General features: G+C 65.6%; 50 protein-coding genes (1 of these 50 running past the window's edge). 31 read left to right on the forward strand and 19 right to left on the reverse strand.

Annotation, left to right across the window (positions count from 1 at the left end; translation table 11 throughout):
* From AC07P1_RS15900 to AC07P1_RS15945, 10 genes are all read left to right on the forward strand, one after another.
* On the forward strand, window positions 1-478 hold the final stretch of the coding sequence (locus tag AC07P1_RS15900) for a TIGR03087 family PEP-CTERM/XrtA system glycosyltransferase (protein WP_494696726.1). It extends 743 nt beyond the left edge of the window; 478 of the gene's 1221 nt are visible here — the last part of the coding sequence; its start codon lies beyond the left edge, outside the window; it ends in the stop codon at window positions 476-478.
* 1 nt (window position 479) lies between these two features.
* Window positions 480-2099: an exosortase A gene (xrtA, locus tag AC07P1_RS15905; RefSeq protein WP_494696727.1), complete on the forward strand. Its 1620-nt coding sequence runs from the start codon at window positions 480-482 to the stop codon at window positions 2097-2099.
* Window positions 2096-3271, forward strand: coding sequence for a TIGR03088 family PEP-CTERM/XrtA system glycosyltransferase (locus AC07P1_RS15910; RefSeq protein WP_494696728.1), 1176 nt, complete (start codon window positions 2096-2098; stop codon window positions 3269-3271). Before xrtA ends, AC07P1_RS15910 begins: the two co-directional genes overlap by 4 nt.
* Window positions 3259-5154 carry an XrtA/PEP-CTERM system amidotransferase gene (locus AC07P1_RS15915; protein ID WP_494696729.1) on the forward strand — a complete coding sequence of 632 codons (1896 nt, stop codon included), beginning with the start codon at window positions 3259-3261 and terminating at the stop codon, window positions 5152-5154. Before AC07P1_RS15910 ends, AC07P1_RS15915 begins: the two co-directional genes overlap by 13 nt.
* A gap of 50 nt (window positions 5155-5204) precedes the next feature.
* Entirely contained in the window at window positions 5205-6419 is a 1215-nt protein-coding gene (locus AC07P1_RS15920) for a TIGR04063 family PEP-CTERM/XrtA system glycosyltransferase (protein ID WP_494696861.1), read from the forward strand.
* Window positions 6416-7552: a glycosyltransferase family 4 protein gene (locus AC07P1_RS15925; RefSeq protein WP_494696730.1), complete on the forward strand. Its 1137-nt coding sequence runs from the start codon at window positions 6416-6418 to the stop codon at window positions 7550-7552. The genes AC07P1_RS15920 and AC07P1_RS15925 overlap by 4 nt, the downstream gene beginning before the upstream one ends.
* Window positions 7549-8997 (forward strand): phenylacetate--CoA ligase family protein, encoded by a 1449-nt coding sequence (locus AC07P1_RS15930; protein ID WP_494696731.1) that lies wholly within the window; start codon window positions 7549-7551, stop codon window positions 8995-8997. Before AC07P1_RS15925 ends, AC07P1_RS15930 begins: the two co-directional genes overlap by 4 nt.
* Window positions 8994-10307 carry a putative O-glycosylation ligase, exosortase A system-associated gene (locus AC07P1_RS15935; protein ID WP_494696732.1) on the forward strand — a complete coding sequence of 438 codons (1314 nt, stop codon included), beginning with the start codon at window positions 8994-8996 and terminating at the stop codon, window positions 10305-10307. Before AC07P1_RS15930 ends, AC07P1_RS15935 begins: the two co-directional genes overlap by 4 nt.
* Window positions 10304-11314 carry a polysaccharide deacetylase family protein gene (locus AC07P1_RS15940; protein ID WP_494696733.1) on the forward strand — a complete coding sequence of 337 codons (1011 nt, stop codon included), beginning with the start codon at window positions 10304-10306 and terminating at the stop codon, window positions 11312-11314. Before AC07P1_RS15935 ends, AC07P1_RS15940 begins: the two co-directional genes overlap by 4 nt.
* Before the next feature lie 143 nt (window positions 11315-11457).
* Window positions 11458-12159 (forward strand): chemotaxis protein CheB, encoded by a 702-nt coding sequence (locus AC07P1_RS15945; RefSeq protein ID WP_494696734.1) that lies wholly within the window; start codon window positions 11458-11460, stop codon window positions 12157-12159.
* On the opposite strand, the gene AC07P1_RS15950 is transcribed toward AC07P1_RS15945, so the two are convergent.
* The 4 genes from AC07P1_RS15950 to AC07P1_RS15965 form a co-directional block, all read right to left on the reverse strand.
* Complete coding sequence (locus tag AC07P1_RS15950) at window positions 12099-12863, reverse strand: N-acyl amino acid synthase FeeM domain-containing protein (protein ID WP_494696735.1); 765 nt, start codon at window positions 12861-12863, stop codon at window positions 12099-12101. The two genes, AC07P1_RS15945 and AC07P1_RS15950, sit on opposite strands and share 61 nt — an antisense overlap.
* 112 nt (window positions 12864-12975) lie before the next feature.
* Complete coding sequence (locus tag AC07P1_RS15955) at window positions 12976-14079, reverse strand: hypothetical protein (protein ID WP_494696736.1); 1104 nt, start codon at window positions 14077-14079, stop codon at window positions 12976-12978.
* A gap of 86 nt (window positions 14080-14165) precedes the next feature.
* Complete coding sequence (gene pepA, locus AC07P1_RS15960) at window positions 14166-14963, reverse strand: flocculation-associated PEP-CTERM protein PepA (protein WP_494696737.1); 798 nt, start codon at window positions 14961-14963, stop codon at window positions 14166-14168.
* 186 nt (window positions 14964-15149) lie between these two features.
* A complete protein-coding gene (locus AC07P1_RS15965; RefSeq protein WP_494696738.1) occupies window positions 15150-15920 on the reverse strand; it encodes a GNAT family N-acetyltransferase in 771 nt (256 codons plus the stop codon).
* Between the two features lie 254 nt (window positions 15921-16174).
* Here AC07P1_RS15965 and prsT point away from each other — a divergent pair, with 254 nt between their 5' ends.
* Complete coding sequence (gene prsT / locus AC07P1_RS15970) at window positions 16175-18952, forward strand: XrtA/PEP-CTERM system TPR-repeat protein PrsT (protein WP_494696739.1); 2778 nt, start codon at window positions 16175-16177, stop codon at window positions 18950-18952.
* On the opposite strand, the gene AC07P1_RS15975 is transcribed toward prsT, so the two are convergent.
* From AC07P1_RS15975 to AC07P1_RS15995, 5 genes are all read right to left on the reverse strand, one after another.
* On the reverse strand, window positions 18939-19760 hold the full coding sequence (locus AC07P1_RS15975) for an N-acyl amino acid synthase FeeM domain-containing protein (RefSeq protein WP_494696740.1): 822 nt from the start codon (window positions 19758-19760) through the stop codon (window positions 18939-18941). The two genes, prsT and AC07P1_RS15975, sit on opposite strands and share 14 nt — an antisense overlap.
* A 506-nt stretch (window positions 19761-20266) precedes the next feature.
* Window positions 20267-21223 (reverse strand): glycosyltransferase family 2 protein, encoded by a 957-nt coding sequence (locus AC07P1_RS15980; protein ID WP_494696741.1) that lies wholly within the window; start codon window positions 21221-21223, stop codon window positions 20267-20269.
* A gap of 7 nt (window positions 21224-21230) precedes the next feature.
* Window positions 21231-21986, reverse strand: coding sequence for a class I SAM-dependent methyltransferase (locus tag AC07P1_RS15985; protein WP_494696742.1), 756 nt, complete (start codon window positions 21984-21986; stop codon window positions 21231-21233).
* Window positions 21983-22939, reverse strand: a complete 957-nt coding sequence (locus AC07P1_RS15990) for a glycosyltransferase family A protein (RefSeq protein ID WP_494696743.1) — start codon at window positions 22937-22939, stop codon at window positions 21983-21985. Before AC07P1_RS15990 ends, AC07P1_RS15985 begins: the two co-directional genes overlap by 4 nt.
* Window positions 22936-24390: a lipopolysaccharide biosynthesis protein gene (locus tag AC07P1_RS15995; protein WP_494696744.1), complete on the reverse strand. Its 1455-nt coding sequence runs from the start codon at window positions 24388-24390 to the stop codon at window positions 22936-22938. Before AC07P1_RS15995 ends, AC07P1_RS15990 begins: the two co-directional genes overlap by 4 nt.
* A 167-nt stretch (window positions 24391-24557) precedes the next feature.
* Between AC07P1_RS15995 and AC07P1_RS16000 the strand changes: the two genes are divergently transcribed.
* From AC07P1_RS16000 to AC07P1_RS16035, 8 genes are all read left to right on the forward strand, one after another.
* Complete coding sequence (locus AC07P1_RS16000; protein ID WP_494696745.1) at window positions 24558-25502, forward strand: glycosyltransferase family 2 protein; 945 nt, start codon at window positions 24558-24560, stop codon at window positions 25500-25502.
* A 333-nt stretch (window positions 25503-25835) separates the two neighbouring features.
* The gene (locus AC07P1_RS16005; RefSeq protein ID WP_494696746.1) at window positions 25836-27125 is read left to right on the forward strand and encodes a nucleotide sugar dehydrogenase; all 1290 of its coding nucleotides are present in this window, start codon (window positions 25836-25838) and stop codon (window positions 27123-27125) included.
* Window positions 27126-27127: 2 nt separating this feature from the next.
* Window positions 27128-28195 carry an NAD-dependent epimerase/dehydratase family protein gene (locus AC07P1_RS16010; protein WP_494696747.1) on the forward strand — a complete coding sequence of 356 codons (1068 nt, stop codon included), beginning with the start codon at window positions 27128-27130 and terminating at the stop codon, window positions 28193-28195.
* 83 nt (window positions 28196-28278) lie between these two features.
* Window positions 28279-29679 (forward strand): TIGR03013 family XrtA/PEP-CTERM system glycosyltransferase, encoded by a 1401-nt coding sequence (locus tag AC07P1_RS16015; protein ID WP_494696748.1) that lies wholly within the window; start codon window positions 28279-28281, stop codon window positions 29677-29679.
* An 18-nt stretch (window positions 29680-29697) separates the two neighbouring features.
* Entirely contained in the window at window positions 29698-31782 is a 2085-nt protein-coding gene (gene prsK / locus AC07P1_RS16020) for an XrtA/PEP-CTERM system histidine kinase PrsK (protein WP_494696749.1), read from the forward strand.
* Between the two features lie 53 nt (window positions 31783-31835).
* The gene (gene prsR, locus AC07P1_RS16025; protein ID WP_494696750.1) at window positions 31836-33188 is read left to right on the forward strand and encodes a PEP-CTERM-box response regulator transcription factor; all 1353 of its coding nucleotides are present in this window, start codon (window positions 31836-31838) and stop codon (window positions 33186-33188) included.
* A 54-nt stretch (window positions 33189-33242) separates the two neighbouring features.
* A complete protein-coding gene (locus AC07P1_RS16030; protein WP_494696751.1) occupies window positions 33243-34982 on the forward strand; it encodes a S8 family serine peptidase in 1740 nt (579 codons plus the stop codon).
* A gap of 3 nt (window positions 34983-34985) precedes the next feature.
* On the forward strand, window positions 34986-35249 hold the full coding sequence (locus AC07P1_RS16035) for a hypothetical protein (protein WP_494696752.1): 264 nt from the start codon (window positions 34986-34988) through the stop codon (window positions 35247-35249).
* Between the two features lie 5 nt (window positions 35250-35254).
* Here the strand turns inward: AC07P1_RS16035 and AC07P1_RS16040 are convergent, their stop codons facing one another.
* The 4 genes from AC07P1_RS16040 to ygfZ all read right to left on the reverse strand — a co-directional run bounded on the left by AC07P1_RS16040 (window position 35255) and on the right by ygfZ (window position 37890).
* Window positions 35255-35641, reverse strand: a complete 387-nt coding sequence (locus AC07P1_RS16040; protein ID WP_494696753.1) for a VOC family protein — start codon at window positions 35639-35641, stop codon at window positions 35255-35257.
* A gap of 209 nt (window positions 35642-35850) precedes the next feature.
* Complete coding sequence (locus AC07P1_RS16045; RefSeq protein WP_494696754.1) at window positions 35851-36594, reverse strand: NRDE family protein; 744 nt, start codon at window positions 36592-36594, stop codon at window positions 35851-35853.
* Entirely contained in the window at window positions 36585-36872 is a 288-nt protein-coding gene (locus tag AC07P1_RS16050) for a DUF4936 family protein (protein WP_494696755.1), read from the reverse strand. Before AC07P1_RS16050 ends, AC07P1_RS16045 begins: the two co-directional genes overlap by 10 nt.
* A 1-nt stretch (window position 36873) precedes the next feature.
* Window positions 36874-37890 (reverse strand): CAF17-like 4Fe-4S cluster assembly/insertion protein YgfZ, encoded by a 1017-nt coding sequence (ygfZ, locus tag AC07P1_RS16055; RefSeq protein ID WP_494696756.1) that lies wholly within the window; start codon window positions 37888-37890, stop codon window positions 36874-36876.
* A 163-nt stretch (window positions 37891-38053) separates the two neighbouring features.
* Between ygfZ and mltG the strand changes: the two genes are divergently transcribed.
* From mltG to AC07P1_RS16100, 9 genes are all read left to right on the forward strand, one after another.
* The gene (gene mltG, locus AC07P1_RS16060; RefSeq protein WP_494696757.1) at window positions 38054-39043 is read left to right on the forward strand and encodes an endolytic transglycosylase MltG; all 990 of its coding nucleotides are present in this window, start codon (window positions 38054-38056) and stop codon (window positions 39041-39043) included.
* A 7-nt stretch (window positions 39044-39050) separates the two neighbouring features.
* Complete coding sequence (gene tmk / locus AC07P1_RS16065) at window positions 39051-39683, forward strand: dTMP kinase (protein ID WP_494696758.1); 633 nt, start codon at window positions 39051-39053, stop codon at window positions 39681-39683.
* A gap of 27 nt (window positions 39684-39710) precedes the next feature.
* Window positions 39711-40748 (forward strand): DNA polymerase III subunit delta', encoded by a 1038-nt coding sequence (locus tag AC07P1_RS16070; protein ID WP_494696759.1) that lies wholly within the window; start codon window positions 39711-39713, stop codon window positions 40746-40748.
* Window positions 40749-40758: 10 nt separating this feature from the next.
* Window positions 40759-41139 (forward strand): PilZ domain-containing protein, encoded by a 381-nt coding sequence (locus tag AC07P1_RS16075; protein WP_363509570.1) that lies wholly within the window; start codon window positions 40759-40761, stop codon window positions 41137-41139.
* A gap of 57 nt (window positions 41140-41196) precedes the next feature.
* Complete coding sequence (locus AC07P1_RS16080; RefSeq protein ID WP_494696760.1) at window positions 41197-41976, forward strand: TatD family hydrolase; 780 nt, start codon at window positions 41197-41199, stop codon at window positions 41974-41976.
* A gap of 7 nt (window positions 41977-41983) precedes the next feature.
* Window positions 41984-42658 (forward strand): ankyrin repeat domain-containing protein, encoded by a 675-nt coding sequence (locus AC07P1_RS16085; RefSeq protein ID WP_494696761.1) that lies wholly within the window; start codon window positions 41984-41986, stop codon window positions 42656-42658.
* Between the two features lie 125 nt (window positions 42659-42783).
* Window positions 42784-43707 carry a class I SAM-dependent methyltransferase gene (locus AC07P1_RS16090; protein WP_494696762.1) on the forward strand — a complete coding sequence of 308 codons (924 nt, stop codon included), beginning with the start codon at window positions 42784-42786 and terminating at the stop codon, window positions 43705-43707.
* 58 nt (window positions 43708-43765) lie between these two features.
* Entirely contained in the window at window positions 43766-44014 is a 249-nt protein-coding gene (locus AC07P1_RS16095) for a hypothetical protein (protein WP_090318763.1), read from the forward strand.
* 157 nt (window positions 44015-44171) lie between these two features.
* Window positions 44172-44372 carry a hypothetical protein gene (locus tag AC07P1_RS16100; protein ID WP_090318760.1) on the forward strand — a complete coding sequence of 67 codons (201 nt, stop codon included), beginning with the start codon at window positions 44172-44174 and terminating at the stop codon, window positions 44370-44372.
* A gap of 6 nt (window positions 44373-44378) precedes the next feature.
* Here the strand turns inward: AC07P1_RS16100 and AC07P1_RS16105 are convergent, their stop codons facing one another.
* Complete coding sequence (locus AC07P1_RS16105; RefSeq protein WP_494696763.1) at window positions 44379-45983, reverse strand: methyl-accepting chemotaxis protein; 1605 nt, start codon at window positions 45981-45983, stop codon at window positions 44379-44381.
* A gap of 244 nt (window positions 45984-46227) precedes the next feature.
* Window positions 46228-47331, reverse strand: a complete 1104-nt coding sequence (locus tag AC07P1_RS16110) for a phospholipase A (RefSeq protein ID WP_494696862.1) — start codon at window positions 47329-47331, stop codon at window positions 46228-46230.
* Window positions 47332-47543: 212 nt separating this feature from the next.
* On the opposite strand from AC07P1_RS16110, the gene fusA reads away from it, so the two are divergent.
* Window positions 47544-49655 carry an elongation factor G gene (gene fusA / locus AC07P1_RS16115; protein WP_494696764.1) on the forward strand — a complete coding sequence of 704 codons (2112 nt, stop codon included), beginning with the start codon at window positions 47544-47546 and terminating at the stop codon, window positions 49653-49655.
* Window positions 49656-49778: 123 nt separating this feature from the next.
* Here fusA and AC07P1_RS16120 read toward each other — a convergent pair whose 3' ends face one another.
* Genes AC07P1_RS16120 through AC07P1_RS16130 form a run of 3 tightly spaced genes read right to left on the reverse strand, consistent with a single transcriptional unit; the run spans window position 49779 to window position 52583 of the window.
* Window positions 49779-50285 (reverse strand): hypothetical protein, encoded by a 507-nt coding sequence (locus tag AC07P1_RS16120; protein WP_494696765.1) that lies wholly within the window; start codon window positions 50283-50285, stop codon window positions 49779-49781.
* Between the two features lie 51 nt (window positions 50286-50336).
* Window positions 50337-51407: an acyltransferase family protein gene (locus tag AC07P1_RS16125; RefSeq protein ID WP_494696766.1), complete on the reverse strand. Its 1071-nt coding sequence runs from the start codon at window positions 51405-51407 to the stop codon at window positions 50337-50339.
* Window positions 51408-51416: 9 nt separating this feature from the next.
* On the reverse strand, window positions 51417-52583 hold the full coding sequence (locus AC07P1_RS16130) for a DUF5009 domain-containing protein (protein ID WP_494696767.1): 1167 nt from the start codon (window positions 52581-52583) through the stop codon (window positions 51417-51419).
* A gap of 93 nt (window positions 52584-52676) precedes the next feature.
* On the opposite strand from AC07P1_RS16130, the gene AC07P1_RS16135 reads away from it, so the two are divergent.
* Both AC07P1_RS16135 and AC07P1_RS16140 read left to right on the forward strand, forming a co-directional pair.
* Window positions 52677-54074 carry a DUF2799 domain-containing protein gene (locus AC07P1_RS16135; RefSeq protein ID WP_494696768.1) on the forward strand — a complete coding sequence of 466 codons (1398 nt, stop codon included), beginning with the start codon at window positions 52677-52679 and terminating at the stop codon, window positions 54072-54074.
* Between the two features lie 291 nt (window positions 54075-54365).
* Complete coding sequence (locus tag AC07P1_RS16140; RefSeq protein ID WP_494696769.1) at window positions 54366-55445, forward strand: GGDEF domain-containing protein; 1080 nt, start codon at window positions 54366-54368, stop codon at window positions 55443-55445.
* A 148-nt stretch (window positions 55446-55593) separates the two neighbouring features.
* Here AC07P1_RS16140 and AC07P1_RS16145 read toward each other — a convergent pair whose 3' ends face one another.
* Window positions 55594-56094 carry a hypothetical protein gene (locus AC07P1_RS16145; protein ID WP_494696770.1) on the reverse strand — a complete coding sequence of 167 codons (501 nt, stop codon included), beginning with the start codon at window positions 56092-56094 and terminating at the stop codon, window positions 55594-55596.
* Between the last annotated feature and the right edge of the window lie 174 nt (window positions 56095-56268).

The following is a 56268-nucleotide window of genomic DNA, read 5'->3' on the forward strand; positions in this document are numbered from 1 at the left end:
GCGCGAGGTGTTGCCCGTCATCCGCGCCGCCGCGCCGGACGTGCTGTTTTGCATCGTCGGCTCGCGGCCCGCGCCGGCCGTGCAGCGCCTGGCCGAGCTGCCCGGCGTGCTGGTCACCGGCACCGTGCCCGACGTGCGCGCCTACTTGGCGCACGCGGCGCTGTGCGTGGCGCCGATGCGCATCGCGCGCGGCATCCAGAACAAGGTGCTGGAGGCGATGGCGATGGCGCGGCCGGTGCTGGTCTCGCCGCAGGCGCTGGAAGGCATAGACGCGGTGCCCGGCCGCGAACTGCTGCTGGCCGACGACGCCGGCGGCCACGCCCGCGCGGCGCTCGACTATCTGAACGCGCCCGATCCGGCCATCGGCGCCGCCGCGCGGGACAAGGTCGAGCAACTGTACGGCTGGGAAAGCAATCTTGCGCCCGTGTCCGCGTTGCTGGAACAGCTTCCGGCCCAGCCATGGCCACGGAGCGCGTGACATGAGCGCGATGGATACCACGGCCGCGCCCGCAGCCGCCGCCACCGCCACCGCCAGCGACGCCCGGAGCGGCATCGGCGGCGCCGCGCGCGGCGCGGGCAGCGGCACCACGGCCGCCGCCCGCGCCTTGGTGCTGGCCTTGCTGCTGACATTGTTGCCGCTGGCCGCCTACTGGAGCACGGCCGTCTCCATCGGCGAGATCTGGGCGCGCTCGGAAACCTTCGCCCATGGCTACCTGATTGTGCCGATCAGCCTGTGGCTGGCCTGGCAGCGCCGCGAGCGGCTGCGGGCGATGGCGCCGGCGCCGTTCTGGCCGGCGCTGTTGCCGCTGGCCGGCTGCGGCATGCTCTGGCTGCTGGCCGACCTGGGCGAGGTGCAGGTGATACGCCAGTACGCCTTCGTCGCGATGTTCCCGCTGACGGCGCTGGCGGTGCTGGGGCCGCGCATGGCGCGGGTGATCGCGTTCCCGTTGCTGTTCCTGTTCCTGGCCGTGCCGGTGGGCGACAGCCTGATCGAACCGCTGATGACCGTCACCGCCAATTTCACCGTGGCGGCGCTGCGCCTGAGCGGCATACCGGTTCTGCATGAAGGCAATAACTTCATGCTGCCATCGGGCGGGTGGTCGGTGGTGGAGGCGTGCAGCGGCCTGCGCTATCTGATCGCCTCGGTGACGGCCGGGGTGCTGTACGCCTACATGACTTATACCCGCTGGTGGAAGCGCGTGCTGTTCGTGGCGGTCGCCGCCTTGCTGCCGATCCTGGCGAACGGCTTGCGCGCCTATATGATCGTCATGCTCGGCCACCTGAGCGACATGACCCTGGCGGTCGGCGTCGATCACCTGCTGTATGGCTGGCTGTTCTTCGGCATCGTCATTTTCGCGCTGTTCCTGATCGGCGCGCGTTGGCGCGACCGCCCGCCGCCGGCCGCCACCCCGGCGCCTAAGCCCGCGTCGCGGCGGCCGCCAACCACGCGAATCGCCGCGATGGCGCTCGGCGTCGTGGTGGCCCTGGGCGTTTGGCCCGCCTATGCCGGCTATCTGCAAAGCACCGGCGGCACGGCGCCGCCGGTCGGCCTCGACAGTTTTCCGGCCAGGGCGCCGTTCACGGCCGCCTTCACCGATTGGCAGCCCGCCTTCACGCCGCCGGCCGCGACGCTGCGCCGTTACTACGCGCAGAACACCGGCCAGGTTGGCCTGTCGCTGCTGTACTACCGCCATCAAACCGGCGCAAGCAAACTGATCACGTCAATGAACCGGCTGACGCCGATGGTGAATTCGCCCTGGAACCTGACGGGGGGCGCGGTGCGCAACGAGACGGTTGCCGGACGCACGCTGGCCGTGCGCGAGTCGATGTTGCACGGCAAGGAGGGTGCGCTGCTGGTCTGGCACTGGTACTGGATCGACGGCCGCGCCACCACCAGCGATACGAAGGGCAAGCTGCTGCAGATCAAGCAGCGCGTACTCACCGGCAGCGACGACGGCGCCGCCGTCATGCTGTTCGCCCCGCTGGGCGACCAGCCGGACGGCGCCCGCGCCGCCATGCGCGCCTTCCTCGCCGACAATCTCGGTGCCATGGACGCCACGCTGACGCGGGTGCGCGCGCAAGAGGGATCGAAGCGATGAAGCCGCCACTGGTCGTGCACCTGATTTACCGCCTCGATTTCGGCGGCATGGAAAACCTGATGGTCGAGCGCATCAACCGCATGCCGGCCGGCCAATACCGGCACGCGGTGATCGCGCTGACCGGCTATACCGCGTTCGCCGAGCGCATCACCCGCGGCGACGTCGCGCTGTACGCGCTCGACAAGCCGCCGGGCCTGGCGTTTGGCACCCACGCCGCGCTGTGGCGCCTGTTGCGGCAACTGCGCCCCGACATCCTGCACACGTACAACCTGTCGGCCATCGAATACGCGCCGGCCGCGCTGCTGGCGGGGGTGCCGGTGCGCATCAATGGCGCCCACGGCCGCGACGCCGCCGATCCCAAGGGCCTGAACCGCAAACACCGGCTGTTGCGCCGCCTGATGATACCGTTCTACGACCACTGCTACGCCAACTCGGCCGAGATGCTGGCCTGGAACCGCGAAGTCATCGGCGTACCGGCGCGCAAGAGCCGCCTGCTGCCGAACGGCATCGACATCGACCGCTACCGGCCGCCCACACCCGCCGAGACCAATGGCCCGCTGGACCGCCATTTCGGCCCCGGTTGCCTGGTGATCGGCAGCGTCGGCCGCATCGAACCGGTCAAGAACCATGCGCTGCTGCTGACCGCCTTCGCCGCCTTGCGCGCGCGCCGTCCCGACCTGGCGCACCGGCTGCGCCTGGCGATCATCGGCGACGGCCCGTTGCTGCCGGCGCTGCGCGCGCAGGCCGACGCCGCCGGCCTGGGCGACGCCGTCTGGCTGCCCGGCAAGCGCGACGACGTCGCCGCGATCCTGCGCGGACTGACCGTGTTCGCGCTGCCGTCGATCGCCGAGGGCACGCCCGGCGCCGCGCTCGAGGCCATGGCCAGCGGCGTGCCGGTGATCGGCAGCGACGTCGGCGGCGTGCCGGAGGTGGTGGCCGACGGCGCCACCGGCGCGCTGGTGCCGCCGGGCGACAGCGAAGCCTTGTGTGCGGCCTTGGAGCGCTACGCCACCCGTCCCGCGCTGGTGCACGAACACGGGCTGGCCGCGCGCCTGCGCGTAACCCAGCACTACGGCATGCAGGCGATGGTGGCGGCCTACCAGGCGCTGTACGACGAATTGTGCGAACGAAAACTTAAACTGGGAAGGCGGGTGGCATCATGTGCGGAATAGTTGGCATCATGGACATAGGCGGCAAGCGCGACATCGATCGCGCCGTGCTGCAGCGCATGAACGAGACCCAGCATCATCGCGGCCCCGACGAGGCCGACCTGTACCTGGAACCCGGCATCGGCTTCGGCCACCGGCGCCTGTCGGTGATCGACATCGCCGCCGGCCTGCAACCGCTGGGCAACGAGGACGGTTCGGTGATGGTGTGCTTCAACGGCGAGATCTACAACTTCCGCGAACTGACGGTGGAGCTGAAGGCGCTGGGCCACGTGTTCCGCACCCGCTGCGACACCGAGGTCATCGTCCACGCCTGGGAGGAATGGGGCGAAGCGTGCGTGCACCGCTTCCGCGGCATGTTCGCCTTCGGGCTGTGGGACCGCAACCAGCAAACCATGTTCATCGGACGCGACCGGCTGGGCGTCAAGCCGCTGTATTACTGCCTGACGGCCGACGGCTTCCTGGCCTTCAGCTCGGAACTGAAGGCGCTGGCGTCGCTGCCGGACCTGGAACGCCGCATCGATCCGCGCGCGGTCGAGGACTACTTCGCGTACGGCTACATCCCCGAGCCGCGCACCATCTACGAAGGCGCGCTCAAACTGGCGCCCGGCCACACCTTGACGCAAAAGGTCGGCGCGCCGCTGGCCGTGCCGGTCAAGTTCTGGGACGTGCCGTTCGCGCCGCACGCGCCGATGGCCAGCGCCGACGTCGAGCACGAATTGATCGAACGTCTGCGCGAGGCCGTGCGCATCCGGCTGGTGGCCGACGTGCCGCTGGGCGCCTTCCTGTCCGGCGGCGTCGATTCCAGCGCCGTGGTGGCGATGATGGCCGGCATGAGCGACAAGCCGGTCAATACCTGCACCATCGGCTTCCAGGACAAGGCCTTCGACGAATCCGACTACGCGGCCCAGGTGGCGACGCAGCACGGCACCGATCACTACACGGGCAATGTCGGCACCGACGACTACGCGCTGCTCGACACCCTGGCCGGGCTGTACGACGAGCCGTTCGCCGACAGTTCGGCGATTCCGACCTACCGCGTGTGCCAGCTGGCGCGCCAGCGGGTGACGGTGGCGCTGTCGGGAGACGGCGGCGACGAGAACCTGGCCGGCTACCGCCGCTACCGCTACGCGATGAACGAGCACCGCGTGCGCGGCCGCATTCCGGCCGGCCTGCGCAAGCCGGTGTTCGGCCTGCTGGGCCGCTGGTATCCCAAGGCCGACTGGGCGCCGCGCGTGTTCCGCGCCAAGACCACCTTCGAGGCGCTGTCGCGCGACCTGGTCGAGGGCTACTTCCACGGCGTGACCCTGATGAGCGACGCCATGCGCGCGCAGCTGTTCTCGGACCGTTTCAAGACCGGCTTGCAAGGCTACCGCGCCATCGAGGTCATGCGCGGCCACGCCGACGCCGCGCCGACCGACGATCCGCTGTCGCTGCTGCAGTACCTGGATTTGAAGACCTATCTGCCGGGCGACATCCTGACCAAGGTCGACCGCGCCAGCATGGCCCACGCGCTGGAGGTGCGGGTGCCGCTGCTGGACCATCAACTGGTCGAATGGATTTCCGGCCTGCCGCCGTCGCTCAAGCTGCAAGGCGGCGAGGGCAAATACATCTTCAAGAAAAGCCTGGAATCGCACCTGCCGCACGACATCCTGTACCGCAAGAAGATGGGCTTCTCGGTGCCGCTGGCCACCTGGTTCCGTGGACCGCTCAAGCAGCGCGTGCACGATGCGTTATTAGGACCGCTGCTGGGCGACAGCGGCATGTTCAACCCCGACTACCTGCGCCACCTGCACGAGCAGCACCAGGCCGGGCTGCGCGACTACAGCGCGCCGATCTGGTCGCTGCTGATGTTCGAGGCGTTCCTGCGCAAGGAGCTGCGCGCATGAGCGCCGCGACCTTACGTTCCGAGGTCGGCGCCGAGGTCGCGGTGTCGCCGCTGCGCATCCTGCACGTGCTCGACCATTCGATCCCGCTGCACAGCGGCTATACCTTCCGCACCCGCGCCATCCTGCGCCAGCAACGGGTGCTGGGCTGGCAGACCTTCCAGCTCACCGGCCCGAAGCAGGGCGCATGTGACGCCGTCCAGGAGCAGATCGACGGCCTGGATTTTTACCGCACGCCGCCAGCGAGCGGATTCAAGGCCAGTCTGCCCGCGCTGCGCCAGCTGGCGGTGATCGACGCCATCGAGGCGCGCCTGCTGGAAGTGGCGCGCGAGGTGCGGCCGGACATCCTGCACGCGCATTCGCCGGCGCTGAACGCCATCGCCGCGCTGCGGGTCGGGCGCCGCCTCGGCATTCCGGTGGTGTACGAGATCCGCGCCTTCTGGGAGGACGCGGCCGTCGACCACGGCTCCAGCAGCGACGGCGGCCTGCGCTACCGCGCCACGCGGGCGATGGAAACCTACACGCTGCGCCGGGTCGATGCCGCCACCACCATCTGCGAAGGTCTGCGGGCCGACATTGCCGCGCGCGGCATCGCGCCGGGCAAGGTGACCGTGATACCGAACGCCGTCAACATCGCCGACTTCAGCGTCGGCGGTGTCCGCGACGAAGCGCTGGCCGTGCAACTGGGCCTGGACGGCAAGGTGGTGCTGGGCTTCATCGGCTCCTTCTACGCCTATGAAGGCTTGCACATCCTGCTCGAAGCGCTGCCCGGCATCATCGCGAGGCGGCCCGATATCCGTGTGCTGCTGGTCGGCGGCGGCGCCCAGGAGGCCGCGCTGCGCGCTCAAGCCGAGGCGCTGGGCGTGGCCGCGCACGTGGTCTTCACCGGACGCGTGCCGCATGAACAAGTGCAGCGCTACTACGACCTGACCGACGTGCTGGTCTACCCGCGCGTGAAGATGCGCCTGACGGACCTGGTCACGCCGCTCAAGCCGCTGGAGGCGATGGCGCAGGGACGACTGCTGGTCGCCTCCGATGTCGGCGGCCACCGAGAATTGATCGAAGATGGCGAGACCGGCGTGCTGTTCGCCGCCGGCGACCCGCAGGCGCTCGCCGACCAGGTGCTGGCGCTGCTGGCGGCGCCGCAGCGCTGGGACGCGCTGCGCGCCGGCGGCCGCCGCTTTGTCGAACACGAACGCAATTGGGCCGCCAGCGTGGCGCGCTACCGCGCGGTGTACAAAAGCGCCGGCGCGGAGCGGGCGGCATGATGGAGGCGCCGGTGCACATCGGCCTGGTCGGCCCGTTGCCGCCGCCGCCCGGCGGCATGGCGAACCAGACCTTGCAACTGAACGAGCTGCTGCTGCGCGACGGCCACCGTGTCGAACTGGTGCGGATGAACGCGCCCTACAGTCCGGCCTGGGCCGGCCGCATTCCGGTGCTGCGCGCCGGCGTGCGGCTGCTGCCTTACCTGTGGCGGCTGTGGCGGGTGGCCGGCAAGGTCCAGCTGCTGCATGTGATGGCCAATTCCGGCTGGTCGTGGCATCTGTTCGCCGCGCCGGCGATCTGGATCGCGCGCCTGCGCGGCTGCCCGGTCGTGGTCAACTACCGGGGCGGCGAGGCCGACGCCTTCCTGCAACGGGCCGCCGACTGGGTCCGCCCCAGCCTGCGCCGCAGCGCCGCCTTGCTGGTGCCGTCCGGATTCCTGGAGGCGGTGTTCCGGCGCCACGGTTTCGGCAGCACGGTGGTGCCCAACGTGATCAACCTGGAGCGCTTCGGCGCCGCCGGCGCCCGCGCCACGCCGTCGGGGTCCCGGGCGCCGTCGGTGCTGGTGGCGCGCCACCTTGAGCCGATCTACGACAACCAGACGGCGCTGCGGGCGTTCGCGCTGCTGGCCGCCCGTTATCCGGCGGCGCAGCTGGTGATCGCCGGCAGCGGCCCCGAGGCCGAGATGCTGGCCGCGCTGGCGGACCATCTCGGCATCGCGCAGGCGGTGCGTTTCACCGGCCGCATCGACAATTCGGCCATGGCGGCGCTGTACCGCGAGGCCGACATCATGCTCAATCCCAGCCTGGTCGACAACATGCCGAATTCGGTGCTGGAGGCGCTGGCCGGCGGCGTGGCGGTGGTCAGCACCGACGTCGGCGGCGTGCCGTATCTGGTCGAGCACCGGCGCAGCGCCTTGCTGGTGCCGCCGCAAAATCCGCAGGCGATGGCGGACGCGATGTTTTTGCTGCTGGGGGAGCCGGACCTGAGGGAGCGCCTGCGCCAGGCCGGGTTGCAACTGGCCGACCAGTACACGTGGGCGCAGGTGCGTCCGCGCCTGTTGCAGGTGTATCGCGCGGTGATCGAGAAAGCCAACAAGGCCGGCGGCCCATCCGCCGCCGGCGGGAGCAAAGCATGAACACTGTTGTGAATACCGGCGCGCCGTCATCGGCGCAGGCCCCGCTGGCGCCCCGCAGTTTGTACACGGCGGTCGTGGCCGGACTACTGTTTCCGTTGCAGGAACAGTTCAAGCGCCACACCACGGTGAGCGTGCGCCGGCGCATGGACGACACCGAGTATTGGGCGCCGGAGCGGCTGGAGAGGCTGCGCCTGGACCGCCTGCGCCGCCTGCTGCTGCGGGCGCAGACGCAGGTGCCGTATTACCGCGCATTGTTTGCCGAAACCGGCTTCGACGCCCGCCGCGACGTCGACTCGCTGGACGCGCTGGCGCGCCTGCCGCTGCTGGACAAGGCGCTGATACGGCGCCATAGCGCCGACCTGCGCGCCGGCGACGCGCGCGAGCTGGCGCGCTTCAACACCGGCGGTTCCAGCGGCGAGCCGTTGATTTTCTACATCGGCAAGGAGCGCGTCAGCCACGATGTCGCCGCCAAATGGCGCGCCACCCGCTGGTGGGATGTCGACATCGGCGACCCGGAGATCGTGGTGTGGGGCTCGCCCATCGAGCTGGGCGCGCAGGACCGCGCCCGCGCCGTGCGCGACCGCGTGATGCGCACCATGCTGTTGCCGGCGTTCGAGATGTCGGAAGCGAACCTGGACGCCTTCGTCGCCCGCATCCGGGCGCGGCGTCCGCGCATGCTGTTCGGCTATCCGTCGGCGCTGTCGCACATCGCCCGCCACGCCGAGCTGCGCGGCCAGCGCATGGACGACCTGGGCATCCGCGTCGCCTTCGTCACCTCCGAGCGGTTGTACGACGAGCAGCGCGAGCAGATCGCCCGCGTCTTCGGCTGCGCGGTGGCCAACGGCTACGGCGGGCGCGACGCCGGCTTCATCGCCCACCAGTGCCCGCACGGCGGCATGCACATCACCGCCGAGGACATCATCGTCGAAATCGTCGACGCCGACGGCAGGCCGCTGCCGGCCGGCGCCACCGGCGAGATCGTCGTCACCCACCTCGCCAGCGGCGACTTCCCGTTCATCCGCTACCGCACCGGCGACGTCGGCGCGCTGTCGACCCGCCAGTGCGGCTGCGGGCGCAGCCTGCCGATGCTCGAAGAGATACAGGGACGCAGCACCGATTTCCTGGTGGCGGCCGACGGCACCGTCATGCACGGCCTGGCGCTGGTGTACATCCTGCGCGATATCGAAGGCATGAAAGCCTTCAAGATCATCCAGGAATCGCTGCATTCGACGCGCGTGCAGGTCGCGCTCGACACGCCGCTCGATGATGCGCTGCGCGGCCATATCACGCGCGGCGTGCGGGCGCGGCTCGGCGCGCAGGTCGAGGTGACGGTCGAGCGGGTGGAGGCCATCGCGCCGGAGGCGTCGGGCAAATTCCGCTACGTGGTGAGCAAGGTCGACGCGGCGCGCAATTACGGAGCCAACTACGGAGCCGGCACGCCATGAGGGATTTGCTGGTCACGTTGCTGGTGTTCGGATCGCTGCCGTTTATCTTCAAGCGGCCGTCGTTCGGCGTCGTCATGTGGATCTGGATCAGCGTGATGAACCCGCACTCGCAGGGTTGGGGCTTCGCCCGCAGCTTCCCGTTCGCGGCGGTGATCGCGGCGACCATCGTCGCCTCCATGTTTCTGCACAAGGACAAATACCGCCTGCCGGCCCACCCGGTCACCTGGGTGTTCCTGGCCTTCATGGGCTGGATGAGCGTGACGTCGCTGTTCTCGATCCACGGCGTCGACGTGGTGACCACGCAGTGGATCAAGGTGTACAAGATCTTCGGCATGACGGCGGTGGTGATGATGCTGGTGCGCACCCGCCAGGAAATCGAATGGCTGGTGTGGACGGTGGTGGTGTCGCTGGGATTCTACGGCGTCAAGGGCGGTATTTTCACCTTGCGCAGCGGCGGCAACTTCCGCGTGTGGGGGCCGGAGGGCACCTTCATCGACGGCAACAACGAGGTGGCGCTGGCCCTGGTGATCGTCATTCCGCTGATGTACTACCTGATCGGCAACGTGCGTCCGCGCTGGGCCAAGGGCGCGCTGCTCGCCGCCATCCTGCTGTGCGCGCTGGCCTCGCTGGGCTCGTATTCGCGCGGCGCCGCGCTGGCGATCGTCGCGATGACCACGGTGCTGTGGCTCAAGAGCCGCAACAAGCTGCCGCTGGGCGTGCTGCTGGCGATGGCCGTGCCGTTGATGGTGCTGCTGATGCCGTCGCAATGGCACGAGCGCATCGACACCATCAACACCTACCAGGAGGACACGTCCGCCATGGGCCGCATCAACGCCTGGCGCATGGCGTTCAACCTGGCCAACGACCGCCTGCTGGGCGGCGGCTTCGAGATCTACGACGGCGAGGTGTTCGCGCGCTACGCGCCGATCCCGGCGGACGTGCACGCGGCCCACAGCATCTACTTCCAGGTGCTGGGCGAGCATGGATGGATGGGCCTGGCGCTGTACCTGGCGCTGGGCGTGATGATCTGGCGCACCGGCAGCGCCATCGTGCGCCAGGCCAAGGGCGTGCCGGAGCTGGACTGGGCGCTGCGGCTGGCCACCATGCTGCAGGTGAGCCTGGTGGGCTTCGCCGTCGGCGGCGCGTTCCTGAGCCTGGCCTATTTCGACGTGCCGTACATGATCATGGCGGCCATGGTGGCGACGCGCATCCTGGTGGCGCGGCAGGCCGCGCCGCAACGCCGTCCGATGGCGCGGGCGGTGGACCGGCACGCGGACGCCGGCGCCGACGCCGGCGTGGCGCAGACATGAGCGCGGGCGCGGGCATCACCGGCTCGCCGCCACTGCCGACGCGGCCGCTGTTGCGCCTGCTGTCGCCCGGCGGCCGTCGCGGCCTGAGCATCATGATCTATCACAGGGTGCTGGCAGCGCCCGATCCCTTGTTCCCGGGCGAGATAGACCGTGCAGCCTTCGCGATCCAGCTCGGCTTGCTGAAGTCCTCGTTCAACGTGCTGGCGCTGGACGAGGCGGTGCGCCTGATGCGCGCCGGGCGGTTGCCGCCGCGCGCCGCCTGCATCACCTTCGACGACGGCTACGCCGACAACGCGGTGGAGGCGCTCCCCATCCTGCAGCGCTTCGGGCTGACGGCCACGTTCTTCGTCGCCACCGGCTTCCTTGATGGCGGCCGCATGTGGAACGACACCGTGATCGAATTGGTGCGTAAAGCGCCCGAGGCACCCGGCGCGCGGTTCGACGCCCGCACGGCCGGTCTCGGCCTGCTGCCGCTGGACGGCCCCGGGGCGCGGCGGGCCGCCATTGGCGCCCTGATCGGCCATCTCAAGTACCTGCCGATGGAGCAGCGCTTGGCCATGGTCGAGCGCCTGGCCGGGGAGGCGGACTACGGCCTGGCCCGCGACCTGATGATGAGCAGCGGGCAGGTGCGCCAGCTGCATGCCGCCGGCATGGGCATCGGCGCCCACACGGTCAACCATCCGATCCTGGCGGCGATTCCGGCGCGGCAGGCGGGCGACGAGATCGCGGCCGGCAAGCGGCGGCTCGAAACGCTGACCGGCGCGCCGGTGCCGCTGTTCGCTTATCCGAACGGGAAGCCAAATGTCGACTACCGCGCCGAACATGTCGGTATCGTGCGCGAACTCGGTTTCGAGGGCGCGGTGTCGACCGCCTGGGGTGGACGCACCGGCGACCTGTATCAGCTGCCGCGCTTCACGCCCTGGGACCTGGGCGCGCCGCGCTTCCAGTTGCGGCTGGCGATGAACCTGGCCCGGAGGGCCCAGACCGCCGAATCTTCGCGGGCATAAGAGGGCCAGCGTACAGAGAAAAACCACCGTTCCGCGCCATACTGACGACTTAAGCCATTTGTAAGACTTTTTGGTATAATTTCATTGAGTTACGGCAATTTTCAAGTTCCTTAGGTGCCGTCAACCGCTGGCCAAGGAGAACGATGATGGAACGGGTAGTGGTGGTGGGCGCCTCCGCGGGAGGTATTCCGGCGCTGGAGGCGATATGCGCGGAGCTGCCTGCGGACTTTCCCGCGCCCGTACTCATCGCCATGCACGTCGGCCCCCAGGGCAATGAACTTCTCCAAGTGCTCGCCAAAAGCTGCCGCCTGCCGGCATCGCACGCCATCGACGGCCAGTACGCGGAACCCGGCACCATCCTGGTCGCCGCACCCGGCCGCAATCTCACCATCGTCAACGATCACGGCAAGGTGCGCGTCAGGCTGACCGAGAGCGGCAACCCCAATCTGATCGCGCCCGCCATCAATCCCTTGTTCGCTTCAGCGGCCGCCGAGTTCGGCGAACGGGTCGTCGGCACGGTTTTGTCCGGCTTTCTGGACGACGGCACCGACGGCCTGCGCGCCATCAAGGCCGCCGGCGGCACCGCCATCGCGCAGGAACCGACGGACGCGCTGTGTCCCGACATGCCCGCCAACGCGATCCGTCAGGTGGCGGTCGATTCCATCCTGCGCGCCGACGCCATCGGCGCCACCCTGACAGCGCTGGCCGCCGTGCCGGCGCGCCGACTCGCTTCCCATGGCGTTGGCGCCGGCGAGACGCAGGGCCGGGTGCCGCCGCGCCAGGGTCACACCATCGACGTCAGCACGGCGGCGATGTTGGCCTCCTCGGCGGCGCTGAAAAAATAAGGATAGAGCGAGCGCCGCGCCATCTGATTGCCGGCGCCGCTGCCGCCCAGACGGGCGATTTGCGCCCCCATGAATTCCAGATCCAGATGCAGCAAGTGCGCCGGCGCGTCGACGCGCAGGTTGTGGCGTTTGCCGGCCACGTGGCGGAAACCCAGCATCTGCTCGTAGAAGCGCCGGTGGCGCGGATGGACCTCGATGAAGGCGTCGCCGCACAGGTGCGTCTTGCGCGCGTGGATGTACAGGATGTGGAACAGCGACGCCAGCGCCAACCGGGTGTGGGCCAGCGGGTCGAGCGCCAGCCTGGTCACCTCGCACACGCGGGCGCCGGCGCGGCGGTAGCCGTCGATGGCGTCGCGGAAGGTATCGTCGGCCAGCAGGCCGGCGGCCGAATCGATGCGCAGGGTCACCGTGGCCAGCAGCGCCTCGGCCGACGCCGCGTTCAGGGTCAGGTGGCCGGCGTGCGGCTCGAGGAAATGCTTGTCGCCGTAGCCGCGCCAGCGGTACATGCGGTTGATCAGCGCGGCCGCCGCGCGGCGTCCGGCGGTGCTGTTGCCGAAGTGGATGCCGAACGCCGCGGCCGACGGCGGATCGGGATAGGGCTGCCACGTGGGCGCCATGCTGGCGACGACGTCCGCGACAATGGCCGGTCCGTATCGCGCGATTCGGCGCGGAGGCAACCCGGCGGACGCCGTGAAGTCTTCCATCCAAAAGTTCCTTGTCGACGGGTTGTGGGAAGGCGTGCCGGCGCACGGCCGCGGCACGGCGTCACGCGCTGCTGTCATGGTGTTACGGGGGTTGGAAAGATCGGGCGAAGACTCAACCGGTGGACGGCTTGGGCGCCGGATCGACGGCGGTTTGGTTCGCGGTGATGGACGATACCCGCTCCAGCGGGAGGCGGCGCGAGCGCACCGCCGGCTTCTTGGGATAACCGACGCGCAACAACATATACAGCACCGCGCCGGCCGGCAGTTCGATCTGGCAGGCCTGCGCCAGCGCGCGCGCGGCCGGCCGCGACGCTTCCGGCACGCTGCCGTCCTCGAGCCGGAAGATTTGATCGGGCACCACGTAATACGGTTGCACCGCCAGGCCCTGCCGGTTGAGGCTGGTCCACGCACGCAACAGCAGGCGGCCGGCGTCGAGCGCGCCCCGGGCCCCGGCGGCGCCGGTCACCAGCAGCAGGCCCGGGCCTTTGCTGACCAGGTCGGCCTCGATGGCGGCGAACATCTTGTACAGGCCCACGCGGTTGAGCATGGCCATGTGCGGCCAGCTGCGGGTGTACGACAGCATGGCCTTGCCGCCCGGCGGCAGAAAGAAGGTGGCGACGTCGAGCCCGTCGCCGCGCGCGGCCTCGCGTTCGGTCATGCGCAGGCTGGCGTCGAGCGCCGTATGGGCCAGGCGGTTTTGAAAGCGCAGCTCGGACCCGGTTCTTACCAGGCGCGCCCAGCGCCGCACCTCGTGCGGCTCGACCAGCAGGCGGCAGCGGGCCTCGCCCTCGGCCAGCGCGGCCAGCGCGGCGACGGCGTCGTCCGGCAGGGGACGGTTCGCGTACGGCAGCCGGTTGGTGTGGCGCTGGAACAGCGGATGGTCGCGGCAGCCGGCGGTGGCCAGCGGCCCGGTGGCGTCGATGCGGCAGCGGAACACGCAGGCCGGGTCGTCGTCGCGCGGGAAGATGGTGGCCTCGTACAACTGGCAGGCGGTGCTCTCGGCCATTTGGTGCAGGTTCTCGATCACGCCGCCGAAGGCGAGCAGGGTGGCCGGACTGTCGATGCCGAAGGCGCCCTCGCTGTCGACGCGGCGCACGAACATCAGCCGCAGGCTGGCGCCGTCCCAGTCGAAGCGCCAGGACTGCATATTGTCGGCCGAGGCGGACCAGCGGGCGGCCTCCAGCAGACATTCGATGAGTTGATCGGGAACGCGCATCTGATCTATGTTACTCCACTATCGGTGGCGGATTGAAAAACAGCCCGTCCTGGCGGGCGGGCTGTCTGGTTCGCGCTAACGGTGTATCAAGCGCCTTGCCGGCGGCGATTGACCGCGTGGACGCCGAGCAGGCCGAGCGCCAGCAGCGCCAGCGAGCCCGGTTCCGGCACCCGGTTGAAGTCGGTGGTGCCGGAGGCGTCGTTGATGGCGATATTGCCGGCGCCATCGATGGCCGCGCCCTGGGTGGTGTTGTTAAAGCCGTTGAACGTCATGTCGTAGAACGGCACCGGGCCAACGAAGAACAGCTTGCCATCGTCGGTCAGCGTGAACGTGGTGTTCGCATTGAGCGCGGCGCCGAACAGGTTGTTAAACGACGAGGTGCCCGAAATCAACCCGCCAAAACCCAAGCGGATGTCGTCGGCCTCGCCGGAGATGGTCGCTTCCGAGCCCAGCGTGGCGGCGGTGAAGACATTGGCGTTGCCCGGATCGGCGAACATTTCGAAGTTCAGTTCGGTCAAGGTGTTGACGCTGTTAGGCGTGTTGATGGTGCCGGTGGTGACAACGTCCTTGAGCGTGAACTTCACGTAAATGCCGTAGAAGAAGTTCAGGCCGGTGACGTTGGCCGCCAGGTTGGCCGAATTGAGGCGGAACGAGCTGTAGCTCAGCCAGCCTTGACCCTCGTGGGTGTTGCCGATGGTGTGCAGCAGTTCGGACGAGGTGCCGCCGATCGCGTCCGCCGTGATCGGTCCCGCCGGCCCGCCAAGGCCGAGCGCCGCCGGATTGATGCTGAACTGCGGTACCGCGTGCGCCGACGCCATGCCCAGCGCCAGCACCACCCCCGATGCCGCCATCACCACGCGTTTGCCGAAATTGAATCGTTTCATATACTCCCCCTAATTGAAATGCCCCGTGAATGCTCGTAACCGTGGAAGCGGTCTTGTGTCATATAAGCATGATTCGGGCCAGCATTGATCCACCTCAATATCTTGTTTTAAATCAAAGTGTTAGCGGAAATCGTGAAGCGCGGTGGATCGGGACTGTAAAGAAATCCGACAGTATTGCGGCGCGGATCATGGCTGCTTGCCGGGCTCGGCGTCGATGCCGCGCAGCCGGTTGATGATCCCGGCCTCCTCGCGGGTGGAGAAGAACAGCGGGTAGAAGGAGCGTTCGCCGGCGGCGGCCTCGCCCCTGCCGCCGAAGGTCCGGATCTGTTCGCTCACATAGTCGAAGCCCACCCACAGCAAATGGGCCGGCGCGTTCACGCGCGGGTTGGTCTTCGGCTCGCCCAGCTGGCGGAAGCCCAGCATGTGCTGGTAGAAGCGCCGGTGGCGCGGGTTGACCTCGATGAACAGGTCGGTGCAGTGGTGCAGGTCGCGGGCGAAGCACACGGCCATATGGAACAGCGAGGCCATCATCGCCTTCGACTGCACGGCCGGGTCGAAGGCCAGCTTGGTCAGCTCGCACACCTTGGCGCCGCGCTGGCGGAAGGCCTCGATCTCGTCCCTGAAGATCTCGTCGGCCAGGATGCCGATAGCCGAGTCGATGCCGAGGGTCAAGGTGCCGACCACCTCGCCATGGTGGGTGGAGGTCAGGGTGATGCGGTTGGGGTCGTCGGCCAGGGTATGGGCGCCGGCGTAGCCGCGCCACGAATACATTTTGTTGATCAACACGCTGGCCTTGTTGCGGCCCTGGGGCGTATCGACCATGCGCAGCCCGAACACCTTTTGGTCGACGGTGAGCTCGACCAGGTTGTCGGGTTTGGTATCGGGAATGTCGACCATCTCGCGGCTGCGCGCGACGGCGCCGGCCACGGGGTCGGCCTGTTTTTCGGACACGGTCATCTTCTCCTCCTGGAATGCAGCCAAGGCCGCTGTAACGGACGGTTAATTATTATATTGATAATCATAGTCGAATCTGGCGGACCCGACAATGTGATTCGCTGGCGCCCGCCCCAAAGTACTCGGATCGCCCGCGGACCGCATTCCAGCGTTGTAAATTTCCATCCTTATAATGCAATTATTTTAACTTTATTGTCAAATCGATGTATAGTTTACGTGTTTGGTGATTGGCATCAAAATGTCTGGAGGAAGCCGCTATGCGTGCGTTCGGCAACAAAATCACGCCATCGGGCGGCCTGGCCTGCCTGCTGGCCCTGGCCACGTTGGGCGGCTGCGGCAAGCAGCAAACGGCGCCCGAACTGATCGCCGAGGCGCGCCAGATGCACCTCAAGCGCGACAACAAGGGTGCCATCATCCAGTTGAAAAACGCCTTGCAGGTCGACGCCGGCAATGCCCAGGCGCGCCTGATGCTCGCCAGCGTCTACAACGACGCCGGCGATCCGCTGTCGGCGGAAAAAGAGGCGCGCAAGGCGGTCAGCCTTGGCGTCGACAGCCAGACCGCGCTGCCGGTGCTGGCCCGCTCGCTGATCCAGCAGAGCAAGTTCGAGGCGGTGCTGAAGGAAACCGAGGCGGCCGACAAGCCCGGGCCGGAGCTGCTGACGCGGCGCGGCCACGCCTATCTGGGCATGGGGCGCCTGCCCGAGGCCAACGCGGAATTCGCGGCGGCGCTGCGGCTGCGGCCGAAGGACGCCGCCGCCACCGTCGGCCTGGCCCAGGCCGCCGCATTGGGACGCGACCTGCCCGAGGCGAACCGGCTGGCTGCGCAAGCGTCCAGCGACCACCCGGCCGACCTCGACGCCCTGATGTTCAAGGGCAACCTCGAACGCTCGCAGGGGCGCTATGACTCGGCCACCATGGCCTACGACGCCGCGCTCCAGGTCGATCCTTCCCACGGCGACGCCCACTTGCAGAAAACCTATCTGTACATCGAGCAGAAGAAGTACGACGCCGCCAAGGCCGAACTCGATCTGTACCGCAAGGCCGCCAACGGCAGCCTGCTGTTGCCGTACACGCAGGCGCTGCTCGAATATAGCCAGGGCAACACCGCCGCCGCGCTCGAACCGCTGCAGCATGTGCTCAAGGTGGCGCCCGGCCACCTGCCGTCGTTGATGCTGGCCGGCGCCGTGCAGTTCAAGCTGGGCGCGATGGCGCAGGCCGAGCAGCACCTGGGCAAATACCTGGACGGCGACCCGTCCAACCTGAGCGCGCGCAAGTTGCTGGCGTCGACGCTGTTGAAGGTCGAGCGTCCGCGCGACGCGCTGGTGGTGCTGGCGCCGGCGCTGGCCGCCAAGGAGCCGGACGCCTACGTGCTGGCCTTGGCTGGCGAGGCGAGCCTGCAGAACCGCGAACCCGCCAAGGCCACCGCCTATTACGAACGTGCCAGCAAGCTCGAGCCGACCATGGCGCCGCTGCGCACCGCGCTGGGCCTGAGTCTGCTGGGTGGCGGCGACGAGGCGCGCGCGCTGGTCGAACTGGAGCGCGCCACGGCGATCGACGCCGGCTCGCTGCCGGCCGGCCTGGCGGTGGTGCGCACGGCGCTGGGATTGCGCCAGTACGAGCGCGCGCTGTCCGCCGCGCGCGCCCTGGCCAAGACCCATCCGGACGACCCCGAAGTGACGCTGTCGATCGGCAACGCGCTGCTGGGCAAGGGCGACGCGGTGGCCGCCCGCGCCACGTTCGAGCGCGCGGCCGCCCAGCGCGTCCGCTACTACGATCCGGTGGCCAGCCTGGCGCTGCTCGACATCGCCGAGCGCAAGCCGGAGGCGGCGCAGGCCAGGCTGCTGGCCTACCTGCAGCAGGACAAAAACAATATGAACGCCATGACGGCGTTGTCGCAACTGGCGATCGCGCAGGGCAAGCCGGCCGAGGCCACCAAGTGGCTGGAGCAATCGATGACGGCCAATCCGGACGCCGTGTGGCCGGCGTTGCGGGTGATCGATAATTACCTGGTCAACGGCCAGCAGGAGCGCGGCCTGACCCTGGCGCGCAAACTGCACGCGGCCAACCCGGGCAATCCGGGGGCGCTGGAGATGCTGGGCAAGGCTCAACTGGTGCTCGACAAGCCGGTCGACGCGCTCGAGAGCTTCAGCCAGCTGACCAAGCTGCAGCCGGACCAGGCGCTGCCACTGTACTGGCTGGCCAGGGCCCAGGCCGGCGTCAAGAACGAGGCCGAGGCGATGCGGTCACTGAAGAAGGCGCTGGCGCTAACGCCCGAGTTCATGGATGCGCAACTGGCGCTGGCCGGCTTGTCCGAGCGCGCCGGCAACATCGACCAGGCGCTGGTGCTGGCGCGCCAGATCCAGCGCCAGGAGCCGAAGTCGTCGGTGGGCCTGTTGCTGGAGGGCGATCTGCTGGTCAAGCAAAACAAGCCGGCGCCGGCCATGGCCGCGTATGAAAAAGCGTTGCTGCTCGAGCCCGAGGCCGCCGTCAAGATCAAGCTGGCCAACCTGATGGGCGCCGGCGGCAAGGGCAAGCAGGCCGAACAGCGCATGCTGGGCTGGATCAAGGCCGCGCCCGACAGCGCCGACGGCGTGCTGTTGCGCATGTACCTGGGCCAGACCTATCTGGCCGCCGGACAGTACCGGCCGGCCGCGGACCAGCTCGAGTCGGTGGTGTTGTCCCGTCCCAACAGCGCCGACGCCTGGAACAACCTGGCCTACGCCTACCAGCAGTTGCGCAACCCGGGCGCCTTGCCGGCGGCCGAGAAGGCGTTCGCACTGGCGCCGTCCAACCCGGCCGTGATGGACACGCTGGGCTGGCTGCTGGTCGAGCACGGCGACAGCGCACGCGGGCTCGAACTGTTGCGCGGCGCGGCCGCCAAGGACAAGGCGGCCGACATCCACTACCACCTGGCGCAGGGCCTGGCGCGTTCCGGCGACAAGGCCGGCGCCAAAAAGGTGCTCGAGCAGTTGCTTGCCGGCGACGTCAACTTCCCGCAGATCGAGGGCGCGCGCAGCTTGCTCAAGCAGCTTTGAGCATCGGCCAACGCAAGCCGTACGGTCCGACCGGCGGCGTATCGGCCAGGCTGCCCAGGCTGGCCAGCATCGACATGATGCCCGGTTCGGCGCTGCTGCAGAAGAAGTAGGGATACAGCGAGCGGCGCGCCTCCTGGTCGGTGGCGGCGACGGTGCCGCCCATCTTGCGGATCTGCGCCCCCATGTATTCCAGGCTGATGCGCAACAGGTGGGCCGGCGCGTTGACGCGCTCGTTGTTGCGCACGCCGGCGGCCGGCTCGAATCCCAGCATCTGTTCATAAAACCGCTTGTGGCGCGGATTGACTTCGATAAACACGTCGGTGCACTGGTGCACCTTGCGCGCGTACAAGTAGACGATGTGGAACAGCGACGCCAGCGCCAGCTTCGGATGGGCCAGCGGATCGATCGCCAGTTTGGTCACTTCGCAGACCTTGGCGCCGGCCCGGCGGTAGACGTCGATCACTTCCTTGAACGTGGCGTCGGCCAGCATGCCGTCGGCCGAATCGGTGCGCAACGTCACCGTGCCGAGCATCTGCTCGGGTTCTGCGGCCGCCAGGGTCACGTGGTGGGGGTGCGCCTCCAGCGCGTGCTGGTCGCCATAGCCGCGCCAGCTGTACATCTTGTTGACCAGCATTTCCGCGGACTGGCGTCCGGCGTCGGTGTTGGCCAGGTGGATGCCGAACGGCGTGAGCGGTGCCGAGGGTTTCCAGTCGGGGGAGAGTTTGGCCAAAACGTCGGGCACGATGGCGGGGCCATAGTACTCGGGGCTGGCGCTATGTGGTCGGGACGATCCCGCGGTCATGTTCATCGATACTTCCCATATTCCGCGCCGAACGTGAAATAACGATTCGGCTGATTTAACATATTGCAACGCGCAACATGATAGCCGTGTTCGGTTTAATCAGCTTGCAAGTTGATAGCTATCGTGCGTGCAATTTCCATTGGGAATTTTTAACGCATCGCCCGCAAATAACCGCGGACGACGTGCCTGAGATTGATGCCGCACAGCAAACAGGCTACTGTACGGTGCGCTGACCAGGCGCCAACCTGTGGCGTAGACGGGGAACCCGTCCAGCACGCAGGTATGTAGATATTGACGAACCGCTTCTGCGGTTTCGGTATGCAAAAATTTGTTGCCCACTGACTATAGCCAAACTTCGTTACCGCTTATGCTGCGGTGCGGCGAATATTCCATGCCGCGCGCGCTTTGACCGTGCATAAAGCGTTGTCCGAATTCCAGCGGTATTGCGTAAGTGCATTTGAAGTATATACGAAATCGCTTTCATGGAACAAGCGGAGGAGAATTTCTGCGGGTCAAGCAACGCGCCAGAGGCAGCGCGCCAGGTGTTTTGGATTGAAGCCGGCCAGCATGCGGGGTGTGCCGTAGAGCGTTCCGACCAGCCGCAGCCCGTCCGCGTACGGGCGCCAGCCGTCGCGCGCGCAGGTGTACAGGTAGTCGCGGATGGCGATCCGGGTTTCGTGGCGGAACGCGCTGCGCTGCGGCGGATCGAAGGCGTTGCCGTGGTCGCCGATGCGGTGCAGCGCGCGCAGCGCGTACTCCATGTTGCGGCGGCTGTTCTTGTGGCTGGAGGCGTTGTCGTCGTGCCAGCGGTAGCGCGTGATCGGCGTCGGCGTGTAGACGAAGTCGCCACTGAGCAGCAGACGGATCAGGAATTCGCGGTCCTCGCTGACCCGCAATCCCTCGTCGAACAAGCCGACGGCCAGCGCCGCCGCGCGCGCGAAGCACAGGCTGGACGGTTTGATGAAGTTGCCATGGATTAGGCGGGACAGGGCGGCGCCGTCGATCCGCAGGCAGTCGCTGCCGTCGATCGGCCGGCCGTGGCGGCGCGAGGGGTTGTCCCAGAAATCGTCGTACAGGCGCGGCTGGACTTGGCCGTCGACCAGCAGCCGGCCGGCGCCATACGCGGCCACCGCGTCCGGCGCCGCCGCCAACGCCGCGCGCAAAGTGGCCAGGTGCTCCGGCTCCCAGACGTCGTCGGCGTCGAGCAGCGCGATCCAGTCGCCGCCGCCGGCGCGGATGCCGGCGTTACGCGCCACCGGAATGCCGCCATTGGCCTGCTCGACCAGCCGCGTGTCGCAGGCAGGATGGGCGGCGATCCAGGCCCGCACCACGCGCACGGTGTCGTCGCGCGAGCCGTCGTCGACCACCACCACCTGGTCCGGCGGCGCGCTTTGTCCCGCCACGCTGTCGAGCGCCTCGGTCACATAGCCGGCGGCGTTGTACGCGGGAATGACCACGCACACTTTCATGCCGGCCTCAGGCGGCGGGCTTGCGCAGCAGCGCGACATAGATCTGGTTGCGCAGCGGCGCGGGCCGGCGCATCAGCAGCGCGATCGCCTTCGACAGGTACAGCAGGCGCGGCGATCCGCGCACGCGGCCCCACGGGTCGCCGACCGAACCTTCCCAGGCCAGCGTGAAGCCGGCCTCGGTGAAGCATTTGTTCAACTGCCACTGGCTCAGCGGCGTGATGTGGCCGTCGCGCGCGTAGTCGTCCTCGGCGAACCACTGGAACGACAGGTCGCGCATGAACATGGCGATCGAGGCGGCGGTGTCGACGTTGGGCGTGGACAGCAGCAAGGTGCCGCCCGGCTTGAGCACCTGGAAGCACTGGCGTGCGAAGTGGCGCGGGTTCTCCAGGTGTTCGATGATCTCCAGCGCGCAGATGTGGTCCTCGCTGGCGGCGCGGCCGTCGGAAAAATTCTGGTTCAGGTCGCAGGTGAAGAAAGGGATCGCGCCGTGCAAGCGGAAGTTCTCGCGCACGTAGTCGGTGGCGGTGACCTTGTAGCCGGCGTCGGCCAGGCGGCGGCTCATGGCGCCGCTGCCGGCGGCCAGCTCGAGCACGCTGGCGCCGGGCGGGTTGTGGCGGCTGAACTGCTCGAACGCGTATTCGTGCAGGCCGGGCAGCGCGTGGATCGGCAGGCCCTGGTAGGCCACGTGGCTCTTTTCGCTGGCGGCGGTGGCGCGGTAATGGTCGACCAGCACGGTCGCCTTCAGTTCGGTGTCGGCGTTCATGGCGTCCTCGGTGCGCGCGGCAGGCGCAGAAAATGGAGCGCAAAATGGCGTGTGTAGCTCAGGTATTGCAGGCCGCCGGGCTGGCGCAGGCTGCGCCAGTGCCAGCCCAGCGCCTCGCGCCAGCGTCCGCGTCCGAGCGCGCGCACCGAATGGTCGTGCTGCGCGCCCGACAAGTGGCGCCGGATGCGCCGTTCGATCGCGGGCGGCGGCCCGGCCGCCAGCATTTGCTGGTACAGCGACAGGTAGAACTCGAAGTAGGCGTCCGACTGCGACAGCGAACCGCCGGTCACATGGACGCGGAAGGTCGGCTGCTCGATGGTGGCGACCTGCTTGCCATCCAGGCTGAGCTTGAACGCCAGCCAGGTCCACTCGGCGTACGGCTGGTAGTCGGCGAAGTAGGCGGGGCCGACGCTGTCGGTGCGGTACAGGGCGTTGCCGTTGGTAAGCCAGTTGGCCTCGAACAGCATGGCCAGCGGTTCGTGCCGCACCTGCGCCAGGTGGTGGTACAGCAGCGCGTCGACGCCTTCGAAGCGGCGGTAGGCGTTGGTCACGACCAGGTCCGCCCGCGGTTGCGCGCGCAGCGCGGCCAGCTTCATGTCGGTGGCGCCGGGCAGGTACTCGTCGTCGTCGTCGACCATCGAGAAGTAGGGCGTGTCGACCATGCGCCGGCCTTCCCACACGGCGTTGGGGGCCGATGGCAGCTCGACGTAGGCGTAGCGCACGTCGGGCTGGGCGCGCAACCAGTCGCATACCCCCTCGTCATAGCGCTGGCCGTTGACGACGACGATGATTTGCACCGGCTGCGTCGACGAGGCGCGGATCGACGCCAGGCAGCGTTCGATTTCCATGCGGCGCGATAGCTGGGCCGTGGTTGGCACAATCACGGTCACCTGCGGCTGCGCCCGCGAAGTTAGCGGCGGTCGCACCGCTTCAAGGAGGGCGTCGTTCTTCATGCCGGCAGCACTTTCAGGCGGCGCAGGCAGAAGCGTTCGGCGCCTTGCGGGCGGGCGCTGACGAACCACAGCGCGAACACGGTGGCCACATAGACCAGCGCGCCGGCACCGGAATCGATGAACAGCCGCAGCCAGGGGTTGAGGCCGGCCAGGCGGGCGTCGAGCTGCGCCACCGCCATCGCCATGACCGTGACCCCGGCGACGGGCCGCCAGACGGTGCGCGCCACTTCGCCCCAGCCGAACTTGAGCAGCCGTTTGGTCGCGCTCATCTCCAGCACCACGTCCAGCAGCTGCGCGGTCAGGTAGGCGTAGCCGGCGCCGACGATGCCGTAGCGCCGCATGAAGAAGTACAGCGCCGGGAACAGGATCAGCAGGTAGCAGGTCTGCACGATGGCGACCTCGTGCGGGCGACCCAGCGCCAGCCACACCGAGGCGTTGTTGGTCTGGGTGGCGGTGATCGCGCCGCTGACGGCGAGGATGGCGATCAGCGGCACCGCCTGGTGCCATTTGTCGCCCAGCATGGCTTGCACCAGCGGCTCGGCCACGCAGGCGATGCCGATGCCCACCGGCAGTATCAGCAGGGTGATCATGCCCAGCAGGCGGAAATACGAGGCCGAGATCTGCGCCGTGTCGGCCATCTTGGAAAAGCCGGGAAAGGTGACGCGGTTGATCGGCGCCACCAGCTCGGTCGACGGCAGGTTGGAGATCTCGTACGACACCGTGTACACGCCCAGCCCGGCCGCGCCGAAGTAGCGGCCGATGATGAAGGTGCAGCCGTCGTGGCGCAGGAAGCCGAGCGCGTTGTTGAGCAGCATCCATTTGGAGAAGTGGAACAGCTCGCGCATGGCGCCCAGCCCGAAGCGGGGGCGGTAATCGTTCATCGCGTAGCTCATCGCCACGGTGATCGCGCGCCCCAGGCACATGCCCAGCAGCAGCGCCCAGTAGGAGTGCAGGATCAGCGCGGCGCCGATGGTGACGACGAAGGTGCCGACCCGGCGCACCATGATGAAGTTGAACTCCTGGCGGAAGTCCAGCTCCTTGCGGAAGTTGACCACGCCGACGTTGCCGAAGGCGTTGATCAGGTACATCAGCGACAGCACCCACATCACGCCGACCAGGCGCGGCTCGTCGTAGAACAGGGCCGCCGGGTGCGCCAGCGCCACCAGCGCGGCGGCACAGAACAGGCCGAAGATGACGTTCAGGGTCCAGACGGTGTCGTAGTGGCGGCGCTCGGCGTTCTTTTTCTGGATCAGCGCCAGGTCGAAGCTGAAGGCGCCGAGCACGTCGAGCAGGCCGCCGATGGCGGTGGCCATCGCCACCAGGCCGAAGTCGTCCGGCGCCAGCAGGCGCGCCAGCAACAGCGTGCTCACCATGCCGATGCCGCGGTCGACCAGGCGTGCGGTGATCATCCAGACGATGCCGGTGGCCATGCGTTCGTTAATGTGCGTCATGCGGCGCGGAACCCCGGTTGGAAATGGCTGTGGCAACGTGCCTGTCTTTACAAACCGTTGTCATTTTTGCTTATTAATAAGCTATTATCATGATTCTCTCGTAAGCATTTGAGGGAGTCAAGCTTGATGTTGATTTGATTACATTCATTGTTCATCCAGGAGCAGCGATGTCGCAACCCGCCGTATCGGTCGTTATCCCGGTCTTCAACGCCGGTGTCTTCCTGCGCGAGGCGGTGCTGTCCGTGCTGGGGCAGCGGGCACTGGACGGCCACGCGCTGCCGGTGTTCGAAGTGGTGATCGTCGACGACCGCAGCACCGATCCGGCCACCCGCGAAGTGCTCGACGAGGTCGGCGCCTGGCCCATGGTGTCCGTGTTGCGTAATCACCACTCAAAGGGCGCGGCGGGCGCGCGCAACACCGGCATCGAGGCCGCGCGCGGCGAATGGATCGCCTTCCTCGACGCCGACGACGTCTGGTTTCCGCACGCGCTGGCGCAGCGCTGGCAGGTGCAGCGCCAGCACCCGGAGGCGCACTGGATCGCCGGCAAGATCAGCTTGCTGCGCCCGGGCGCCGACGGCTTCGCGCCGCTGGCCGAATTGAGCGCCGCCTGTCCGGCGTCGCCGCCGCCGGCGGAGGTGGAAAGGCTGCGCCGCCCGGTGGCCGAGCTGGCGCGCGATTGCATCGTCATCCCGACCACCACCCTGATCCGTCAGCGCCTGCTGGTGGCCAAGGGCTTGTTCGACGAGCGCCTGCGGCGCGCCGAGGATTACCACCTGTGGTTCCGCTGCGCCCTCGACAACGATTTGTGGATGGTGACGGAGGAGGTGGCCTACTACCGCATCCACCCGGCCAGCCTGACCCACGGCGACGCGCCGCGCTTCCTGCTGGAGGACAACATGCTGCTGATGCTGATGGATATGCCGGCCTGGCGCTCCTACCGCGCGTTGCTGATCGGCCGCCTGGACATGGTGATGCAGGACCATTGCTACTTCTATCGCGGCCGCCGGCGCTACACCGCCGCGTTGCGCTGCGCGGCCCGCTGGATACGGCTGCGGCCGTTCCATCCGGCGGCCTGGAAGGAGTTGCTGGCGAGCGGTTTGCGCGCCGGGTGACTACAAGATGTGCCACGACTATCCCTACGCGCCTGTAAGACGATTCCTACATGCAATTTTGCTGTGAAGTGTGTCGCAAACCGGCCACGCAGCCGTTGTATTCGCGCCATGTGGTCGAAATGGTACGGTCGAGCCCGCCATAGTAGGCCGACTCGTGTAACGGAAAATAATCCTGAAAAAGCTTTTTTTATCTCTTGCATTTTTTTGTCGGTTCGATAACTATTGGCCCTATCAAGTAGCAATGTAAAAATTATATCTTTCCTGACATTTAATAATCATTTATCAAGACGTCGGGTAGGCAAAACAGTAGTGCGTCACTTCTGGGGTTCTGCGATGGAAAACACGAACGTGGTAGCCGTCATTGGTTTGGGCTATGTCGGCCTGCCGTTGGCGGTGGAATTTGGCAAGCGTCGCAACACGGTCGGTTTCGACCTGTCGGCGAAGAAAATCCAACACTACCGCGACGGCATCGACCCGACCGGCGAGGTGAGCGAGGCCCAGTTGCGCGCCGCGCAGGGCCTGCGTTTCACCGACGATCCGGCCCAGCTGGCCGAGGCCGATTACTTCGTTGTGGCGGTGCCGACCCCGGTCGACAACGCCCACAACCCCGACTTCACGGCGCTGGCCGGCGCCAGCGAAACGGTGGGACGCCACATGAAAAAGGGCGCCATCGTGGTGTTCGAGTCCACCGTCTATCCGGGCGCCACCGAGGAGGTCTGCATCCCGCTGCTGGAGCAGCACTCCGGCATGAAATGGCGCGAGGATTTCCACGTCGGCTTCTCGCCCGAGCGCATCAACCCGGGCGACAAGGAACACACACTGACCACCATCCTCAAGGTCGTCTCCGGCGACGACGCCGACACGCTGGAGAAGGTCGCGGCGTTGTATGAATCGATCGTCACCGCCGGCGTCTACCGCGCCTCGAGCATCAAGGTGGCCGAGGCGGCCAAGGTCATCGAGAACACCCAGCGCGACCTCAACATCGCGCTGATGAACGAGCTGGCCATCCTGTTCGACCGCATCGGCATCGACACGCTCGAAGTGCTGGAAGCGGCAGGCACCAAGTGGAACTTCCTGCCGTTCCGTCCGGGCCTGGTCGGCGGACACTGCATCGGCGTCGATCCCTACTACCTGACCCACAAGGCCGCGACGCTGGGCTACCATCCGGAAGTGATCCTGGCCGGGCGCCGCATCAACGATGGCATGGCCAAGTTCGTGGCCGAGAAAACCGTCAAGAGCATGATCGCGGCCGGTTGCTACGTCAAAGGCGCGCGCGTCAACGTGCTGGGCCTGACGTTCAAGGAAAACTGTCCCGACCTGCGCAACTCCAAGGTGGCCGACATCGTCGCCGAGCTCAAATCCTACGGCGTCGAGGTGCACGTGCACGATCCGGTGGCCGCCAGCGCCGAGGCCTATCATGAGTACGGCATCGAGCTCGAAGGCTGGGACTACCTGCCGCGCGCCGACGCCATCGTCGCCGCCGTGCCGCACCGCGAACTGCTGGCCTTGCCGATGGGTGAATTGCAGGCGAAATTGACCCCGCGCGGCTGCTTCATCGACATCAAATCGGCGTTCGACACCGCCAAACTCGCCCAAGCGGGACACTGCGTCTGGCGGCTTTGATCATGGACGACCACACCCGAGGTGCGACGGCGTACGCCGCGCTGCTGCATGAGCTGTCCGCGAATCCCAAGCGCTGGCTGGTGACCGGCGCCGCCGGCTTCATCGGCTCCAACCTGGTCGAGGCGCTGCTGCGGCTGGGCCAGCGCGTCACCGGCATGGACAACTTCGCCACCGGCCACCAGCACAACCTCGACCAGGTGCGCGCGCTCGTCGGCGAGGCGGCCTGGGCCAACTTCGACTTCGCGCCCGGCGACATCCGCGTGCCGGGCGATTGCGCCCGCGCCTGCGAGGGCGTCGCGGGGAGCGTCGATTACGTGCTGCACCAGGCGGCGCTCGGCTCCGTGGCGCGCTCCATCGAGGACCCGGCCGCCACCAACGCCACCAACGTCGGCGGCTTCCTGAACATGCTCACCGCCGCGCGCGACGCCAGGGTTAAACGTTTTGTCTACGCCGCCTCCAGCTCCACCTACGGCGACCATCCGGCGCTGCCCAAGATCGAGGAGCAGATCGGCCGGCCGCTGTCGCCGTACGCGGTGACCAAATATGTCAACGAGTTGTACGCGGAAGTGTTCGCGCGCTGCTACGGCATGGACACCATCGGCCTGCGTTACTTCAACGTCTTCGGCCCGCGCCAGGACCCGAACGGCGCCTACGCCGCCGTGATTCCGCAGTGGGTGGCGGCGCTGATCGCCGACGCCCCGGTGCGCATCAACGGCGACGGCGAGACCAGCCGCGACTTCTGCTACATCGACAACGTGATCCAGGCCAACCTGCTTGCGGCGTGCAGCACCGATCCTGCCGCGGCCAACCAGGTCTACAACGTCGCGCTGAACGAGCGCACCTCGCTCAAGCAGCTGCACGCGATGATGTGCGCGTTGCTGGAGCCGCGCTTTCCGCGGCTCGGCGGCCACACGCCGCAGTACACGGATTTCCGGCCCGGCGATGTGCGGCACTCGCAGGCCGACATCGACAAGGCCCGTAAGCGACTCGGCTACGAGCCCACCCACCGCATCCAGGAAGGCCTGGCGGTGGCGATGGACTGGTATGTCGACAGTCTAGGTACGCGGTAGGGGGAGACCAGAAGGGCGCGACGCCGGCGGTAACGGCGCTGATAGCCCTCAACGTTGCAGTCCATGTTGGGTGGGGATACGGTATGCTGAAAATTTCAAATCACTACGTGTCGAAGGTGGCGGCCAGTCTGCTGTTGATCGAGATAATGATGTTGGTGGCGGCCTTCCACGCGGGCGCCGCCATCATGCTGCTGCCGGCTGGTACCGGGGCGCCGCCGTTGCACAATCTAATGGCCTCGGCGCTGACGTTCGCGCTGGCGATCGTCTTCAGCATGAGCACCTTCGGCATGTACCATCAGGACCTGGCGCAGGGCTTCCGCCCGCGCCTGTTCCTGCAGCTGCTGCCGGCGTTCGCGATGGCCGTCGGCATCCTGGCGGTGGTGTTCTACGTGGCGCCCAGCCTCTACGTCGGGCGCGGGGTGCTGTTGCTGGTGCTGGCCATCGCGCTGGCCGGCGTGGTGCTGGTGCGGGCCATGTTCGTCAGCGGTTCGCAGTCCAAGATGCTGACGTCGCGGCTGATCTTCCTGGGCCACGGTGCCGTCGCCAAGGAGTGCGGCGAACTGGCCGCCAACAACGGCAGCTACCAGAAATACCAGGTGGCCGGCTATGTCGCCACGCCGAACGAGGCGTGCTGCGTGAACACCGGCGCCTTGCTCGACATGGACCTGGGCGACTCGCTGGTCGACCTCGCGCGGCGCTACAAGGCGCGCGAGATCGTCGTCACGGTGCAGGAGCGGCGCGGCGGCGCCTTGCCGATCAAGGACCTGCTCGAGTGCAAGTTGCACGGCATCAAGGTGATCGACGCCACCACCTTCTTCGAGCGCGAGAGCGGCCAGATCCGGGTCGACTCGCTGCAACCGAGCTGGCTGGTGTTCGGCGGCGGCTTCGACCAGAGCCCGGTGCGCATCGTCATGAAGCGGGTGTTCGACCTGGTGGTCAGCGCCGTGATCCTGGCGCTGGCGCTGCCGGTGATGCTGCTGACGGCGGCCGCCATCCGCTTCGAGGACGGCGGGCCGGTGTTCTACCAGCAGGAGCGGGTGGGCAAGGACGGGCGCCGCTTCTTCATCCTTAAATTCCGCAGCATGGGCATCGACGCCGAGCAGGCCGGCGCGCCGCAGTGGGCGATGGTGCGCGATCCGCGTGTGACCCGCATCGGCAACATCATCCGCAAGTGCCGCATCGACGAGCTGCCGCAGCTGCTCAACGTCTTCAAGGGCGAGATGAGCTTTGTCGGACCGCGTCCCGAGCGGCCGTATTTCGTCGACCAGCTCAACGCGCAACTGCGCTTCTACCAGCTGCGCCACAGCATCAAGCCCGGCATCACCGGCTGGGCCCAGGTGCGCTACGGCTACGGCGCCTCGGTCTCCGACGCCATCCAGAAGCTGCAGTACGATTTGTACTATGTGAAGAACAACAGCCTGTTCCTGGACGTGCTGGTGCTGATCGACACCCTCAAAGTGGTGCTGTTCGGCGGCGGCCGCTAGGTGCCTGGTGGGGGCGCGATGCACGGCCGCATAGACAGCCTCAGTTACGGGCTGGCCGCGCTCGCGTTCCTGGCGCTGGCCGCGTTGCTGCTCGGCGGCTGGAGCCGGCGCCGCCACGCGGGCGCGCTGCTGCTGGCCTGCCTGTGCTGCGCCGCCTGGGCCGCGCTGATCGCCGCCGACGCCGCCGGCCTGGCTGGCGCCGGGCGCTGGGTCGACGTCATGGAAGTGGCCCGCAACGCCGCGTGCAGCTTCTTCATCTTGCGCCTGCTCGGCTATCCGCGCGCCGACGCCCGCTGGCGCTGGGTCGGCTATTGCGCCGGCTATGGCGTGGCGATCTTGCTGGCGCTGCTGCCTGGCTGGCGCTTGGCCGAGGCCGAAAAGCTGGCCGAGGTGGAAGGGCTGGCGCTGGCGGTTCTGCTGGCCACGCGCACCGTCATGGCGGTGGCCGGCATGGTGCTGGTCGAGCAGTTGTACCGCCAAAAGGATGCGCAAAGCCAGTGGGCCGTCAAGTACGCCTGCCTCGGCATCGGCGGCATCTTCGCCTACGATTTCTATCTGTACTGCGACGCCATGCTGGTGCGCCGCGTCAGCGCCGACATCTGGGCCGCGCGCGGCGTGGTCAACGCGCTGACCGTGCCGCTGATCGCCATCGCGGTGGCCCGCAGCGCGTCCTGGCCCAGCGGCATGCTGCTGTCGCGCCAGGCCATGTTCCACTCCGCCGCGCTGCTGGGATCCGCGGCCTATCTGATGACGATGGGCGCCGTCGGCTACTACTTGCGCTATGTCGGCGGCAACTGGGGCGGCCTGATACAGGTCGGCTTCCTGTTCGGCGCCATGCTGCTGCTGGCCGGCGTGCTGTTCTCCGGCACCTTCCGCTCGCGCCTCAAGGTGTTCATCAGCAAGCACTTCTACCGCTACGACTACGACTACCGCGAGGAATGGCTGGGCTTCACGCGCAAGCTGTCGCAGCAGACTCCGGGACCGGCCGAGCGCGCCATCGAGGCGGTCGCGCAACTGGTGGAAAGTCCCGGCGGCGCGTTGTGGATCTGGCGCGACGGCGAGCGTTTCACCCTCGCCGCGCAATGCCAGATGACGGTGCCGCCGGCGGCCGCGAGCGGCGGCGCGCAGAAGGGGGAGCAGGACGGGGACGCCGCCTTTTGCCAGTCGATCGAGCGCAACCAGTGGGTGATCGACCTTGCCGAGCCCGTGCAGCGGGCGCCGGTGCCGGCATGGCTGTCGCGCTTGCCACGCGCCCGGCTGGTGGTGCCGTTGATGTTGCAGGACCGCCTGTTCGGCGTGTTGCTGTTGCAGGAGCCGCGCAGCGCGCTGCGCCTGAACTGGGAGGTGATCGACCTGTTGAAGGTCGCCGCCAGCCAGGTGGCGGGTTATCTGGCGCTGCAGGAAACCACCACCGCCCTGATGACCGCGCGCCAGTTCGAATCGTTCCACCGCATGTCGACCTTCATCGTCCACGACCTGAAGAACCTGGTGGCGCAGCTGTCGCTGATGATACCGAACGCCAAACTGCACCTGGATAATCCCGAATTCCAGCAGGACATGCTCGACACGGTCGAGCATGGCGTACAGAAAATGAAGCTGATGCTGCAAAAGCTGCAACGCAGCGACGCCCCCGAAGCGGCCGGGCCGATCGAGCTGGCGACCATGCTGGCGCAAATGGTGGCCCTGCGCGGCAGCACCATGCCCAGGCCGGTGTTGCGCTGCGACGAGCCCGGCCTGTGCGTGATGGCGGCGCCCGGCCGCCTGGAACGGGTGCTGGGCCACCTGTTGCAAAATGCCATCGAGGCCACGCCGCACGACGGCGAGGTGGCGCTGCGGCTGCGCCGCGACGGCGAGGAGGTGCTGGTCGAAATCAGCGACACCGGGCAGGGCATGACGCCGGAGTTCATCCGCGAGCGCCTGTTCAAACCGTTCGAATCGACCAAGGCGGCAGGCATGGGCATCGGCGCCTTCGAAAGCCGCGAGTACGTCGCCGAGCTGGGCGGACGGCTGGAGGTGCACAGCGTACCGCTGCGCGGCACCACCTTCCGCGTGGTGCTGCCCGGCTGGCGCGCGGCGGACATTCCCGTAGTACAAGCGGCATAAGTACAAGCGGCATAAATACAAGCATCCCGGCCTGAAAGCCAGAGAGGTAGGTTATGGCGAACAAAGCCAAGTTATTGATCATCGAGGACGACCTGGGGCTGCAAAAGCAGCTGCGCTGGAGCCTCGACCACTACGACATCGCGCTGGCGGACAACCGTTCCAGCGCGCTGGCGCAACTGCGCCGGCACGAGCCGGCCGTGGTCACCATGGACCTGGGCTTGCCGCCGGACCCGGACGGCGCCACCGAAGGGCTGGCCACGTTGCGCGAGATCCTGGCGCTGGCGCCGGACACCAAGGTCATCGTCCTGACCGGCAACCAGGACCACGCGCACGCGCTCAGCGCGATCGCCGCAGGCGCCTACGATTTCCACCAGAAGCCGGTCGATCCCGGCGTGCTGGGCCTGGTGCTGCAGCGCGCCTTCTATCTGCACGGCTTGCAGCAGGAAAACGCGCGCATGCGCGAGGTGCAGACCACCTCCGCCCTGAGCACCGTCATCAGCCGCGCCCCGGCGATGCATAAGGTTTGCCGCAACATCGAAAAGGTGGCGCCGACCTCGGCCACCGTGATGCTGCTGGGCGAGAGCGGCACCGGCAAGGAGGTGCTGGCGCGCGGCCTGCACCAACTCAGTCCGCGCGCCAACCAGCGCTTCATGGCCATCAACTGCGCGGCGATCCCGGAACACCTGCTCGAGAGCGAGTTGTTCGGTTACGAAAAGGGCGCCTTCACCGGCGCCGCCAAGCAGACCAAGGGCAAGGTCGAGATGGCGCAGGGCGGCACCTTCTTCCTCGACGAGATCGGCGACTTGCCGATGGCCTTGCAGGCCAAGCTGCTGCGCTTCCTGCAGCAGCGCGTCATCGAGCGGGTCGGCGGGCACGAGGAGATCGCGGTCGACGTGCGCGTCGTCTGCGCCACGCACCAGGACTTGAAACAGCTGATCGCCCAGGGGCGCTTCCGCGAGGATTTGTATTACCGCCTGTCCGAGATCGTCATCCCGATCCCGCCGCTGCGCGAGCGCAGCGGCGACGCCACCTTGTTGGCCTATCATTTCCGCAACCTGTTCTGCGCGCAGGAAGGGCGCAGCCGCATCGAGTTCAGCCAGCAGGCGCTGGCGGCGGTCGAGGCCTGGCAATGGCCGGGCAATGTGCGCGAAATGGAAAACTGCATCAAGCGCGCCATCATCATGGCCGACGGGCCGCAGATCGTCGCCGAGGACCTGGGCCTGGACGCGCCCGAACAGGCGGCGGACGACTTCAACCTGCGCCAGGTGCGCGACCGGGCCGAGCGCGAAGCCATCGTGCGCGCACTGGTGCGCTGCGAGAACAACATCCTGCGCGCCGCCGAACTGCTGGGGGTGAGCAGGCCCACACTGTACGACCTGATGCACAGGCACGCGATCGATGCCTGATCCGACAATGTTGTACAGTACGCCTTATCTTTAACACTTTAAGACAGGGCGAATATGGCGAGCAAATCCAAGGCCGCGGTCGGCGGCAAAAACAAGATGTCGGCCAGCCTGGCCGTTTTGTTGGCATCGAGCGAGGCCGAACAGGTGACCGGCGCGCCGAACTTGCTGTCGGTCAGAAAACGCGTGCCGAATCTGGCGCCGAGTTACCACGTCCTGGTCCGTTGCAGCGATCCGCAGACCAAGTCGATCGCCGGTATCAAGCTTGCCAAGGGATCGGGAGAGGTGATGACGGCGCTGGTGCCGGCGTCCAAGCTGATGGAGTTCGCGCTGGATGAGAAGGTGGAGCGCGTGTCGGCGCCCAGGCGTTTGCGCCCGCTGATGGATATCGCCGGACCGCTGGTCGGCGCGCCCGAATATATCGCACAGAACAATGTGTCCGGCAAGGACGTGATCGTCGGCGTCGTCGATACCGGTATCGATGTCAACCACCCGGCCTTCGCTGGACGCGTGCTGAAAATATGGGACCAGGAGATCGCGGGCGATGGCCCCGGCGCCGGCTATAGTAAGCTCGGCCGCGTGCTGACCGGCGCCGCGATGGACGCCAGTTCGGATATGCACGGCCACGGCACCCACGTGGCGGGCATCGCCAGCGGCGCGGTGGCGCCGTTCAGCGGCATCGCCGGCGGCGCCGAACTGCTTATCGTCAAGACCAATTTCCAGAACAGTGCCATTGTCGAAGGCGTGCGCTGGATCTTCGACGAGGCCAAAAAGCTCGGGCGGCCGTGCGTCGTCAACCTCAGTCTGGGCGGCCACTTCGACGGCCACGACGGCGAAGACGACACCAGCGTCGCGATCAGCGATGAATGCGGCCCGGGCCGGCTGGTGGTGGCGGCGGCCGGTAACGAGGGCGGCGATCCGATCCACGCGCGGCAGAGGGTCGATTCCGCCAAAGCCGTGCGCTTCGAGATCAAGGTGCAGCCGAAGCGGTCCGACCTTTCCGCGCCGTGGTTCCTGATCAACGGCTGGTACTCGGGCAAGACCAAGTGCGAGGTGCGGGTCATCAGCTCGACCGGCGCGGCGACGCCTTGGCAGGGCTTGCTCGGCACCGATCCGGCCGCGCAGACGACCATGTTGGGCAGCGACCAGGTGGTCGTCTCGACGCCCGAATCGCTGGCGCCGGGCGGCGACCGGCAATTCCTGGTGGAGGTGTCCGGCCAGGGCGCGGTGCAGGGCGGCCTGTGGAAAGTGGAGGTGCGGCGCAAGTCGGGCGCGGCGTCCGACGTCGATGTCTGGTTGCTGAGCGACCAGGAGCGTTACGGCTCGGCGGAGATGGTGGCGCCGCTGTTCGATACCTTGGTCGGCTCGCCGGGTTCCGGCAAAGATGTCGTCACTGTCGCCTCCTATACCTCGCGCAACCAGTGGATCGATATCTCGGGGGCGCCGCAATCGGTGGGCTTGGCGCCGGATACGATATCCGAGTTCAGCAGCCCCGGACCGCTGCGTGGCGGCGCCTTGAAGCCCGACGTGGCCGCGCCCGGCGCGATGATCGCGTCCGCTTTGTCGTCGGCCTCCAGCGTCGATAAAAGCGATGTGATCGCCCAGGGTTACCGGGTGATGGCGGGGACCAGCATGGCCTCGCCCGTCGTCACCGGGCTGCTGGCGCTGTTCCTGGAATCGAATCCTAAGGCGACGCCGGCGCAAGCCAAGGCCTGGCTGAAAAAGAATTCGGCCGTGCCCGATTCGCCCGCCGGCGCGCATGATATAAAGTGGGGATATGGCCTGATCAAGGTGTAGATCATGAGTGGTACCAAGTTTGACGCCGCCCTCAGCCTGGCGCTGGTGCGGCCGCACGAGGGTAATGTCGACGTCTCGGTGCGGCTGCGCTCGCAGCTGACGGCTGAAGAGGTGGGCGAGTTCCAGCGCCTGGGTTTCGCCGATGCGGATACCCGGCGCCGGGTGATGTTCGCTTGCCTGCCACCCGACGCTTTAAAAGGGCTTGCGCAGCATGACAAGGTTGCCCAACTGTCTTTGGTGCAGAAGATGACGCCGAATGTGAAGTGAGCGGGCTATTGTCCGGCTGGAGGTTGCCAGAGCTCGACCTTGTTTCCCTCGGGATCGACGACCCAGCCGAACTTGCCGTATTCCGAGTCGTCGGTGTTCTCCAGCACGTGGCAGCCCTCGTCGCGTAAAAGCTGGAGTAACGCGGTCAAATCTTCGACCCTGTAGTTCACCATGAACGATGAAGCGCTGGGAGCGAAATGGTTGCTGTCGGCCGCGCCGATGGACCAGATGGTCGTACCGTTGGTCGGATTGCCGGCCTGGTCGGCCCAAGTGAACGCGGCGCCGCCCCAATCCTGCACCTCGATGCCCAGATGCCGCTTGTACCAGTCGCGCAGCGCGACCGGATCCTTCGCGTGGAAGAAGATGCCGCCGATGCCGGTTACACGTTTCATGGAAATCCCTTCAACCGTAGTATGCCATTAACTTTAGCATAGGTTGGGTAAATGACAACCGTTGGTTGGGACGACGGCAAACCGTTGATCGCGTAGGGTGGATTAGGCGGAACGCCGTAATCGGCCATGCATGCGTCGCGTTGGCGCATGCATGGCCGATTACGCTGCGCTAATCCGCCCTACGTGTATCCGACCTGAGCAAACTCCAACTACTGAATCAGCATCTCATGCAAGGTCGCATGCGCGTCGGCATATAGCTTGACCACGGTCGAGGTGCGCGTGCCATAGCTCGGACTTTCGATCCGCACCGCCGACAGCATGCGTTCCAGGTCCAGCGGCACGCCCGTCTCCGGCAGACGCTGGTCCGGCGCCGGCGCCGTGTCGGCCAGCATCTCGAAGAACGCCTCGTCCGGCGCCCCCAGGCACAGCAAACTGGCGAACTGCGCCTTCGTCTTGACCACTTTGGGCCACGGCGCGTCGAGCAGCGCGTTCGATAGCCCGTAGACGCCCGGTTCGAGCGGCTTGCCGTTGCGCGGGTCGTCGTCGCCCCGGTTGGAGAACCAGATCAGGGTGTCGCGGTCGCCCAGCACCAGGTTGAAGCCGTTGTAGGCGCCGGCGCCGTCGCGGATCGCGTCGACATATTCCTGCGGCGTCATGCAGCCGGCCAGGAAATCGGCCACCAGCCGCCCGCGCGAGGGGGCGTCGTCGCGGTGCTCGGACGGCGCGCGGATGTTGGTGATCGCCGCGAAGCGCGCGGCGCCGCCGCATTCGGACGGTTGCGTGATGCCCATCCAGCTGCCGCCTGCCTGCAGGTCGCGGCCGGCGAAAATCTGCGGATGCTCCGGCCACGGCGCCGCCGGCGCGGTGGCGCGCTGATAAAACTCGTCGCGGTTGGCGGCCGCCACCAGCGGTACCGCCGGAATGACCCGCCAGGCAAAAACGATCAAACACATGGGACTAAATCCGTAAAAACTTCGGTGTGGCGCGGGCCGCTGGTCCATGCGGACAGACCGGTGCGTTCGACGGCTTCGCCCAGCACCGCCGCGAAACCGGCCGGCGTATCGGCGTAGACTTCCATCCAGGTCTGCAACCCGTCCCTGGCTTCGGGACGGCGCTTGAGCTGGCAGGCGACGCCATGCCGCCGCGACAGCTCCGCCTGCATCGAGACGACCGCAGCCTGCAAGGAGGCCGTGTCGGCTTCCTTGACCTGGTAATAAATATAGAGATCCATGCTAGAGGTCGAGCGGGTCCAGCACGTACGGCATGTCGAGGAAGGCCAGGGCGGGGCCCTGCGCCGAGCCGAGGCGGACCGAGGCCGCTTCGATCGCGGCCAGCTTCATTTCGACCAGCGCGTCGACGCCGCCGCTGCCGTTGGGCGCGGCGTTGACGATCATGCCGCATGGCTGCTCGGGGTCGGCCGTGGCGAACACTTCGGCGCCGGCGGCGGCCGTCGGGTCGGGGATGCTGACCAGGGTGGTGCGACGTTTGAGCTTGCCGAGGTACTGGCTGCGGGCGACGATTTCCTGGCCCGGGTAGCAGCCTTTTTTAAAGTTGACGCCGCCCAGCAGCTCCAGGTTGACCATCTGCGGGACGAACTGTTCCTGCGTGGCCTTGGCGATCTGCGGAATGCCGGCGTGGATTTCGGACAGGCGCCAGGCCTGGTTGCCGCCGACGGTGAGCCGGTCGGCCAGTTCGGCCGCGACCGTTTGCGCGACCTCGGCCGACAGCAGCCATTGGTAGCGGGCGGCGCCGAAGGCGTCGGCCACGCGGATCAGGGTGCCCAGCGGGTGGTCGATTTTGGCGAACGGTTTGGCGGGCAGGGTGTCGAACCACGTTTGCAGCACGGCTTCGGCCAGGCCGCCGCCCAGGCCGAGGACGACCTGGTTGGCGGGCGCCTCGGTGGCGTCGCCGAGCTTGGCCTTGGCGCGCAAAACGAACATCGACAGCCGCTTTTGCACGGCGGCCTGGATGTCGCGCGATAATTGCAGGAAGATAGTCGTCTCGTTGCGCCACATCAGGAACGAGGCCAACAGGCGGCCCTTCGGCGAGCAGTAGCCGGCCAGGCGGGCTTCGCCCAGGCCGAGGTGCTCGACGTCGTTGGTGAGTTGGTTGTGCAGGAAACCGGCCGCCTCCTCACCGTCCAGCGCGATCAAGCCCTGGTCGGTGATGGGCGCGACAAAACCGACCGCCAGCGCGGTGGACGTCAGCGGGGCGGACGGCTGTGCTAAAAGTTCATTCCAAGAAGACATAATTTCCAATAGTTTGACGATTAAAGCATTATCATTACGGGCTCATTATAGTGATGTCCCGAAGATCGCGTCGGATGCCGTGCAAAACGCGGTGCTGGCGGTCTGGTCCGAGAAGTGGCAAGCTGTACCCGATTTCAGTTGATCCTACAATCCGGCTCGAACAATGGCATTTATCAAAAAAATAATTACACTCTGCGTTCTCCTGGCAATCGCCGGCGGCGGTTACTTCATGTACTGGTCGCAGGCCCCGATTATCGTCGGCGACGTCGAACCGATACCGTTCACCATCATCCCTGGCAGCGGCGCCCACGCGGCCGGCGAGCAAATCTCCGACGCCGGCATCCCGATGGGACCCTTGCTGTTCAACCTGCTGGCCCGCGTGACCAATAAAAGCGGCCGCCTGAAGGCCGGTTCCTACGAGCTCAAGCCGGGCGTCACGCCGCTCAAGCTGATCGACCAACTGGTGCGCGGCGAGTTCGCGCAGGAGCAGCTGACCATCATCGAAGGCTGGACCTTCCGCCAGATGCGCGCGGCCATCGCGGCCCATCGCGGCTTGAAGCACGACACCACCTCGCTCAGCGACCAGGAGGTGATGAACGCCATCGCCTCCGAATACAAGCAGCCCGAGGGCCTGTTCTTCCCGGACACCTATCTGTTCGCCAAGGGCGCCAGCGACTTGCAAATCTATCGTCAGGCCCACACGCTGATGCTCAACCGCCTGGCTTCGGCCTGGGAAAAGCGCGATCCGGCGCTGCCTTACAAGACCCCGTACGAGGCGCTGACGATGGCGTCCATCGTCGAGAAGGAGACCGGGCAAAAGTCCGAGCGCAACATGATCGCCGCCGTGTTCGTCAACCGGCTGCGCATCGGTATGATGCTGCAGACCGATCCGACCGTGATCTACGGCATGGGCACTAAATACGAGGGCAACATCCGTAAAAAGGACCTGGAGACGGACACCCCGTACAATACCTATACGCGCAGCGGCCTGCCGCCGACGCCGATCGCCTTGCCGGGCGTGCAATCGCTGGCCGCCGCGCTGGCGCCCGCCAAGACGCAAGCTCTGTATTTCGTTGCCCGCGGCAACGGCACCAGCAAATTTTCCGATAACCTGACCGACCACAACCGGGCAGTGAATCAGTACCAACGATAAGAACTACATGACTCAACAAAGCGCCACGCAACACAGCGGCAAATTCATCACCTTCGAGGGCATAGACGGGGCCGGCAAGTCGACGCATATCGCGTTCGTCAGCGACTACATCAAGTCGCGCGGGATCGCGCTGGTCAGCTCGCGCGAGCCGGGCGGCACGCCGCTGGGCGAAAAGCTGCGCGAACTGGTGCTGCATGAAAAGATGCACCTGGAAACCGAAGCGTTGCTGATGTTCGCCAGCCGCCGCGAGCATATCGCGCAGGTGATCTCGCCGGCGCTGGCCGACGGCGCCTGGGTCATTTCCGACCGCTTCACCGACGCCAGCTTCGCCTACCAGGGCGGCGGGCGCGGCATGGACCTGGCCAAGCTGGAAGCGCTGGAGCAGTGGGTGCATCCGCATCTGCAGCCCGATTTGACCTTGTTGTTCGATGTGCCGCTGGAAGTGGCGCGCGCCCGGCTCGACGCCACCCGTTCGCTGGACAAGTTCGAACAGGAGAAGGCCGATTTCTTCGCCGCCACCCGCAACGAGTATCTGCGCCGCGCGACCCAGTTTCCCGGGCGTTTCCGCGTGATCGATTCGACGCAATCGATCGCGGCTATCCAGTTGCAGATCGGTGCAATACTTGACGATCTACTTTAAATGTATCACCTAAGTATTTGAATAATAATGAGTAATATCATCTATCCGTGGCAAGAGTCGTCGTGGACGCAGCTGCAACAGCTGCGCCAGCGCATGCCGCACGCCATCCTGTTCCACGGCGCCGCCGGCATCGGCAAGTCCGACTTTATCGAAAGTTTCGCCCAGGGCCTGCTGTGCGAGGCGGTGCTGCCCGACGGGCACGCCTGCGGCCAGTGCGCGTCGTGCGGCTGGTTCGCGCAGCAAAACCATCCGGATTACCGCCGCGTGCGGCCGGAGGCGCTGGAGGATGAACCGGCCGCCGAAGGTGGCGAGGAAGGCGATGCCGACACCAGGAAGTCGGCCAAGTCGACCAAGGCGCCGTCCAAGGACATCAAGATCGAACAGATCCGCAATCTGGCCGATTTCATGAACATCTCGACCCACCGCCAAGGCTTGCGGGTGGTGGTGCTGTATCCGGCCGAGGCGCTCAACATGCCGGCCTCGAACGCCTTGCTGAAGACCCTGGAGGAGCCGCCGCCGGGCACGGTGTTCCTGCTGGCCTCGAACAGCCTCGACCGCCTGTTGCCGACCATCCTGTCGCGCTGCCGCAAGTTCGCGCTGCCGATGCCGAGCCACGCCGAGGCGCTGGCCTGGCTCAAGGCGCAGGGCGTGGCCGACGCCGACAGCTGGCTGCGCGAGCAGGGCGGCGCGCCGCTGGCGGCGATGGCGCAGGCCGAGACGGGCAACCGCGACGATCTGGAAGTGCTGTTGCAACTGCTGGCGCGCCCAAGCGTCGACGGCGCGTTGAAAGTTGCTGATAAACTTCAAAAAGTGCCTCTGAGCGCGCAGGTATCTTGGTTGCAACGCTGGCTTTATGATCTGTTTTCCTACAAACTGGCAGGTAACATCCGTTACTATCCCCGCTACCAGAAAGAGCTGGCCGGGCTGGCGGACAAGATCCACGTGAGCAAGCTGCTGGCGGCGATCAAGGGTGCCAACGAACGTCGCGCGACCTCCGACCATCCGTTGTCGCCGAAGCTGTTTTTGGAGGATATGTTGCTTGACTATACCGCTTGCTGTGCCTGAAAGGTAATCAATGTCCGCTGCCAGCCCCGTCGATCCGAACACCGTGCCCATCGCCCGGCCGACGGTGTTGTCGCTGGCAATCAAGGAAAAGGCGGCGCTGTATGCCGCCTACATGCCTTTCCTCAAGAACGGCGGTATGTTCGTGCCGACGCAAAAGCCGTACAAGCTGGGCGACGAGATCTACCTGATCCTGGCGTTGATGGACGACCCCAACAAATATCCGATCGCCGGCAAGGTGGCCTGGATCACGCCCCCCGGCGCGCACAACAACAAAGCGCAGGGCATTGGCGTGCATTTCCCCGACGACGAGAGCGGACAGCGCGCGCGCCTGCGGATCGAGGAGATTCTTGGCGCCGCGTTGCGGTCGTCACGCGCCACGCATACCTTGTAAGCGTTTTTGCGAACTGCCGCGCCGGTGGGCCGGCCCCGTCCGGGGTACAATATCGGCATGTTTATCGACTCCCATTGCCATATTAATTTCCCCGAGCTGGCTGCTCGCATGCCCGAAATCCTGGCCAAGATGGCCGACAACAAGGTGACCCACGCGCTATGCGTGTCGGTCGACTTGCCGGATTTTCCACAAGTGCTGGCCCTCGCCAAGGAATACCCGCACATCTACGCCTCGTGCGGCGTCCATCCGGATTACGAGGACACGCCCGAGCCCAGCGTCGAACAGCTGGTCGAGCTGTCCGACCACCCGAAAATCATCGCCATCGGCGAGACCGGCCTGGATTATTTCCGCCTGCAGGGCGATCTGGAATGGCAGCGCGAGCGTTTTCGCACTCACATCAAAGCTTCAAGAATCACGCGTAAGCCCTTGATTATTCACACGCGAGCGGCCAGCGAGGACACCATCCGCATCATGCGCGAAGAGGGCGCAGGGACCGAGGCCGGTGGCGTCGCGGGCGTCATGCACTGCTTTACGGAATCGCTGGAAGTGGCGCGCGCCGCCATCGACATGGGCTTTTATATCTCGTTCTCGGGCATCGTGACCTTCAAGAGTGCCAAGGACTTGCAGGCGGTGGCGCTGGAAGTGCCGCTGGAACGCATCCTGATCGAGACCGATTCGCCGTATCTGGCGCCGATGCCGCACCGGGGCAAGATGAACGAGCCGGGCTTCGTCGCCCATGTCGGCGAATATATCGCCAAGCTCAAGGGTATACCGGTGGAGCAAGTGGCGGAACAGACTTCCGCCAACTTCTTCAAATTATTCAACGTTGTGGCGTGAAAAGCTCATGTTGATTCTACGGACAGTTCGCCGCCGTCTCCTGCTGGGGTTGGTCGCTATCGCGGTGACTTTGCCGGCCTTCGCCGCCGATCAGACCGATGACGAGGTTGCTTTCTTCCGGGCCGTGCAGGTCGACTATGTCGCCGGCGTCAAGAAGGTGCTGGCGCGCGGCCTCAATCCCAACGTGCGCGATCCCAGCGGCGAGACCGGCCTGATCCTGGCGATGCGCCACGAAGCGGTCAACGTCGCCACCTTGCTAATGGATCAACCGGGCATCGACCTGGAGGCCAAGGCGCCCAACGGCAACACGGCGCTGATGATGGCGGCTTTCCGGCAAAATAAGCCGGTGGTGCTGGATATGATCAAGCGCGGCGCGCATGTCAATCAAAAGGGCTGGACGGCGCTGCATTACGCGGCGGCGGCCGGCAGCGTGGAGATCACCAACATCCTGCTGGAACAGCATGCCTATATCGACGCCGAATCGCCGTCGGGAATGACGCCGCTGATGATGGCGGCGCGCGAAGGCAAGGAGGAGATTGTTGAATTGCTATTGCGGCAGGGCGCCGATGCCACGTTGCGGGATGGCGGCTTCAAGCTCACCGCAGCCGAGTTCGCCACCAAGGCTGACAAGCCCTGGATCGCCAAGAAGATCGAGGCGTTTTTGGCGGCCAGGCGGAAGTAAAGCCATAACGCTGGAATTGGCAGGGGTTTCCCACCTAGCTCGCGACTTTATAAGCGAGCAATCTTCACGATAATGGGTTCACCGTATTGCAATCAAAGTCCAATGCGCCATAACCAAGGGAAACCATGCTGAACGAACGCGAAATCGAAAGCTGCTATCTGGGGCAATTCATACCAGTCCATTACCATCACAATATGTTGATGGATCAGAACCGTATGCACGGGTTCAAGTCGGCCATCGATTACGCGGTCAAGCCCGGCGCCAAGGTGCTCGAACTGGGCGGCGGCACCGGCGTGCTGTCCTGGTTCGCGGCCGCCAAGGCGGAGAAGGTGTATTGCGTCGAGTTCAACCCCGACATGGTCAAGGAGGCGCGCAAGATGCTCGCGCTCAATCCCAATGGCGAAAAGGTCGAGGTCGTGCACGCGGACGCCTTCGAGTACCTGCCGCCGGAACCGGTCGACGTCGTCATCTGCGAGATGATCCATGTCGCCATGCTGCGCGAAAAGCAGGTCGAAGTGATCGAATCGTTCAAGCGCCGCTATCTGGAGCGCTTCGGCGGGCCGCTGCCGGTGTTCCTGCCGGAGGCGGTGATCATGGCCGTGCAGCCGGTGCAGCAGGAGTATGACTTCGAGGGCTTCTACGCGCCCATCGTCCAGTTCCAGGAGACCAACGTGGTCTATCCGGGCACGGTGGAGGCGGCGCAGCCGGCCGTCTACAGCATCATCGACTTCAACCAGCCCAACGAGCTCGCCTACGCCTGGGAGGGCAAGTTCGTCATCGAAAAGGCCGGCGAGATCAGCGCGATGCGTTTCGTGACCAAGAACGTGCTGGCCGTCGTCGCCGAGCGCTCGACCACCATCGATTGGCTGAACCACTACATGACCTTGCCGTTGGCGACGCCGATCAAGGCCCGGCAAGGTGACGTGTTGCAGGTCAGCTTCCAATACCGCGCGGGTGGCTCGATCCCGTCGCTGCAGGCCGCGCTGCGCGCCGAAATCCTGCACGATACCGTGACGCGGCCGGCCACGGCCATCGCGGCCTACGCTTAAAAAGTCCCCACGAAGGTCGTTCTGAAGCGTATATTTCGTTTTTTACCGAAAGAGATATATGGAACAGAACGACCAGCGCTACCTCATCCAGCAAAACAAGATCGCCGACGGCGAGACCAAGCCGCCCGTGTTCGCCAAAGTCATGCGCAGCAAAGAAGGCGCCTTCGAGGGCGTGTCCTTCATCAAGTCCAAGGAAAAAGCGTCGATCCTGACCATCGAGCAGGCCAACGAGGCCATCGCCTGGGCGGGCAAGAAGAAGCCGAACGCCCACGAGTACGTGACCAAGATTATCTGCCTGGGCCAGTAGTCCGGGCCAGCCAAGCCCCGTTTTTCCCTCCGTTTATCCCCGGATTCCTGCGATTGATCGCGTTTATACGCAGTTGGTCGCACGGCAATTGCCCGCGCCGTCGCACCGTTCTACAGTGACAGCATTGACAATCGCATCACTGGATCGGGGGCTTCTCATGCTGAGTTTTGTGCTGTGGCTGGTTCTGCTGTTTCTCTGCTGGCCGCTGGCCTTGCTGGCGCTGCTGCTGTATCCGGTGTTCTGGCTGCTGACCTTGCCGTTCAGGCTGATCGGGATAGGCGTGGAGGGGGTGTTCGAACTGTTGCGCGCCGTGGTGCTGCTACCGGCGCGCATCCTGCGCGGCTCGCCTGGTCGCTGATATGCCTCAGGCGGGCAACGCGATCCTTGTCCGCTTGGTCCCTTCCAAACGTGGCGCGCGCTGCGCCTCGTCCAGGCGGAACACGCCGACCACCTCCGACAAATGCGACGCCTGCTCGCGCATGCTTTGCGCCGCTGCCGCCGCCTGTTCGACCAGCGCCGCGTTTTGCTGTGTCACGTCATCCATTTGAATGATCGCCTCGTTGATCTGCGAAATGCCCGTGGTCTGCTCGGCGCTGGCGAGGCTGATTTCGCGCAGGATGCCGGTCACCCGCTGCACACTCGCCACCACCTCATCCATCGTGCTACCCGCCTGATTGACCAGCTGCGCGCCGGCGTCGACCTGCTGCACCGAGTTGCCGATCAGTGTCTTGATTTCCTTGGCGGCCGCCGCAGAGCGTTGTGCCAGATTGCGCACTTCGGAGGCGACCACTGCGAAGCCCCGTCCCTGCTCGCCGGCGCGGGCCGCCTCGACGGCCGCGTTGAGCGCCAGGATATTGGTCTGGAAAGCGATGCCGTCGATGACGCCGATGATGTCGACGATCTTGCGCGACGATTCGTTGATCGCGCCCATGGTGTCGACCACCTGCGCCACCACGTTCTTGCCCTTCAAAGCGACCTCCGAAGCGGACTCCGCCAGGATATTGCTCTGCTCGGCGTTTTGCGCGTTCTGCTGCACGGTGCTGGTCAGCTCCTCCATCGACGACGCGGTTTCCTCCAGCGCGCTGGCCTGGCGCTCGGTACGGGCCGACAGGTCCATATTGCCCGTGGCGATCTGGACCGACGCGGTCACCATCGTGTCGGTGCCGGTGCGGACCTGGCCGACGATGTCCGTCAGGCTCCGGTTCATGTCCTTGAGCGCGCTCATCAACTGGCCGGTCTCGTTGGTCGACGTCACCTCGATGCGCGCCGACAGGTCGCCGTCGGCGACACGGCGCGCCATGCCCACCGCGTGGTGCAGCGGCACGGTGATGCTGCGGCTGGCGCCCCAGGCGATCAGCAAGGTCAGCACCACGGCGGCCACGGCGATGCCGATCATCAGCCGGGCGGCCGAGGCGAAGCCCAGCTTGGTTTGTGTGGCCTCGTACTTCATGCGTTCGGTTTGCACCATGCTCATCTCGGTGAGCAGGCTGGCGTAGTTGCGCTCGTTCTGGGCGATGGTGGTCGTCAGCAAGGTACGGGCCTCATCCTGTTTGCTTTCATTGATCAGCTTCAGCAATGACGTCTGTCCTTCGAGGTCAACCTTGCGGGCGGCAACGATGGCGGTGAACAGCTCGCGCGCCTTGGGGATGTTGAGCACCTTGTCCATTTTGTCGAGCAGTTCGCGGTTGCTGGCCCGAATCGCGTTCAGCGTATCGACCTCGCGCTGCACGGCAGCTGCGTCGGCGGCCATGGTGACATTGCGCATGTGCTTGTGGATGTTGGCGACGTTGTATTTGACGTTGTTGGTCAGTTCGATTTTGTAATAGCGGTCGTCGATGATGTTGTGCAGGCGCTGTTCGGCCGACGACATGCCGCCCATGGCGACGGCGACGACGACGAGCAGCAAAGCGACGACCAGTCCGAAAGCCAAGCCTAGCCGTGCGCTAATTTTCAAGTTTGCGAATTTCATTATTTTCCCCCAGTGCGCCATGTATTGACGATGCATATCCGGTTCCGCCTGGTGTCTGGTGGCCGGTCAAGAAACCGGTCGCGTCAAATCGGAGGGAGACCGAAAGTATCTGCACAAGCAGATGCTGAGGGAAAATATAAGGCAGTTTCATGCCGGGAGGCAATGGGAATTTTGTGCCAAATTCGACACAGGAAAAAACCGCAAAACGAGCTTTGTGGCGGCTTTGCGGCTTGTTTGGCAATCTTTAGAAATCGACCTTGAAGCCGCCGCCGATGGATTTCTGCGCGTAGTTATAGTCGATCAAACTCTGGCCGTAACCGCTGAAGACCTGCACATACCCCTTCAGGTTGGCCGAGACCGGGAACGCCCAACCGGCCTGCAGACCGCCGTGGTTGGTGTGGAAGTTGCGCCGCGCCGTGACCGACAATTCATGTCCATCGAAACGGTAACTCGCGTTCAAATCGCCATGTCCGAGGTAATCGGTGATATCGATATTGTCGTTATCCGAACGCGCATTATCCAAACGCCGCCACAGACGGAAATTGACCGCGAAGTTGCCTTTCTCGGCGCCCACCTGCGCGTAAACCCGGTTCCAGCTGCGCGACAAGGTCGACGTCTGGCCGTTCGACTGGTGCACCAGGCCCAAGGTCAGGAAGCGCACGTCGACGCCGCCCAGGTTCAGCGCCAGCGGCGTGGTCAGCATCAGCTCCGGCTGGTAGTTGGTCTCGCGGAACGGGCTCGATTCGGAGCGGTTGTAAGCCTGCCAGAAACTCTCCTGCGTGTAGCCGAACCACAGATCGACCGGCCAGCCGAAGGCCTGCTCGATCATCTTCATCTTGAAGCTAAGCTGGTACATCAACTCGACGTGCTTGGATTTGAGGCCGTCGGGCGAGAATTCCTGGAACGGCGTATCGTTGCTGCTGCTGCTGTAGTTCGCCAATAACAGATAGGTGTCGCGGTGCGGGCGGAAGTTGAACACGCCGCGCTTGGCCGAGCGGTCCAGCTCCCACCATTGCACCATGCGCGAGACCTTGTCCTGCGGCGGGATGGTGGTCAGCTCGGCGACCTTGGCCGGGATGGCCGCATCGGCCGGCGCCGCCGGCGGTTCGGCCGGCTGGGTGCTGGCCGGCATGACCAGGTTGCCGACCAGTTTGCTGTCGTTGCCCGGATCGGGCACGCCGACGGCCGCGCCGCCCGCCGCCTGCTTGGTCGGCGTGGTGCGCGCCAGGCCGTCGTAACAGGCGAGGCGGGCGCTGGCGTCGCCCAGTACCGAGCAACGTTCGATGCGCAATTCGAGATCGGCGGCCTGGGGCGGAGCGGACTGTGCTAAAGCCAGAGCCGGTCCCATGCCTAAGGAGAGGAGGAGGGCGGTTTTACGTCGGAGGACCATGCATTTTTTCCAGGTGAGATGTAAGCTTGCAGTTTATTACACAGACTACATTACTTGCCGTTAGGTATGTCGCACATTAGGAAAGTTTTTCAGGACTTGATTTCGGCAACTATCGCCGCACTTGAGACTACCCAAGGCTTAAAGACACTACGTGTTCAAGGAGATTTGTGATGACCCGCAAGACCCCCATCGAGCGTTACCGCAACATTGGCATCAGCGCGCACATCGACGCTGGCAAGACCACCACGACGGAGCGCATCCTGTTTTATACCGGCGTCAATCACAAGATCGGCGAGGTGCACAATGGCGCCGCGACGATGGACTGGATGGAGCAGGAACAGGAACGCGGGATCACCATCACCTCGGCCGCCACCACCGCCTTCTGGAAAGGCATGGCCGGCAATTTCGCCGAGCACCGCATCAACATCATCGACACGCCGGGCCACGTCGACTTCACGATCGAGGTCGAACGCTCGATGCGCGTGCTCGACGGCGCCGTCATGGTCTATGACGCGGTCGGCGGCGTGCAGCCGCAATCGGAAACCGTCTGGCGCCAGGCCAACAAGTACAAAGTGCCGCGCATCGCCTTCGTCAACAAGATGGACCGCGTCGGCGCCGACTTCTTCCGCGTGCGCGAGCAGGTGGCCAACCGCCTCAAGGGCGTGGCCGTGCCGATCCAGATTCCGCTGGGCGCCGAGGATAACTTCCATGGCGTCGTCGACCTGGTGAAAATGCGCGCCATTAACTGGGACGACGAAAGCCTGGGCGTCAAGTTCACCTACGAGGACATCCCCGAGCACCTGCAAGCGCTGGCGCAAGAGTGGCACGACAAGATGGTCGAGGCCGCCGCAGAAGGCACGCCCGAGCTGCTCGAAAAATACCTGGACGGCGGCGTGCTGACCGAGGAAGAGATCAAGACCGGACTGCGCCTGCGCACCATCCGCAACGAGATCGTGCCGATGCTGGCCGGCAGCGCGTTCAAGAATCGCGGCGTGCAAGCGATGCTGGACGCGGTCGTCGAATACCTGCCGTCGCCGCTGGACGTGCCGGCGATCGCCGGCACCGACGAGGACGACAATCCGATCGAGCGGCATCCGAGCGACGCCGACCCGTTCTCGGCGCTCGCCTTCAAGATCATGACGGATCCGTTCGTCGGCCAGCTGACCTTCTTCCGCGTGTACTCGGGCGTGGTCAATTCCGGCGACACGGTCTACAACCCGACCAAGAGCCAGAAGGAGCGCCTGGGCCGCATCCTGCAGATGCACGCCAACGAGCGCAAGGAGATCAAGGAGGTGTACGCGGGCGACATCGCCGCCGCCGTCGGCCTGAAAGGCGTGACCACCGGCGACACCTTGAGCTCGCCGGACCACGTCATCGTGCTGGAAAAGATGATCTTCCCGGAACCGGTGATCTCGCAGGCGGTCGAACCGAAGACCAAGGCCGACCAGGAAAAGATGGGCATCGCGCTCAATCGCCTGGCGCAGGAGGACCCGTCCTTCCGCGTGCACACGGACGAGGAATCGGGCCAGACCATCATGTCCGGCATGGGCGAGCTGCACCTGGAGATTCTGGTGGACCGCATGCGGCGCGAGTTCAGCGTCGAGGCGACGGTGGGCAAGCCGCAGGTGGCCTACCGCGAGACCATCCAGAAGGCCGCGAGCGATGTCGAAGGCAAGTTCGTCAAGCAATCGGGCGGGCGCGGGCAGTACGGCCACGTGGTGCTGACCCTGGAACCGATGGAGCCGGGCAAGGGCTATCAGTTCGTCGACGCCATCAAGGGCGGCGTGGTGCCGCGCGAGTTCATTCCGGCCGTCGACAAGGGCGTGCAGGAAACCTTGCGCAGCGGCGTGCTGGCCGGTTATCCGGTGGTGGACGTCAAGGTGACGTTGACCTTCGGCTCGTACCACGATGTCGACTCGAACGAAAACGCCTTCCGCATGGCCGGCTCGATGGCGTTCAAGGATGGCATGAAGCGGGCCGACCCGGTGCTGCTGGAACCGATGATGCAGGTCGAGGTGGAAACGCCGGAGGAGTTCATGGGCAACGCCATGGGCGACCTGACGGCGCGGCGCGGCATGGTGCAGGGGATGGACGAGATTCCCGGCGGCGGCGGCAAGATCATCCGCGCGCTGGTGCCGCTGGCGGAGATGTTCGGCTACTCGACGACCTTACGTTCGCTCACGCAAGGGCGCGCCACGTACACGATGGAGTTCAAGCACTACGCGGCGGTGCCCAAGCACATCCTCGACCAGATCGCGGTGTCATCGAAGTCGCGGCATTGACGGGGAAATATTCAAGCCCGGGCAGATGGCTTGAATAACAACGGAACCACGTAGGGCGGATTAGCGCAGCGTAATCCGCCATGCGTGGGTCCCGTTGACCCATGCATCAGCCGATGGCCGAGGCTAATCAAACACCTTCAACTTGAGCTGGATCGACAGCGCGCCATACAACCGGTCCTTATACTTCGGCACGAAGGCGACATTCACCCCCACGCTTTTATACTCAAAGCTCGCCGTCGGTATCAGCGCCGGGAACCAGCCTCCATCGCGCATCTTCGGATAGCCGTTAAACCCGCCCACCACCGCGCCCAGCCGCACCGGCCCAACGTTGAACGGCTGGTAATACACGCCGATATAATTCGAATACGCCCGGTCGCTGTTATAAAACCGCCCGGCGGTCGCCGACGCCACCGTGGAAAATCGATACTCCGCCCCCAAGCCCGGATTGCTATCGTTCAAATCCTTGTCGCGGTCGAAGTGATACGAGTAAAACCCGCCATTGAGCCAGACCTCCTTCAGCGGCGCCGATTCGATGGTCTCGAAGGTATCGGCCACGGCCGCTCCGGACAGGCAAGCCAACAACGGCAGCAGCGCGCCGGCCGCGATGGAACTACGCAAACGCTTGATCATCCGAAGCTTTCTTCAGTGTTGTTGAGGACGTTGGATTATAGCGAATGATGGTCAGATCGTGATGCGCCAGCCGCGCTTCTCCGCGTAGATCGTCGCCAGCCAGAAGACCGCGGTGAAGCAGGCCGCGAAAGCCAGCGAGGCCGCCGCCGGCCCCAGCAGCGGCGTGAGCGGCGTGGCGAAGACATTTTGATACAGCGGCGTTAGCACGCCGCTGTAGGCCAGCAGGCAGGTGGCGATCCACGATCCGGCGTAGGCGGCGATGGCGTTGATGCCCATTGCGCGGCCCAGCGGCGGCCAGCCGCGCACGTCGATCAACTGGTAGGCTACGGCGATGGCCAGCATGCCGAAACCGCCCGTCCACAGGACGAACGACGACGTCCACAGTTGTTTGTTCAGCGGCAGCAGCAACGACCACACACCACCGGCGGCCAACGCCACGACGCCGCCGATGGCGAGCTGGCGAATCCGGCCGTCGCGTAGCCAGGCGCCCGCGCGCAAGCCGATGATGACCGTGGCCAGCGACGGCAGCGTACTCAAGATGCCTTCGGGTTCGTGCGCCAGCCCCGTCGCCGCATCGTATTGGTAGGACAGTGGGCCGAGCAGCGCGCTGTCGATGCGGTCGGCCAGATTCAGGTTCGGCTCCAGCGAACCGCCGGCGACCAGCATTCCCCAATACCCGAGCAGTATCGCGACCAGGATCGCCCACTGCGCCCGCGCGCCGCGCACGTAGATGGCCAGCAGGCCCGCCGACGCGAAGCAGATGCCGATCCGCTGTAGTACGCCGAGCAGGCGGAATGGACGTCCGTCCATCAACAGCGTGGAGAGGACGTTGAGGGCGAGACCGAGCAGGAAGATGCGCGCGCCGCGCAGCAGCACCGTGCGGGCCAGCGCCTTGCGGGCGAGCGGACCGGCGTCGGCGTCCAGTTGCCGGCCCAGCGCCAGATGGAGCGACACGCCGACGATCAGCAGGAAGGTCGGGAAGATGAAGTCCGCCGGCGTGCAGCCGTGCCAGTGTGCGTGCTCGAACCAGGGATAGATGTTCGACCAGTCACCCGCGTTGTTCACCAGGAGCATGGCGGCCACGGTCAGGCCTCGTACGGCGTCGATAGAGTTAATGCGCATAGTTTCTTGTTAGAGTTGTAGTTTGATGTGCAGGCGGTTGAGGCCAGCGACCAGCGCCATGACGATCAGGGCGTAGGCCACCGCCCAGATCAGGCCCGGCACGCCGGCGCCCAGCACGGAAGGAAAGGCCAGGTTCAGCGTCTCCATCAGCGCGTAGATGATGAAGGGGAGGATATAGGTGAGCAGGGGATTGGCGGCGGCCGGCCGGAAGAACGCAACCCAGCCGCGCTGCTGTTTCAAGTCCACCAGCCAGTACATCGCCGCGAACAGCAGTACGCAGATCGCGGCGCTGTACAGCGCCCAACTCGGCGTCGCGCCGATCTTCGATATCGTGAACCAGGGCCGCAGCGCGAACGCCAGCGCCGCCAGCAGCGCCGCGAACAGAAGCGCCTTGGCGAACGGTTGCGCGCGCGGACGGCCATCGATGAAGAAGATCATCGTCGTCAGCACGCCGCACAGGGCGATGGCGGTATGAATCGCGTTGCCGGATTGTGCGCCCAACAGCTTCCACAACGCGGACGGCTGCGCAGCACCGGCGTTGAACACGCAGTACCAGGCCACGCAGGCGAGCACCGTCAGCGCGATCGGCAGCGGACGCGCGCGGGTCAGGCGCCAGGCGATGGTCGCATACAGATACGCCCAGCCGATCAGCCCAAGTATGCCCCACCATTGCGGCGCCAACCTCTCATTGCCATCCGGTCCGCCGCGAAAAACGAGCGCCAGCGCGACTAGCCCGGCCAAGCCGGCCAGCCGTAGCGCGAGGGCCAGCCGCTTGTCCTCGAAGCGGTAGACCGCCCACACCAGTATCGCGCAAAGGTAGAACAGCAGCGACCAGACGTGGATGGTCATGCCCATCGCCGCCTCGTTGTAGCCCGCTTCCGCGTTGACCATGAAGACGCCGAACACCAGCATGCCGGCGGCACGGGCCAGCACGTGGCGCCACAACTTCCAGCCCGTGTCGCCCGCCGCCTGGCGCTGCGCCATTGCGAACGGTATCGACATGCCGACGATGAAAAGGAAGGCGGGGAAGACGACATCGGGAAAGGTCATGCCGTCGACGCCGGCGGCCACGTGTCCCATCCAGGGTGGCATTCCGCTCACGCCCGCCAGCGTGTTTACAAAGATCATGACCAGGATGGTGATGCCACGGAAAGCATCGATAGCAAGTACGCGCAAGATTTTAATCTTTCTATTTAGATACTCTAAGATTATCATCTATTTAATCTTTAGATCTATAATCTCGCCGCTAAAAACTCTTTCGTGGACCTCATGATCTCTATCGCCCGCCTGCTGCCGCTGATGCTTGTTTTGCCCCTGGTGCTTGGAGGCTGCGGCGCATCGATGAAACAGCGCATAGAAGCTTGCAAGACGGGAGACTGGAACCAGATCGGCCGGACGGACGGTCTTGACGGCGCGCCGCCCACTTTCGCCGATCGCAAGGACTTCTGCGACGATCATGGCGACGACAAAAAGCCCGCCGGCGCCGATGCCGGCGCGCGCTATACAGCCGGCTGGGAGCAGGGCAACCGGGAGATGTGGGCGGCGGTAGGCGCCATCGATGGCGCGAAGGGGCTGCAGCAATCGCAGTACGCGGTGCGCGCGGCCGGCGACGAGGTCCGCAAGCGCAAGACGCCGTTGAACCAGGCGGGCTACGACGAGGGCTGGTTGAAGGGGAACTCCCAATATTGGGAAGGCATCGGCAAGAGCGAAGGCGCCGAGGGCCTGCCGTTGACGAAGAAGGAGGACAGCCGCGCGCGGGCCGCGGCCGCGCAACTGCGCTTCGACGAAGCGGCATACACCAACGGCTGGCACGCCGGTAACCGCACTTTCTGGCAGGACGCCGGCTTCACCGACGCCCGCAACGGCACGCCGGACAGCCGTTTCCGGGACCGCGCTGCGGCCGCGCGAGACGCCGGGGTGCAGGTGCAGGAGGAAGTGTACCGCACGGCCTGGAACGCGGAGATCGTCAACTACTGGCGCAATCTCGGCGCGCAGGACGCCGTCAGCGGCAAGGAGTTCGGCACGCGCGGCAAGGAGGCGCGTCAAAAGGGCTTGAAGGTGTTCGAGTCCGAGTACCGCAAGGCTTGGGAAAAACGCCTGGACGACCACTGGCGCCAGGCGGGCCTGGAGGACGGCTACGGCAAACCGTTCCTGCTGGAGGAGCGCAAGGCCAGCGCCTCGCGCGACGGCGTATTTGTCATTCCTTCGACGCGCGACGTCTACACCAAGGCATGGGAGGAGCAGAACGCCAAATACTGCGTGCCGGAGAACGCCTTCGAACGCGGTCGCGCCAACAGCGGCATGGCGGTGGAGGTATGCCGGGGCGAACTGCGTAACCAGCTAAAGCGCGCGTACGTTAGCGGGCAGGATTTCGAGGTGGCGGCGATGAAACGCGCGCAGGCGCTCAACGACGTCAACGATCTTGAAAGCCGTTTGTACGACGCCAATCGGCGCCTGGGCCGCCTGGAGCGTGATACACGCGGCGCGCAGGAATCCAAGGACCGCCAGGTCAACGAGGAGTCCAAGAAGCAGGACCGCCGCCGCGAACAGGAAAGGCGCGAGCTGATCGACTACATCCGCCGCCTTGAATGGCAGCTGGACGAAGCGCGCCGCTGGGTCGAGCGGCACGACATGCAAATGCAGCGCCTGCGCCGCGAGATATACTAAATCGCCGAAATGGCGCCGCGCGCGGGCCGCGCCATCAGTACGCCTTTTAACCTGACCTCACAGCATGTGTTCAATGAGCAGGTGCTCAATGGCCTCGACGCATCTCTCGCGACGACGGCCCGTAGAGAAACTATTCCCTTTCATTTCGGCAACATGGTATTCTTGCCTCGAAGGGCTGAATGCGACAGAGAGCCGACGTTTGTTCCCTGTCCGCGCTCCCGACCGCCTCTCGTTGACAGACATAAGACGATATGTTTATCGAAGCGGTCAGCTGTCAATGAGGATTCCAGGATGAAACTCAACCCTGCGGAGGTGCGCGATGCTGGCCTCCTGCTGCAGCGCCAAACCGGACGCACGTTTTGGCATGTGATGTCGATCGGTTGCCAGACCGCGCTCGTGGCGCACTTGCTTTTCGCACTGCTCTTCTATGCGATCGACGTCCCGGTGATGGTCTGGGTCAACGGCGCCAGCATGTTGATCTATGTCGCCGCCCGGCTGGCGCTGAAGCACCGCCGCAACAGCGTGGCAATGGGGCTGATCTGGATCGAAATCATCCTGCACGCCGCGTTGGCCGTGACCCTGATCGGTTGGGACAGCGGCTTCCACTATTACCTGATGGTGATGCTGCCCATGATCTTTGTCAGCCCCGGCGCGAAGCTGCGACGCAAGCTGCTGCATGGCGTTGTGCTGCTCGCCATCTACTTGGCGCTCGATGCCTACGCACACGCAAACGCGCCCCCGGTGACGGTGTCGCATGATGTGCTGACACTGTTGCGCTGGTTTAACGTCAGCGCCGGCTTCCTGATGCTGGGCTTGCTCGCGAACGTTTATTACAAGGCGGTATTGGCGTCGGAACAGCGGTTGCGCGCGATCGCATCGACCGACCCGCTGACCGGCGCGCTGAACCGCCGGGCAATGATTTATGCGGTGGATACCGCCCTGGTCGCGGGCGGCGCGTCAACGCTGTTACTGGCCGACATAGACCTCTTCAAGCGCATCAACGACGCCTTCGGCCACGAGGCCGGCGACGGCGTACTGGTGCAGGTGGTGCAGGCGATCGAGGCCAGTGTGCGACCGGACGAACGGGTGGCGCGCTGGGGCGGCGAGGAGTTTCTAATCTGCGTGGCCGGGGGCGTCGAACAGGGCGCCAACATCGCCGAACGCATCCGCGCCTCGGTCGAGGCGTTGCGGATCGCCGATGACGGCCGGCCGCTCTCGGTCAGCGTGACGATCGGCTGCGCTACCCGCCTGCCTGGCGAAACGTTCGAGCACTGCGTGGCGCGTGCCGACGCCGCGCTCTACCGAGGCAAGCAGGCCGGCCGCAACCGCGTGGTGATTGCTGACCCTTCGCAACCGTTAGCGAAGAGCTGAAGTCGTTTAAGGTACACGCGCCCGAAGAGTAACGAACAGGTCGGGTTGGTGGAGCATTTTGAACTGGACGACGCTCTCACTTAGTGACATGCGGAATGTGAGGGGACTTGTCGCGCGGCCATCTCTGCCCGGCGACATGCATATTGGATCAGTTCCTGTTTTTATAGGTGATGCGACCGCTCAGTTTGATCGTGCCTTGGCCCGTGCTGATGTCTTCAGTGCCGGTCATGTTGCCGCCGCCGCTGGCCTTGTTGAATTTCCCCGTGCCGCCTGTCACTTGGAACGTGGCGCCAGTGAATACGAAATTCGACCCTACGCCCGTTGGAACAAACTGACCGCTATAGTCGGCGAAGATCTGGTCGCCGGCTACGGTGAGGACAATCAACTTGCCTGCGCTGAACGTAAACAACGTGCCGCTTTGGGTGATGCAATCATTGGCGATGAATGCCACCGGTCCGGTAAGGGCGCCTTCGCCACGCCCGATGATCACGCCGCCGAACTTGGACGGACAGCGCAGCGACGGGCCAGGAATTTCCGTCAGCGTGCCGTTGATTTCAATTGGCATAGTAACGGAAGAATCAGCCATCGACGCGCTGGAAACAGCGAGCCAAAGGGCGCCGGCAGCGACGCGCAGGGGCAATTTATTCATCGAGCATCTTTCGGAGGAGGGGCGAATTTCCAATCATAGAACTTCATTGTGAAAATGACAATCAGACATTGTTTTTTTGTTGTTATTCCGCTCATCTGACCGCTAGTAACGGCAGCTTCGGGAGACTTTTGCCCGGCAGTGACAAAGCGTGAACTTTTTGCATTAGCAAGTTGC

It is taken from the genome of Duganella sp. GW821-FHT07F09 (assembly GCF_059418705.1).

Bases quoted from the DNA above. Each gene is read 5' to 3' on its own strand.
- AC07P1_RS15935 (WP_494696732.1), top strand. From the start codon at position 8,994: ATGAGGGATTTGCTGGTCACGTTGCTGGTGTTCGGATCGCTGCCGTTT.
- AC07P1_RS16045 (WP_494696754.1), bottom strand. From the start codon at position 36,594: ATGTGTTTGATCGTTTTTGCCTGGCGGGTCATTCCGGCGGTACCGCTG.
- tmk (WP_494696758.1), top strand. From the start codon at position 39,051: ATGACTCAACAAAGCGCCACGCAACACAGCGGCAAATTCATCACCTTC.
- AC07P1_RS16125 (WP_494696766.1), bottom strand. From the start codon at position 51,407: ATGCGCATTAACTCTATCGACGCCGTACGAGGCCTGACCGTGGCCGCC.
- AC07P1_RS16135 (WP_494696768.1), top strand. From the start codon at position 52,677: ATGATCTCTATCGCCCGCCTGCTGCCGCTGATGCTTGTTTTGCCCCTG.
- AC07P1_RS16090 (WP_494696762.1), top strand. From the start codon at position 42,784: ATGCTGAACGAACGCGAAATCGAAAGCTGCTATCTGGGGCAATTCATA.
- mltG (WP_494696757.1), top strand. From the start codon at position 38,054: ATGGCATTTATCAAAAAAATAATTACACTCTGCGTTCTCCTGGCAATC.
- AC07P1_RS16100 (WP_090318760.1), top strand. From the start codon at position 44,172: ATGCTGAGTTTTGTGCTGTGGCTGGTTCTGCTGTTTCTCTGCTGGCCG.
- AC07P1_RS16015 (WP_494696748.1), top strand. From the start codon at position 28,279: ATGCTGAAAATTTCAAATCACTACGTGTCGAAGGTGGCGGCCAGTCTG.
- AC07P1_RS15990 (WP_494696743.1), bottom strand. From the start codon at position 22,939: ATGAAGAACGACGCCCTCCTTGAAGCGGTGCGACCGCCGCTAACTTCG.
- AC07P1_RS15975 (WP_494696740.1), bottom strand. From the start codon at position 19,760: ATGAACATGACCGCGGGATCGTCCCGACCACATAGCGCCAGCCCCGAG.
- AC07P1_RS15925 (WP_494696730.1), top strand. From the start codon at position 6,416: ATGATGGAGGCGCCGGTGCACATCGGCCTGGTCGGCCCGTTGCCGCCG.
- AC07P1_RS15940 (WP_494696733.1), top strand. From the start codon at position 10,304: ATGAGCGCGGGCGCGGGCATCACCGGCTCGCCGCCACTGCCGACGCGG.
- AC07P1_RS15995 (WP_494696744.1), bottom strand. From the start codon at position 24,390: ATGACGCACATTAACGAACGCATGGCCACCGGCATCGTCTGGATGATC.
- AC07P1_RS15910 (WP_494696728.1), top strand. From the start codon at position 2,096: ATGAAGCCGCCACTGGTCGTGCACCTGATTTACCGCCTCGATTTCGGC.
- AC07P1_RS15945 (WP_494696734.1), top strand. From the start codon at position 11,458: ATGATGGAACGGGTAGTGGTGGTGGGCGCCTCCGCGGGAGGTATTCCG.
- AC07P1_RS16010 (WP_494696747.1), top strand. From the start codon at position 27,128: ATGGACGACCACACCCGAGGTGCGACGGCGTACGCCGCGCTGCTGCAT.
- AC07P1_RS16145 (WP_494696770.1), bottom strand. From the start codon at position 56,094: ATGAATAAATTGCCCCTGCGCGTCGCTGCCGGCGCCCTTTGGCTCGCT.
- AC07P1_RS15915 (WP_494696729.1), top strand. From the start codon at position 3,259: ATGTGCGGAATAGTTGGCATCATGGACATAGGCGGCAAGCGCGACATC.
- AC07P1_RS16140 (WP_494696769.1), top strand. From the start codon at position 54,366: ATGAAACTCAACCCTGCGGAGGTGCGCGATGCTGGCCTCCTGCTGCAG.
- AC07P1_RS16105 (WP_494696763.1), bottom strand. From the start codon at position 45,983: ATGAAATTCGCAAACTTGAAAATTAGCGCACGGCTAGGCTTGGCTTTC.
- AC07P1_RS16070 (WP_494696759.1), top strand. From the start codon at position 39,711: ATGAGTAATATCATCTATCCGTGGCAAGAGTCGTCGTGGACGCAGCTG.
- AC07P1_RS15985 (WP_494696742.1), bottom strand. From the start codon at position 21,986: ATGAACGCCGACACCGAACTGAAGGCGACCGTGCTGGTCGACCATTAC.
- prsR (WP_494696750.1), top strand. From the start codon at position 31,836: ATGGCGAACAAAGCCAAGTTATTGATCATCGAGGACGACCTGGGGCTG.
- fusA (WP_494696764.1), top strand. From the start codon at position 47,544: ATGACCCGCAAGACCCCCATCGAGCGTTACCGCAACATTGGCATCAGC.
- AC07P1_RS16005 (WP_494696746.1), top strand. From the start codon at position 25,836: ATGGAAAACACGAACGTGGTAGCCGTCATTGGTTTGGGCTATGTCGGC.
- AC07P1_RS16120 (WP_494696765.1), bottom strand. From the start codon at position 50,285: ATGATCAAGCGTTTGCGTAGTTCCATCGCGGCCGGCGCGCTGCTGCCG.
- AC07P1_RS16000 (WP_494696745.1), top strand. From the start codon at position 24,558: ATGTCGCAACCCGCCGTATCGGTCGTTATCCCGGTCTTCAACGCCGGT.
- AC07P1_RS16110 (WP_494696862.1), bottom strand. From the start codon at position 47,331: ATGGGACCGGCTCTGGCTTTAGCACAGTCCGCTCCGCCCCAGGCCGCC.
- xrtA (WP_494696727.1), top strand. From the start codon at position 480: ATGAGCGCGATGGATACCACGGCCGCGCCCGCAGCCGCCGCCACCGCC.
- AC07P1_RS15950 (WP_494696735.1), bottom strand. From the start codon at position 12,863: ATGGAAGACTTCACGGCGTCCGCCGGGTTGCCTCCGCGCCGAATCGCG.
- AC07P1_RS15930 (WP_494696731.1), top strand. From the start codon at position 7,549: ATGAACACTGTTGTGAATACCGGCGCGCCGTCATCGGCGCAGGCCCCG.
- AC07P1_RS15955 (WP_494696736.1), bottom strand. From the start codon at position 14,079: ATGCGCGTTCCCGATCAACTCATCGAATGTCTGCTGGAGGCCGCCCGC.
- AC07P1_RS16095 (WP_090318763.1), top strand. From the start codon at position 43,766: ATGGAACAGAACGACCAGCGCTACCTCATCCAGCAAAACAAGATCGCC.
- AC07P1_RS16035 (WP_494696752.1), top strand. From the start codon at position 34,986: ATGAGTGGTACCAAGTTTGACGCCGCCCTCAGCCTGGCGCTGGTGCGG.
- AC07P1_RS16050 (WP_494696755.1), bottom strand. From the start codon at position 36,872: ATGGATCTCTATATTTATTACCAGGTCAAGGAAGCCGACACGGCCTCC.
- AC07P1_RS16040 (WP_494696753.1), bottom strand. From the start codon at position 35,641: ATGAAACGTGTAACCGGCATCGGCGGCATCTTCTTCCACGCGAAGGAT.
- AC07P1_RS16085 (WP_494696761.1), top strand. From the start codon at position 41,984: ATGTTGATTCTACGGACAGTTCGCCGCCGTCTCCTGCTGGGGTTGGTC.
- AC07P1_RS16075 (WP_363509570.1), top strand. From the start codon at position 40,759: ATGTCCGCTGCCAGCCCCGTCGATCCGAACACCGTGCCCATCGCCCGG.
- AC07P1_RS15965 (WP_494696738.1), bottom strand. From the start codon at position 15,920: ATGACCGTGTCCGAAAAACAGGCCGACCCCGTGGCCGGCGCCGTCGCG.
- prsK (WP_494696749.1), top strand. From the start codon at position 29,698: ATGCACGGCCGCATAGACAGCCTCAGTTACGGGCTGGCCGCGCTCGCG.
- prsT (WP_494696739.1), top strand. From the start codon at position 16,175: ATGCGTGCGTTCGGCAACAAAATCACGCCATCGGGCGGCCTGGCCTGC.
- pepA (WP_494696737.1), bottom strand. From the start codon at position 14,963: ATGAAACGATTCAATTTCGGCAAACGCGTGGTGATGGCGGCATCGGGG.
- AC07P1_RS16080 (WP_494696760.1), top strand. From the start codon at position 41,197: ATGTTTATCGACTCCCATTGCCATATTAATTTCCCCGAGCTGGCTGCT.
- AC07P1_RS16030 (WP_494696751.1), top strand. From the start codon at position 33,243: ATGGCGAGCAAATCCAAGGCCGCGGTCGGCGGCAAAAACAAGATGTCG.
- ygfZ (WP_494696756.1), bottom strand. From the start codon at position 37,890: ATGTCTTCTTGGAATGAACTTTTAGCACAGCCGTCCGCCCCGCTGACG.
- AC07P1_RS15980 (WP_494696741.1), bottom strand. From the start codon at position 21,223: ATGAAAGTGTGCGTGGTCATTCCCGCGTACAACGCCGCCGGCTATGTG.